Annotated in this window: 56 protein-coding genes and 4 pseudogenes (1 of these 60 only partly in view); 17 read left to right on the top strand and 43 right to left on the bottom strand. The window is 60.1% G+C overall.

The features are described 5' to 3' along the window. The 3 genes and pseudogenes from NKH05_RS09630 to NKH05_RS33105 all read right to left on the bottom strand — a co-directional run. Positions 1-84: the 5' portion of a protein-L-isoaspartate O-methyltransferase family protein gene (locus NKH05_RS09630; protein ID WP_352588817.1), read on the bottom strand. It extends 774 nt beyond the left edge of the window; the window shows 84 of its 858 coding nt (coding positions 1-84); its start codon is at positions 82-84; its stop codon lies off the left edge, out of view. A 532-nt stretch (positions 85-616) separates the two neighbouring features. Next, entirely contained in the window at positions 617-937 is a 321-nt protein-coding gene (locus NKH05_RS09625; RefSeq protein ID WP_023718503.1) for an ABC transporter ATP-binding protein, read from the bottom strand. Between the two features lie 3 nt (positions 938-940). Then, positions 941-1,057, bottom strand: a pseudogene (locus tag NKH05_RS33105) (hypothetical protein); the annotation flags it as partial. 274 nt (positions 1,058-1,331) lie between these two features. Between NKH05_RS33105 and NKH05_RS09620 the strand changes: the two are divergent. Further along, entirely contained in the window at positions 1,332-1,988 is a 657-nt protein-coding gene (locus NKH05_RS09620; RefSeq protein ID WP_352483670.1) for a Crp/Fnr family transcriptional regulator, read from the top strand. A gap of 476 nt (positions 1,989-2,464) precedes the next feature. Here NKH05_RS09620 and NKH05_RS09615 read toward each other — a convergent pair whose 3' ends face one another. The 5 genes from NKH05_RS09615 to NKH05_RS09595 form a co-directional block, all read right to left on the bottom strand. Beyond that, complete coding sequence (locus tag NKH05_RS09615; RefSeq protein ID WP_023718504.1) at positions 2,465-2,641, bottom strand: DUF982 domain-containing protein; 177 nt, start codon at positions 2,639-2,641, stop codon at positions 2,465-2,467. 391 nt (positions 2,642-3,032) lie between these two features. Then, on the bottom strand, positions 3,033-4,142 hold the full coding sequence (locus tag NKH05_RS09610; RefSeq protein WP_023718505.1) for a LacI family DNA-binding transcriptional regulator: 1,110 nt from the start codon (positions 4,140-4,142) through the stop codon (positions 3,033-3,035). Positions 4,143-4,251: 109 nt separating this feature from the next. Beyond that, on the bottom strand, positions 4,252-5,781 hold the full coding sequence (locus tag NKH05_RS09605) for an amino acid ABC transporter permease/ATP-binding protein (protein WP_023718506.1): 1,530 nt from the start codon (positions 5,779-5,781) through the stop codon (positions 4,252-4,254). Between the two features lie 76 nt (positions 5,782-5,857). After that, a complete protein-coding gene (locus NKH05_RS09600; protein WP_352483671.1) occupies positions 5,858-6,694 on the bottom strand; it encodes an ABC transporter substrate-binding protein in 837 nt (278 codons plus the stop codon). 160 nt (positions 6,695-6,854) lie between these two features. Next, complete coding sequence (locus tag NKH05_RS09595) at positions 6,855-7,721, bottom strand: PfkB family carbohydrate kinase (protein ID WP_023718508.1); 867 nt, start codon at positions 7,719-7,721, stop codon at positions 6,855-6,857. Positions 7,722-7,822: 101 nt separating this feature from the next. On the opposite strand from NKH05_RS09595, the gene NKH05_RS09590 reads away from it, so the two are divergent. Next, positions 7,823-8,824, top strand: a complete 1,002-nt coding sequence (locus NKH05_RS09590; protein WP_353025330.1) for an SIS domain-containing protein — start codon at positions 7,823-7,825, stop codon at positions 8,822-8,824. A 64-nt stretch (positions 8,825-8,888) separates the two neighbouring features. After that, entirely contained in the window at positions 8,889-10,016 is a 1,128-nt protein-coding gene (locus NKH05_RS09585; protein WP_352483672.1) for an NAD(P)/FAD-dependent oxidoreductase, read from the top strand. A 187-nt stretch (positions 10,017-10,203) separates the two neighbouring features. Here NKH05_RS09585 and NKH05_RS09580 read toward each other — a convergent pair whose 3' ends face one another. The 6 genes and pseudogenes from NKH05_RS09580 to NKH05_RS09555 form a co-directional block, all read right to left on the bottom strand. Further along, complete coding sequence (locus tag NKH05_RS09580) at positions 10,204-10,641, bottom strand: TA system VapC family ribonuclease toxin (RefSeq protein ID WP_353025329.1); 438 nt, start codon at positions 10,639-10,641, stop codon at positions 10,204-10,206. Beyond that, positions 10,638-10,865, bottom strand: coding sequence for a ribbon-helix-helix domain-containing protein (locus tag NKH05_RS09575; RefSeq protein WP_023718512.1), 228 nt, complete (start codon positions 10,863-10,865; stop codon positions 10,638-10,640). Before NKH05_RS09575 ends, NKH05_RS09580 begins: the two co-directional genes overlap by 4 nt. Before the next feature lie 257 nt (positions 10,866-11,122). Next, positions 11,123-12,170: pseudogene (locus NKH05_RS09570) on the bottom strand (zinc-binding alcohol dehydrogenase family protein). Between the two features lie 307 nt (positions 12,171-12,477). Continuing rightward, positions 12,478-13,344 (bottom strand): sugar ABC transporter substrate-binding protein, encoded by an 867-nt coding sequence (locus tag NKH05_RS09565; RefSeq protein WP_502906138.1) that lies wholly within the window; start codon positions 13,342-13,344, stop codon positions 12,478-12,480. 141 nt (positions 13,345-13,485) lie between these two features. Further along, positions 13,486-14,271: an ATP-binding cassette domain-containing protein gene (locus NKH05_RS09560; protein ID WP_353025328.1), complete on the bottom strand. Its 786-nt coding sequence runs from the start codon at positions 14,269-14,271 to the stop codon at positions 13,486-13,488. Continuing rightward, a complete protein-coding gene (locus NKH05_RS09555) occupies positions 14,268-15,320 on the bottom strand; it encodes an ABC transporter permease (protein WP_352588829.1) in 1,053 nt (350 codons plus the stop codon). Before NKH05_RS09555 ends, NKH05_RS09560 begins: the two co-directional genes overlap by 4 nt. 161 nt (positions 15,321-15,481) lie before the next feature. Between NKH05_RS09555 and NKH05_RS09550 the strand changes: the two genes are divergently transcribed. After that, on the top strand, positions 15,482-16,393 hold the full coding sequence (locus tag NKH05_RS09550) for a GntR family transcriptional regulator (protein ID WP_352549505.1): 912 nt from the start codon (positions 15,482-15,484) through the stop codon (positions 16,391-16,393). A 134-nt stretch (positions 16,394-16,527) separates the two neighbouring features. Here the strand turns inward: NKH05_RS09550 and NKH05_RS09545 are convergent, their stop codons facing one another. From NKH05_RS09545 to NKH05_RS09535, 3 genes are read right to left on the bottom strand one after another with little or no spacing between them, the layout of a single operon-like run. Then, on the bottom strand, positions 16,528-17,121 hold the full coding sequence (locus tag NKH05_RS09545) for a DJ-1/PfpI family protein (protein WP_352549507.1): 594 nt from the start codon (positions 17,119-17,121) through the stop codon (positions 16,528-16,530). Continuing rightward, positions 17,087-17,350: a hypothetical protein gene (locus NKH05_RS33100; RefSeq protein WP_502896972.1), complete on the bottom strand. Its 264-nt coding sequence runs from the start codon at positions 17,348-17,350 to the stop codon at positions 17,087-17,089. Before NKH05_RS33100 ends, NKH05_RS09545 begins: the two co-directional genes overlap by 35 nt. A gap of 10 nt (positions 17,351-17,360) precedes the next feature. Continuing rightward, positions 17,361-18,062, bottom strand: a complete 702-nt coding sequence (locus tag NKH05_RS09535; RefSeq protein WP_023718518.1) for a GntR family transcriptional regulator — start codon at positions 18,060-18,062, stop codon at positions 17,361-17,363. A 329-nt stretch (positions 18,063-18,391) separates the two neighbouring features. On the opposite strand from NKH05_RS09535, the gene NKH05_RS09530 reads away from it, so the two are divergent. The 3 genes from NKH05_RS09530 to NKH05_RS09520 are packed head-to-tail and all read left to right on the top strand — an operon-like array spanning position 18,392 to position 21,950. Continuing rightward, a complete protein-coding gene (locus tag NKH05_RS09530) occupies positions 18,392-19,615 on the top strand; it encodes an iron-containing alcohol dehydrogenase (RefSeq protein ID WP_352588832.1) in 1,224 nt (407 codons plus the stop codon). Between the two features lie 17 nt (positions 19,616-19,632). After that, positions 19,633-21,120 (top strand): NAD-dependent succinate-semialdehyde dehydrogenase, encoded by a 1,488-nt coding sequence (locus NKH05_RS09525; protein ID WP_352588835.1) that lies wholly within the window; start codon positions 19,633-19,635, stop codon positions 21,118-21,120. An 8-nt stretch (positions 21,121-21,128) separates the two neighbouring features. After that, entirely contained in the window at positions 21,129-21,950 is an 822-nt protein-coding gene (locus NKH05_RS09520; RefSeq protein ID WP_353025325.1) for an alpha/beta hydrolase, read from the top strand. Between the two features lie 126 nt (positions 21,951-22,076). Here NKH05_RS09520 and NKH05_RS09515 read toward each other — a convergent pair whose 3' ends face one another. The 5 genes from NKH05_RS09515 to NKH05_RS09495 form a co-directional block, all read right to left on the bottom strand. Beyond that, a complete protein-coding gene (locus NKH05_RS09515; RefSeq protein WP_353025323.1) occupies positions 22,077-23,156 on the bottom strand; it encodes an ABC transporter ATP-binding protein in 1,080 nt (359 codons plus the stop codon). 10 nt (positions 23,157-23,166) lie between these two features. Beyond that, positions 23,167-24,012, bottom strand: coding sequence for a carbohydrate ABC transporter permease (locus tag NKH05_RS09510; RefSeq protein ID WP_352484910.1), 846 nt, complete (start codon positions 24,010-24,012; stop codon positions 23,167-23,169). Then, entirely contained in the window at positions 24,005-24,868 is an 864-nt protein-coding gene (locus NKH05_RS09505) for a carbohydrate ABC transporter permease (RefSeq protein ID WP_245278558.1), read from the bottom strand. The genes NKH05_RS09510 and NKH05_RS09505 overlap by 8 nt, the downstream gene beginning before the upstream one ends. A gap of 129 nt (positions 24,869-24,997) precedes the next feature. After that, the gene (locus NKH05_RS09500; RefSeq protein WP_352939366.1) at positions 24,998-26,236 is read right to left on the bottom strand and encodes an extracellular solute-binding protein; all 1,239 of its coding nucleotides are present in this window, start codon (positions 26,234-26,236) and stop codon (positions 24,998-25,000) included. A 107-nt stretch (positions 26,237-26,343) separates the two neighbouring features. Further along, positions 26,344-26,979: a GntR family transcriptional regulator gene (locus NKH05_RS09495; RefSeq protein ID WP_502895979.1), complete on the bottom strand. Its 636-nt coding sequence runs from the start codon at positions 26,977-26,979 to the stop codon at positions 26,344-26,346. Positions 26,980-27,114: 135 nt separating this feature from the next. Between NKH05_RS09495 and NKH05_RS09490 the strand changes: the two genes are divergently transcribed. Then, the gene (locus NKH05_RS09490) at positions 27,115-28,254 is read left to right on the top strand and encodes a mandelate racemase/muconate lactonizing enzyme family protein (protein ID WP_353025320.1); all 1,140 of its coding nucleotides are present in this window, start codon (positions 27,115-27,117) and stop codon (positions 28,252-28,254) included. A 299-nt stretch (positions 28,255-28,553) separates the two neighbouring features. Continuing rightward, the gene (locus tag NKH05_RS09485; RefSeq protein ID WP_198030477.1) at positions 28,554-28,994 is read left to right on the top strand and encodes a hypothetical protein; all 441 of its coding nucleotides are present in this window, start codon (positions 28,554-28,556) and stop codon (positions 28,992-28,994) included. Here NKH05_RS09485 and NKH05_RS09480 read toward each other — a convergent pair. The 6 genes and pseudogenes from NKH05_RS09480 to NKH05_RS09455 form a co-directional block, all read right to left on the bottom strand. Then, a complete protein-coding gene (locus tag NKH05_RS09480) occupies positions 28,987-30,294 on the bottom strand; it encodes an NRAMP family divalent metal transporter (RefSeq protein WP_352496629.1) in 1,308 nt (435 codons plus the stop codon). The genes NKH05_RS09485 and NKH05_RS09480 overlap by 8 nt on opposite strands. Before the next feature lie 170 nt (positions 30,295-30,464). Further along, positions 30,465-31,181, bottom strand: coding sequence for a pentapeptide repeat-containing protein (locus tag NKH05_RS09475; RefSeq protein ID WP_352496628.1), 717 nt, complete (start codon positions 31,179-31,181; stop codon positions 30,465-30,467). A gap of 594 nt (positions 31,182-31,775) precedes the next feature. Further along, positions 31,776-32,141: a hypothetical protein gene (locus NKH05_RS09470; RefSeq protein WP_023721803.1), complete on the bottom strand. Its 366-nt coding sequence runs from the start codon at positions 32,139-32,141 to the stop codon at positions 31,776-31,778. Between the two features lie 144 nt (positions 32,142-32,285). Beyond that, positions 32,286-32,663 carry a VanZ family protein gene (locus NKH05_RS09465; protein ID WP_245278716.1) on the bottom strand — a complete coding sequence of 126 codons (378 nt, stop codon included), beginning with the start codon at positions 32,661-32,663 and terminating at the stop codon, positions 32,286-32,288. A gap of 408 nt (positions 32,664-33,071) precedes the next feature. After that, positions 33,072-34,058 (bottom strand): methyltransferase, encoded by a 987-nt coding sequence (locus tag NKH05_RS09460; RefSeq protein ID WP_352895167.1) that lies wholly within the window; start codon positions 34,056-34,058, stop codon positions 33,072-33,074. Between the two features lie 336 nt (positions 34,059-34,394). Continuing rightward, positions 34,395-34,646, bottom strand: a pseudogene (locus NKH05_RS09455) (DUF2285 domain-containing protein); the annotation flags it as partial. Between the two features lie 563 nt (positions 34,647-35,209). On the opposite strand from NKH05_RS09455, the gene NKH05_RS09450 reads away from it, so the two are divergent. Continuing rightward, positions 35,210-35,740 carry a Ros/MucR family transcriptional regulator gene (locus tag NKH05_RS09450; RefSeq protein ID WP_023721808.1) on the top strand — a complete coding sequence of 177 codons (531 nt, stop codon included), beginning with the start codon at positions 35,210-35,212 and terminating at the stop codon, positions 35,738-35,740. On the opposite strand, the gene NKH05_RS33095 is transcribed toward NKH05_RS09450, so the two are convergent. Continuing rightward, positions 35,730-35,999: a DUF736 family protein gene (locus NKH05_RS33095; protein ID WP_084643003.1), complete on the bottom strand. Its 270-nt coding sequence runs from the start codon at positions 35,997-35,999 to the stop codon at positions 35,730-35,732. The genes NKH05_RS09450 and NKH05_RS33095 overlap by 11 nt on opposite strands. 315 nt (positions 36,000-36,314) lie before the next feature. Beyond that, a complete protein-coding gene (locus NKH05_RS09440) occupies positions 36,315-36,875 on the bottom strand; it encodes a DUF1003 domain-containing protein (protein ID WP_023721810.1) in 561 nt (186 codons plus the stop codon). Between the two features lie 861 nt (positions 36,876-37,736). Between NKH05_RS09440 and NKH05_RS09435 the strand changes: the two genes are divergently transcribed. Beyond that, positions 37,737-38,159, top strand: a complete 423-nt coding sequence (locus NKH05_RS09435; protein WP_023721812.1) for a YidB family protein — start codon at positions 37,737-37,739, stop codon at positions 38,157-38,159. A gap of 38 nt (positions 38,160-38,197) precedes the next feature. On the opposite strand, the gene NKH05_RS09430 is transcribed toward NKH05_RS09435, so the two are convergent. The 5 genes and pseudogenes from NKH05_RS09430 to NKH05_RS09410 form a co-directional block, all read right to left on the bottom strand. Further along, positions 38,198-38,356, bottom strand: coding sequence for a KTSC domain-containing protein (locus tag NKH05_RS09430; RefSeq protein WP_023721813.1), 159 nt, complete (start codon positions 38,354-38,356; stop codon positions 38,198-38,200). Between the two features lie 84 nt (positions 38,357-38,440). After that, positions 38,441-38,671, bottom strand: a complete 231-nt coding sequence (locus NKH05_RS09425) for a hypothetical protein (RefSeq protein WP_352496536.1) — start codon at positions 38,669-38,671, stop codon at positions 38,441-38,443. A 200-nt stretch (positions 38,672-38,871) separates the two neighbouring features. Next, entirely contained in the window at positions 38,872-39,075 is a 204-nt protein-coding gene (locus tag NKH05_RS09420; protein ID WP_031194857.1) for a CsbD family protein, read from the bottom strand. 154 nt (positions 39,076-39,229) lie between these two features. After that, a pseudogene (locus tag NKH05_RS09415) lies at positions 39,230-39,530 on the bottom strand (DUF1236 domain-containing protein). A gap of 201 nt (positions 39,531-39,731) precedes the next feature. Then, positions 39,732-40,118 (bottom strand): alpha/beta fold hydrolase, encoded by a 387-nt coding sequence (locus tag NKH05_RS09410; RefSeq protein WP_245278717.1) that lies wholly within the window; start codon positions 40,116-40,118, stop codon positions 39,732-39,734. A 128-nt stretch (positions 40,119-40,246) separates the two neighbouring features. On the opposite strand from NKH05_RS09410, the gene NKH05_RS09405 reads away from it, so the two are divergent. After that, a complete protein-coding gene (locus NKH05_RS09405; RefSeq protein ID WP_353025315.1) occupies positions 40,247-40,960 on the top strand; it encodes a CGNR zinc finger domain-containing protein in 714 nt (237 codons plus the stop codon). Here the strand turns inward: NKH05_RS09405 and NKH05_RS09400 are convergent. Next, positions 40,946-42,163 (bottom strand): MFS transporter, encoded by a 1,218-nt coding sequence (locus NKH05_RS09400; protein ID WP_051409750.1) that lies wholly within the window; start codon positions 42,161-42,163, stop codon positions 40,946-40,948. The genes NKH05_RS09405 and NKH05_RS09400 overlap by 15 nt on opposite strands. 151 nt (positions 42,164-42,314) lie before the next feature. Further along, on the bottom strand, positions 42,315-43,208 hold the full coding sequence (locus NKH05_RS09395; RefSeq protein ID WP_352483889.1) for an NmrA family NAD(P)-binding protein: 894 nt from the start codon (positions 43,206-43,208) through the stop codon (positions 42,315-42,317). 120 nt (positions 43,209-43,328) lie between these two features. Here NKH05_RS09395 and NKH05_RS09390 point away from each other — a divergent pair, with 120 nt between their 5' ends. Then, complete coding sequence (locus NKH05_RS09390; RefSeq protein WP_023721820.1) at positions 43,329-44,231, top strand: LysR family transcriptional regulator; 903 nt, start codon at positions 43,329-43,331, stop codon at positions 44,229-44,231. Positions 44,232-44,689: 458 nt separating this feature from the next. Here NKH05_RS09390 and NKH05_RS09385 read toward each other — a convergent pair whose 3' ends face one another. The 6 genes from NKH05_RS09385 to NKH05_RS09360 form a co-directional block, all read right to left on the bottom strand. Further along, positions 44,690-45,439 carry a ribonuclease activity regulator RraA gene (locus NKH05_RS09385; protein WP_023721821.1) on the bottom strand — a complete coding sequence of 250 codons (750 nt, stop codon included), beginning with the start codon at positions 45,437-45,439 and terminating at the stop codon, positions 44,690-44,692. 22 nt (positions 45,440-45,461) lie between these two features. Beyond that, positions 45,462-46,625, bottom strand: a complete 1,164-nt coding sequence (locus tag NKH05_RS09380) for a mandelate racemase/muconate lactonizing enzyme family protein (protein WP_023721822.1) — start codon at positions 46,623-46,625, stop codon at positions 45,462-45,464. Between the two features lie 33 nt (positions 46,626-46,658). Beyond that, the gene (locus NKH05_RS09375) at positions 46,659-47,756 is read right to left on the bottom strand and encodes an ABC transporter ATP-binding protein (RefSeq protein WP_023721823.1); all 1,098 of its coding nucleotides are present in this window, start codon (positions 47,754-47,756) and stop codon (positions 46,659-46,661) included. Positions 47,757-47,766: 10 nt separating this feature from the next. After that, positions 47,767-48,657, bottom strand: coding sequence for a carbohydrate ABC transporter permease (locus tag NKH05_RS09370; RefSeq protein WP_031194860.1), 891 nt, complete (start codon positions 48,655-48,657; stop codon positions 47,767-47,769). Further along, positions 48,654-49,613, bottom strand: a complete 960-nt coding sequence (locus NKH05_RS09365; RefSeq protein ID WP_023721825.1) for a carbohydrate ABC transporter permease — start codon at positions 49,611-49,613, stop codon at positions 48,654-48,656. Before NKH05_RS09365 ends, NKH05_RS09370 begins: the two co-directional genes overlap by 4 nt. 78 nt (positions 49,614-49,691) lie before the next feature. After that, positions 49,692-51,170: an ABC transporter substrate-binding protein gene (locus NKH05_RS09360; protein ID WP_031194862.1), complete on the bottom strand. Its 1,479-nt coding sequence runs from the start codon at positions 51,168-51,170 to the stop codon at positions 49,692-49,694. Positions 51,171-51,378: 208 nt separating this feature from the next. Between NKH05_RS09360 and NKH05_RS09355 the strand changes: the two genes are divergently transcribed. Genes NKH05_RS09355 through NKH05_RS09340 form a run of 4 tightly spaced genes read left to right on the top strand, consistent with a single transcriptional unit; the run spans position 51,379 to position 55,942 of the window. Then, on the top strand, positions 51,379-52,089 hold the full coding sequence (locus tag NKH05_RS09355) for a GntR family transcriptional regulator (RefSeq protein WP_023721827.1): 711 nt from the start codon (positions 51,379-51,381) through the stop codon (positions 52,087-52,089). Positions 52,090-52,144: 55 nt separating this feature from the next. After that, complete coding sequence (locus tag NKH05_RS09350; protein WP_023721828.1) at positions 52,145-53,311, top strand: mandelate racemase/muconate lactonizing enzyme family protein; 1,167 nt, start codon at positions 52,145-52,147, stop codon at positions 53,309-53,311. A 52-nt stretch (positions 53,312-53,363) separates the two neighbouring features. Continuing rightward, positions 53,364-54,725 carry a mandelate racemase/muconate lactonizing enzyme family protein gene (locus NKH05_RS09345; protein ID WP_352718094.1) on the top strand — a complete coding sequence of 454 codons (1,362 nt, stop codon included), beginning with the start codon at positions 53,364-53,366 and terminating at the stop codon, positions 54,723-54,725. Between the two features lie 17 nt (positions 54,726-54,742). After that, complete coding sequence (locus NKH05_RS09340; protein WP_352915879.1) at positions 54,743-55,942, top strand: mandelate racemase/muconate lactonizing enzyme family protein; 1,200 nt, start codon at positions 54,743-54,745, stop codon at positions 55,940-55,942. The last annotated feature ends 467 nt before the right edge of the window (positions 55,943-56,409 follow it).

The following is a 56,409-nucleotide window of genomic DNA, read 5'->3' as shown; positions in this document are numbered from 1 at the left end:
AGGGTTGTGCAAGACAGGTGATGAGACACGCAGATCTTCGGCAAACCACCGGCGCGCTTCACTAGCATCGATTCTTGTCGGCATGGAATATCGGCTCCGGATCGCACGTACTCAATCATGCTCTCAGAAAACCGAACGACGGCAAAGGGGCGCTATCCCCGCATTGAAGGGCAATGCCCGCTATCCGTTTGCCATAGAGCGCAGCTTTGCCGAGTGCCCTGCCCTCTTTGCCTGTGGACCCGCCCGTTTCGGCGCCTGGCGTCTGACCGAATTTGGCGCACGGGTGCCCGGAACGACGCCAGGACATCAACTCGCGCGGCGGATTGATACTCATTCTCGTGACATAGGGGGATTTTATAGCAAAGCGCGGACACCGGCGGCAACCTCGGCCAAGTCGTCATTGAGCTGGTGGTTGCGGCCGTCGAGCCGATGCAGGAGCGCGCTGGGTATCGCTGCTGATAGAGATCAATATGCGCAAAAGCGCAAGTTCGTCCCTGCTGCCGTGATGGCTTTTTCGTGGGCGAGAACCATCAAAATTTCTGGCATTGTTCCGAAGGCCGACCGCGAGGCTGTAAGGCGTGGCGATATGGAAGACACGCAACGCTCCGCCCGACGATCACATCCTCCGGCTGGCCAGCAGCCTTGTGAGCCAGTTCGGATCCATTTCCGGCACGGAGGATAAAAGCCGCTCGGTATAGGGGCCGTGCGGCGGCGTGAGAATTTCGCTCTTTAATGCCCGCTCAACGACTTTACCTTGGTGCACCCCAATTTCGTCGGCGATCGCCCGCACGGTGGCAATGTCATGGGTGATGAAAATGCAGCTCATGCCGAGTTCGCGCTGAAGCCGCATTAAGAGCTTGAGGATTTCCTCTTGCACAATCTGGTCGAGCGCGGACGTGATTTCGTCGCAGATGATGAGTTCCGGATCGGCGGCCAACGCCCGGGCGATGCAAACGCGCTGCTTCTGACCCCCCCCGACAGTTCGGCCGGCAGACGATCCAGGTAAGTTTCGCTCATCTCGACCATGTGCATGCGTTCGCCGATCCCCCGATCCCACAACCAAGCCGTACTACTGCGCGGCAAGGTGATTGGCGGTTCGGAGCCTGTTGCCGGACCTTAACCCGGAGACTTAACCGCCCTTGTACACCCTAAGTTAAACGCAGTTTACCAAACAGACGAGGACAGTAGGCAAACCCGCCCCTAGGGTAAGAGGTCGTTCTGTCGATTTATCCGGGAGATACTATTGTCAGTCGTGTGGAAACAGAAGCAAACTTGCGATTCTCCATGCAGACACTATTGCAGTTCATGTGCTCTCATCCCATAGGGGGACGTTGTCGAAGAATGAGTGGGGGAACAACAATTTTCTCGGTGTTACCGCAAAAATCTATAAACCCCATTCGGTGATATGCCGGCAGGAGGACGACAACAGTGAGATATTCATTGTAAAATCGGGCTGGGGCATACTTTATCAGGCACTGCCGGACGGAGAGCGGCAGATCATAGACACTCCCCTCAAAGGGGATGTCGTCGGTTTCCGTGGCTTGGACGGACCCCGTCTTGCGTCGCTGGCGTCCATAACCGAACTAGCTGTTTATGAAATTTCCAGTAAGGAACTGGTCGAGGCCATCCTGTCGGACGGCCGAATCGGGAAGAAGATCGCCTGTTCGCTGGCGCGCCTGAACGCCATCCTTGCCGAACATCTGACAAATACCGGGCGACGGAACGCGATGAGGCGTACCGCCCATTTCCTGCTGGAGTTGGAAGAGAGGCTCTCCATGGTTGAGCTGTCGGTTGATGGAAGATATGAGTGTCCTCTTGCCCAGCATGAACTGGCCGACATCCTCGGAATGACCACGGTTCACGTCAACCGAACGTTAAGGGAGCTGCGCAAGGCCGATCTCGTCTCTTTCAAGTCAGGCCATGTAGAGGTGATCAACCGCAAGAAGCTGGTCGAAACAGCCGGATTCGACAGCGAGTATCTCAGGTAGCGGCTATATCTCTTTGAACGCCAGCGCATGGACACCAAAATGAAGACGGTCGTTCCGTCGCCGGAACAGTTCGAGACGACATTTACGGAGGGCTGGTCGTGCGCGGGACGCCTGACGTCTCGACGACAGCGGTATGCGGCTCGAGGCGGTCGACGGTTGGGCTGAGCGGAACGCAACCCAGCTCGTGCCGAGCAAAGCAAAGTGTGCGAAGGGAGATCATCATGACCCGACGGCAACACTTGTGAATCGGCGTGCAAAATTCGACGCCGATTTTGCACGCCGATTCACAGGCCGAAGCCTCCCAGACCGAGGACCGGGCGGTATGGGCTGCGAGAGGCTTGGCGGCGAAACACGCTGGCGTCATTGCCGTGGTCGCGCGATGCTAACCCTGCATTAGGCGAACACGGCGAGCCGACGACATTGTTCGTCAGCCGCGACGTGCCTGATATGGAATGAGCTTCCTTCGGAGACAAGAGCTACGGCGGCAGTAGCTTTCCCTCCTCTTTGGCGGCCTCAAGGAACGCTCTGCGAACCACATCGGGCTTCACCTGATCGATCATTGCATCCATGCAGAGTTGCACCGCGCTATGCCACTTAGGGCCGCGCTTGCTCCACTTCAGGAGCTGCTCAGCGGCCCTTCGACGTTGCTGCATTGGTAGATGACGCCGGGACGGCCGGTCTTTACGGGAATCGACGGTGAAAACCAATGGAGCGACATTTGTACATAAGCCCTATCTAAACTAAGAGTTCCGTCAGCCACGCCCCGGTTCGAGCCAAGGATCGGAAAACCGGCTATGGCCCAGCCCCGCGCAGCCCCTTCTGGCTGGCCATATCGGGGTAGGGACGCAGCGTAGACATCTATTTTAGGATGCATTGCCAACTCAGAGATGATCATTGCGGTGATGCGAGCCGCTTGGCTAAAGCCGTCGTGGCAACGCTGATGCAGCGGGGCCGGTGATGACGGTTGTAGTCTCGCGTCTCGGCCGCGGTGCGTTTCTCAGAGCCCCTTAGAGACTGCCCCAGCCATAGACCGTTGCGGCCGGGTCAGACGGCCTCGCGGTTGAGATGAACTGCAATTGAATTGCGCTCCACCAAGCGGGCCGCAAGGACACGGTGCTCGAAAGGTAACGTGGCCTCCGCCAACCTCTTCAAGAGAAGCTCCGCTGCCGCCGCTCCAATCAAATGTGCCGGCTGCGCGATGGCTGTGATACCCTGGGTCACGAACTGCATCCAGTCGAGATCGTCGAAGCAGAGCAGCGAAACGTCTCCTGGAATCGCAAGCTTCAATGCGGAAATGGCCTCCAGAACCCCTGTCGACATCACACCATCGGCCGTAAACAGAGCGGACGGTGCATTGCGCATTGTCAGCAGATCGAGCGCCTCCTTGCGGGCTGCCTCGCTAGAATAGACCGCCACGCGACGGATCAACTGCGGATCCGGCGTAATGCCCGCGGCGCGATGGGCTTCGAGATAACCCAATAGTCTCTGCCAGCTTGGATGATGGTAGCGAAGATCAGCGCTGGAGAGATCAACGTTTGCCACAAACGAGCCAACATCGTCGCGTTGGCCCGGCCCGAGTTCCGCCAATATTCCGATGCGGCTGTGTCCGGCCGCTATCATCGCCGCGATGCTGCTATGCGTTACAGAAACGTTGTCGACCACGACTGAATCGGTTTCCAGGCCCGCCACCATGCGGTCGAACTGCACGACGGGACAGCGAGCCGCGACTGCTTCACGAAGATGATCCGGCTCGTCCACGAAGGTCGATGAGACAATTAAACCGTCGACCTGCTTTTCCAGCAGCAGTTGCACCGCCTCTTGCTCGAGTTCGGCATTTTCATCACTGTTCGTAACGATAACCCCGAAGCCGCCACGGCGCGCGACATCCCCTATTCCGCGCAGCACGCTGGCGTAGAATGGGCTTTCGATGTCGCCAACCACAACGCCGATAGTCTGCGTTTTACCGGTGATCAGACCTTTGGCAAGGCGATTGGGGCGGTAGCCCAGCTCAGCTGCTGCGGCCCGCACCTTCTCCTGAACCTCGGGGCTGCTGTAGCCGTAGTCACCAAGAACACGCCCGGCCGTGGCGGAACTCACCCCGGCCCGGCGAGCGACCTCTATGATAGTTGCGTTTTTGGGTAATCTTTGAGTCACTCGGCAAACCTACCGCCCATGCGCGCGTTGTGCCGGCGACCTAGCGGCAGTTAAGCCCGCCCCGCAAGGCCGAACACCGGAACAGCCGCCGTTGCGCACACCATTGCAATCACAGCACCTCGGACAAAAAGCGCCCAAGACGCGGGCTTTGCGGGTTATCAAATAGGTCCTCTGGTCGGCCTGCCTCGACAATTCGCCCCTCGTCCATGAATACGACCTGGTTCGCGACCTTGCGGGCGAAATTCATCTCGTGTGTTACGACCACCATCGTCATCCCGCCCCGACCGAGATCGGCCATCAAGTTCAGGACGCCTTTGACCAATTCCGGATCGAGCGCGCTGGTGACTTCGTCGAACAGCATAATCTCGGGTTCGAGGGCCAGGGCGCGCGCGATGGCCACCCGCTGCTGTTGCCCGCCCGAGAGATTGGCCGGCCGATGGTCCTTACGCTCCAGCAGTCCGACTTCATTCAGCCTCGCCAAGGCCGCGCCCTCAGCCTCCTCGCGCGACATGCGTTTAACTTTGCGAAGCGCCAAGGTGATGTTGGCGAGCGCGCTGCGGTCGGGGAACAGATTGAACTGCTGGAAAACCATGCCGACGCGCCGCCGGAGTTGGTCAGGGGTCTGTTTGTAGATGCTTTCGCCATCGAGCAGAATGTCACCGGCTCGACACTCTACGAGGCGGTTGAGGCAACGCAGCAAGGTCGACTTGCCCGAGCCGGATGGACCGATGAGGCAGGTGACGGTCCCCGGCTCCACTTTCAGACTGACGTCATGGAGGACCTGGACGGCGCCATAGGCCATGTCGATATTCTTGACCTCAATACCGCCACCCTTGAAGCGTGTGGGCTCTGCTGCAGGCAACGTCGCTGTGCCCGGCACGCCCGCTTCGGCAAGCTCGGCGACTTCCTTGAGGCCACTTTGCACAGCGGTGATACGTTTGCCGACGCGCATGCGCGCGTCGATGTAATTGACGAGGTGGGTTAGCGGCACCGTGATCACGAGATAGAACACGCCGGCCAGCAACAGCGGCGACAAGTTGCCGGTCAGCACGGCTTGGTCCTGGCCGACGCGGAACAGTTCGCGTTCGGAGGCGAGCAGACCAAGGAAATAGACCAGGCTGGAGTCCTTTACGTTGCCGATGAACTGGTTGACCAGTGCGGGCAGGACGCGGCGGATGCCTTGCGGGATCACCACCAAGCGCATGCCTTGGCCATAGGTCATGCCGAGAGTGCGGGTGGCGTCGATCTGACCACGCTCGACGCTCTGAATGCCGGCGCGGAAAATCTCCCCGATATAGGCGCCGGCGATCAGGCTGAGCGCCAGAATGCCCAGCGGATAAGGCGATGGACCGAACAGATCTCGGCCCAATCGCGCGAAGCCTTGGCCAATGATTAGGATTGTGACGATGGCAGGAAGCCCGCGGAAGATATCGGTGTAGACTCGGGCAAGGAGTTTCAGCGGCCGGTTCTCGGAAATCCCCATCACGGCGAGTACGATACCGATCAGCGTCCCGAAAAACGTCGAGGCAAGGGCCAGGATCAGGGTGTTCTTGAGGCCGACCATCACCATGTTCGGCAGAACTTCTGCCATCGCCTGGAAATCAAGAAAGCTGCGGGCGAAGTTGTCGAACCAGCTCATATCAAGTCCATCTATAACTCGGCCGGGCACCGTTGCTCACGGGCCCGGCCGGAAACGCTAACGAATACGCGCGAATTTACTTCTTTGGCAGATATTGATCCGGCATCGGGGTACCCGGGAACCATTTCTCGTGAAGCCGTTTCCAGGTGCCATCGTCCATGGCCTCTCGCAATGCCTTGTTGAGCGCTTCTCGGAAGGCGTCGTTGCCCTTCTTGACCACGAAACCGGCTGGCGCATCGAAGGACGGCACGTTCATTGTTATCTTCAGGTTCTTATAGCGCTCCACATACTGCTTGGCCGACTCATAGTCAGTAAAATGCCCATCGATCGTCCCGTTGTTCAGCGCCGCCACGGCAGTGTTGTTGTCCGGGAATTTGACGATGTCGCCCTTCAGATTCTTCTCGGCATAGATTTCCTGCAACGTCCCCTGGATCACGCCAATGCGCTTTCCGGCGGTGCTCTCATTGCTCGTCAGAGCCGGATCAGGCGAAATGATCGACAGGTAGCCAGCGAGATAGCCGTCGCCAAAATCCACGGTCTTCTTGCGCTCCGCGGTCGTGCCAATGGCGGCGACAGCGACGTCGAAGCGACCGTTGGCGACAGAGGGCAGCAGGGCCGAGAATTCCTGACCGGTGAAAACGACCTGCTCCTCCTTGAACCCGAGCCGGCGCGCTACGTCGCGGAAGAGTTCAGCGTCGAAACCGGTGAAGTTGCCGTTGGCGTCGGTGAAGACATAGGGTTTCGCATCGCCCATGGTTCCGACGCTGATCACCGTCGGGTCGATGAGGTTGTAGGGGTTGTCGGCCGCTTTTGCCTGCGTTGATGCGGCCAACGTGCCAAGTCCTGTCACCAGCGCGATCGTCAGCGCCAGACCGGATTTCACAAATTGGCGCCTGCTCGAATTCGTTTGCATGTCTTCTCCTCTTACGATTGGCCGAAGTCGGCCTGCGGTCCCACTCGACGACCCATCCATCAAAACGCTCTTTCATGGCGTTGGTTAGATGAATGAGAACGTTATCACTTTGACTAGCATTGTCTATTTCTCGCGTCAATTGCTCAGTTGAATTCCCCAACTAGACGGTTCTCTCGTCTTGAATGCGCCGAGCTCCGCGGAGGACCTCCGGCGTGATCTTTCCTAGATCAATTGCTGCCGCATAGCCGATCGCCCCGTAGTACCGGCAGGTAGCAGCCGCCGCCTCCGCGGCTTGGCTAAGAATGTCCTGAGGCGCCTCTTTCTTAAGCAGGCCGAATAGCGTTCTTGCGATGAAGGTGTCGCCCGCGCCCAGGGTGTCGACGGGTTCGACCAACCGCGCCGGGGTTCGGTAAGAGACGGTGTCGCCGTGAAGCACCGCGCCGGCCCGACCGCGAGTCACAAGAACCCACCTTGAACCAAATGCGAGCAATTCGGCTGCGATTGCGGCCAATTCCTTGTCGTCGAGACCGTCACCCGAGACACAAGCCAGATAGCAATAGGGCCCAATCTCGCGTCGGTGTCCCGGTTCCCGGCGGGTGGAAAAATCATAAGACAACAGTGACTTACTTGATACAGCGGCAACCCACGGGTCCAAACCGCTGGACTGGCCGATGTGGACGGCCTGAAAACCCGAGAGAAAATCCAGATCTTCTTGCGTCGGCGTGAACACCGAAACTCCGAGATCGAAGTCCAGGAAAATCCGATCGGCGTTGCGGTGACCTATGAGGCAGTAGGCGGTCGGCCCTTCAAGGCGCCGCAATCGGGTGATGTCCACGCGGTCGGACTTGAGTGCGGCGTGGATCAAGTCCCCTGCCCGGTCTTTGCCGATCGCCCCAACATAGGCCGACTGCCCGCCGAAGCGGCTGACATACACCGAGACATTGAGGCAATTTCCGCCAGGATACATCTCGCCGCGAGCGAGATAACAATCGACCACGTTGTCGCCCATCGCGGCAATCTTGACCATCGCAGGACTTTCAGTTTAAAGGGTGTGATAACGTTCGCACAATGGCCCGCCATTGTCAATTGTGCGCCGGCCCAAGCTCTGTCAACGAGAAGAGGAACCTAATGATTTTCGCCCTCCCCGCCGACGTTGAACGCGCCCTGGCCGCTACGGCGGGCAGGCAGTTTTCGCATCTATTCCTCGTGGCGTGCGGCGGCTCGCTCTCGATCATGGTGGCAGGCAAATACTTTGTCGACCGTCACAGCGGCACATTCGCCTGCGATATCTACAACGCGGATGAGTTCGTCTGCCGAGATCCGCGACGGTTGGGACCTGACGCGCTCGTCGTCCTTTGCTCGCAGACAGGCACCACCCAGGAGACCGTGCGAGCGGCCAATCATGCAAAGGATCAAGGCGCGACGACAATCGGCATGACGCTCGACCAGATATCGCCCCTCGCGCAGGCGGTCGACCACGCAGTCGCCTACCAGGCCTCCTACACGACGGGCAAACCGATCGATGCAGCCCGCAGCAACTACGGCGTGCTCTACATGTTGCTCGCCGGCCTAATCGATGCTCGGGAGGATGCCGGGCTGACCGCCGATCTGCTGATGAGCCTGAGCCATCTTCAGCCGGCGATCGAACGTGCGCACCGGACCTATGCCGACCGGTTTAAGGCCTTCGTACCCCGTTTCGCGCCGCGCAAAGCGATCTACACACTGGCCAGCGGTGCAAGCTACGGTGCGGCGTATTCCTACGCCATCTGCGTGTTGATGGAGATGCAGTGGTACGACTCGCAAGCCATACACGCCAACGAGTTCTTTCACGGCCCGTTCGAGGTGGTGGACCGGGATACTTGCTTCGTGGTCTTGATGGGTTTGGACGAGACGAGGCACCTTACGGAACGCGCTCGCGATTTCCTTTTCAAGCACGGCAGCCGGGAAAACATCCTGGTGCTCGATGGAGCGGAACTCGACCTCAGCGGTATGTCCGAACACATCAAACCCTATCTCGTGCCCTTGGTCTTCTTCGACACTCTATGGCGTTTTGCCTATACGCTGGCTGGTCTGCGCGGCCAGCCGATGCTCGAGGGCCGGCGCTACATGAAGAAGCTCACGGACTACTAGTTCCGCCGCGCTCTGCAGCCATCCAACAACTCCCAGCCCGGCTTCTGCGTAGAAGGATTTTTCTATGACTGCATCCCCAAAACCGCGCCAAGTCGTCGTCATCGGCGCTGGCATCTTCGGCATCTCTTCCGCGCTGCACCTCGCTCGTCTTGGCTTTGATGTAACCATTGTCAACGACGGCGCGCCGGCCAACGGTGCATCCGGCCGTTCACTTTCCTGGCTGAACTCAGCGCGACGTGCTGACACTGCTTACCACCGCTTGAGGCTTGCGGGCATCGACCGTTATCGGACCCTGGCGGCCACAAGGCCGGAAACGGCGTCGTGGCTTCGCTTTGACGGCGGCCTCACCTGGGATGCGGATGATGGGACGAACCAGATCGCCTCCATCTGCCAGCTGGAGCAGGATATTGGTTATGACGCGCTTCTGCTCGGCCCTGCCGAAGTCGGCGCAGTGACGCCCGGTGTCAACGCCAGCGCAATCACCCCGCAGGGTGCCATCTTCAATCCTGGCGAAGGATGGGTTGACCTGCCCTGCCTGATCGATCTGCTGCTCAATGAGTTCCGCTCCCGCGGCGGCAAGCTCGTCCAGAACGCCGGACGCGTGCGGATAGATGCCACAGGTGGTCGCGCGCGTGGCGTCGTCACTGCCGACGGTGTGCCGTTAAAGGCGGATGCAGTGGTCCTTGCCGTTGGGCCAGCGACGCCTGCCATGCTTGCGGAGATCGGAGTTCGTGTCCCCGACGCCACGCCGATTTCACTCCTCTTGAAAACCAAGCCGATCAAGACCGAGCTCCGTGCCGTGCTGAATACGCCGCGCGTGGCGGTGCGCCCGACGCCGGATGGCGAACTTGTTTTGGATTCGGCGTGGTCGGAGGAAGAAGTCGTGGTCAACTCTGATGGAACTTACACCGTGCACGACAAGACCGTCAAAGGACTGCTCGACGAGGCTAGTGCGGTGCTCGAGGGCAATCGGCGGCTCCAACTCGCTACCTATGCAGTTGGCCCGAAGCCCATCCCGGGCGACGGCGAGCCAGTGCTTGGCTCCGTCGAGACCGTCGCCGGGCTTCACGTCGCCTTTAGCCACAGCGGCGCCACGCTTGGATTGATCGTCGGCGAATTGCTTGCCAAAGAAATCGCCTCAGGCAATCCGCATCCCATGCTTGCAACGTTTCGCGCTAGTCGATTCAGCTGAAAGGGCAATTGCGGCAAGGCCGAACTGTCCAAGCGCGGACGCTCAAGGGAGAAGATGAATGCCCCGCAAACTATGGCCAGATAGCCGCTCGCGATCCACTGGAGTGCGCTGAGCGCGACAAGTTGCGCAAGCCTCAATTCAAAGCCAAGAAGATCGAAAGGCAGACTGCACCGAAGAGCCCGGCGGTCTACCTTGTGGGAATTAGGTGCAGTGCAGACTTCCCGCCCTTCACGGGCGCCGCTGACAGCTTGCGGTCAAAGCTGGCAAGTTGGCCGCCTCGCGCCTTGGCGAGCGTGAGAAGGTACGTATCCGTGACCTGTGCCGAAGTCAGGATTTTCGCTGCATCGATGTCGCCGGAGCCAACCAGGCTCACATCGTCGGGCCAGAAGCTGTGCCCGTGCAGAGCCCGCAACTTGGTAACGATTTGCGCAACGATGGCGGGCGAGCCGGGAGAATTAGGATATCTTTGGTTCCCGACGATGCGCAGGACGCCGTTTTCGGTGATCGGACAAGTAGCCCATGCCGCGTTGCCCGTCTCTTCGAACCAGCCATGCGCGTCGCCATAGGCGACGTGACCAGGATCGATCAGTGCGATCAGCACATTGACACCGAGCAGGAAGGTCAAGGCAGTTCGTTTCGCAAGGCGTTGACCGTCTCAAGCGTGACAGGAGGTGCATGCGGCCGAGGCGACAGAAGAGGAATCCCGTTGCGCTCGCCGCCAGCTTGAGGCCGGCGCAGCGAGCGCCGGGCGAGATCGCTAATGACCTCGCCGAGGCTACGACCCTGCTGCCGGGCCATGGCCCTGGCCGCGACCAGGACGTCGTCATCAATCGCCAGTGTGGTTCTCATATCACTCTCCTGACGCGCATCAAACATCACGCATGATGTGGACTAGCTACGTCGGACACTCAAGCGGTGCGAATACCCGGCGGATTTGCGTGGAACACGTTTTGCCGGAAAGATCGTCGCTCCGCGGCTTCAACCTTTATGCGACGAAAACTGCGCCCGCGGTAATCAGCGAAACGCCAAGCCAGTTCGGCAGGGACAATTGTTATCTGAGGAAAACCGCACGGAATACCGTGTCAAGCGCGACGCTTAGCGTGGCGTCACCGAGCAACTCGCCCTCCCACAATGCAGCACCAGGGCTGCGATGACATGTCTTGATCGTGTTGCTGAAGTCGGCCAGATCCTACGTCGATAACGGCCTTGATCAGACCGGACTTCTGCTGCGCCCAGATTGCGATGTCGCGTGGGCTGTCGCGCAGGGTGGTGCGGTGGGTGACAAGCTGGTCGATTGGTATTTTTCCAGCGCGAATCGAGGCAATGACGTGCTGGAAATCGCTACGAGTCGCGTTGCGACTGCCGATCAGCATCATTTCCCGTTTGTGGAACTCTGGATCGGAGAAGCTTATATCGTCCGGCACGACGCTGACCATCACCATGACGCCGCCATAGGCAACATAGGCAAAGGCAGACTGCATCGAACGGCTGTTTCCCGTTGCGTCGAAGACGACGTCGAAACCTGCTCCCGCAGTTCGCGCCGCTATCGTTTCGATGATCGAAGGTCAGCCGCTCGGTATCGACGTCCATGACGGTCACGTTCTGTTGCGCGATTCGCGCAAAGAGCGCCGTGCCGAGGCCGATCGGCCCGGCGCCGATAACCAAGGTGCGATTGCCCGGCCCCGCCATGGATCTGCGGACCGCGTGGGCACCGATGGCCAGAAACTCGACCGTGGCAGCCTCGACCGGTGACAGGCCGGCCGCTGGAATCAAGTTCTGCGCCGGCACGAGAATCTGCTCACTCATGGTACCATCACAGTGCACCCCAAGCACCTCGATCGACATGCAGCAGTTAGGCTTGCCCTGGCGGCAGGCGGCACAATGTCCGCAGGCAAGATAGGGATTGACGAGGATTTGCTCTCCGACCGACAGGTCCACGGGCGCGTTGATTGCCGCGATTGTTCCCGAAACCTCATGGCCCATGACGCGTGGATAGGCGAGGTAAGGATGCCTGCCCTCGAAGATGTGGTAGTCGGTTCCGCATATCCCGACATAGGCGACATTGACCAGTGCCCAGCCCTCCGGCGGAGTGCCTGGTGCCTGCTGTTCCTCAAACACCAGCCTGCCGGGCTCGGCGCATCGCACGACTTTGATGGTGGAGTCCATGATTGTAGTTCCACCCCTTCGCTAAGCTGGAGTCCGGCAACAGAAAGTGGGGGCGGGGGGGGAGCCCCCCCGCCCCCCCGGGGGGGGCACACGGAGAGTTAGGGGTGGGCGCGGCCCCCCCAGCGCCCGCCGGTGCCCTGGTGGGCGCCCGGGGGGCCCCCCCGGGGGGGGGGGGCCCCCCCCGCCCCTCGTCGTTCCCGCCCTCCTCCCCCCCCCCCCCCCCCCCCCCCCCCCCCCCCCCCCCCCCCCCCCCCCCCCCCCCCCCCCCCCCCCCCCCCCCCCCACCACTGGTGGATCACTCGAAGTCCTTGACGTTCTGCAGCGTCACCAGTCCGGCGCCGGTATCCACATTGGCCTCGACGGGTTCCCCACGGATGGCCTTGACGACAGTGTCGATGCCAAGCTCACCCATTTTCGCTGGAAATTGAGCTACGCTGGCGTCCTCCGCCCCCGACTTGATCGCCTCGATCTCACCGCAGCAGGCGTCAAAGCCGACCACTATGAGGTTGTCGTTGGCAATGCCGGCATTGCTGATCGACTTGACGGCGCCAGGGATCGGCGGGCCGCAGGCCGAGTAGATCGCCTTGAGATCGGGATTGGCGGTCAGGATATCTTCGGCCACTGACGTACCAAGTTCCAGCGTGCAGTTGGTTGCACCCTTGCCGACGACCTCGACCTTGACGTCGCCCAATCCTTCCATCATGCCGGTGACCCGGTCATCGAGAGCCGGCACCCCGGGAACGCCTTGCAAAATACCGATCTTGTCACCGCTCTTGAGCACCGTCTTCAAATACTCTCCGGCGATCTTGCCGCCGTTGAGGTTGTTGGTCGAGACCAATGCCGTCTGGCCTTTCCAGTTGGGAATGCTGTTGTCGACGAGAACCACCTTGATGCCGGCGGCGACCGCCTTGTCGAGCGCCGGCGCGACCGTCGGGTCGACCGGCGTGATTGCCAGCCCCTTGACGCGCTGCGTGATCATGGATTCGATCAGTGCGATCTGACCTTCGATGTCGGTGGCCGCCTGGCCCTGGCCGGTGACCAGCTCGATTTCCGGATGAGCGGCCGCGTATTTTTTGGCGGCGTCCTCCATGGTCGAGTAGAACGGCACCGGGAATTTCGTGATCAGGCCGATCTTGATCTTGTCTGCGGCCGAAGCCGGCATAGAAAACGCAACGGCGATCGCCAGCCCTGCGAACAGTTTTCGGTTCATTGGCATTGTTTTCCTCCCTTGGATTGAGACGCCTCCCTGCGGGAGACGCTTCAGGCATTTGCGGACCGGAACGGTCCCCAAATCTCGAACGGGTCAGGCTCCAACGATCATGGAAACCAGCTCCTGTTTGTTGTCCTTGGTCGGCACCAGTTCGCCGACCCTGCGGCCCTGGCGAAGCACCACCGCGCGATCGGCGAGTTCGACGACGTGTTCCATGTTGTGAGTGATCAGGATGACGGCATTGCCCTGGTCGCGGAGCGCAGCAACCAGATTGAGCACCTGCCGTGATTCACGCAGGCCGAGTGCGGCGGTCGGCTCATCCAGAATGACAACCTTGCGGGCGAATACGGTCGAGCGGGCCACGGCAATGGCTTGTCTTTGTCCACCCGACATCATGGCGACGACGGCATCCAGCCGCGGCAACGTGACCTTGAGATTCACCAACAGAGCGCGGGTCTCGGCGTCCATTCGGCGCTGCTGCAGAAGTCGCAGGCCGCGCGGAAGCCATTGCGGGCCAGCTAACTCGCGACCGGCAAAGAAGTTCTGTCCCGGTGTCAGATTGTCGAACAGCGCCAGGTCCTGATAGACGGTCTCGATGCCGGCGAAGCGCGCATCCGCAGGGGAGCGTATCTGCGTTGGCGCACCATCCAAAAAGATCGCGCCGGCATCGAGTTGGTGCACCCCGCTGATGCATTTGGTTAGCGTCGATTTGCCCGCGCCATTGTCGCCGAGCAGGCCGACGATCTCGCCTCGCCGAACCTCGATGCTGACATCGTCCAGGGCCAGAACCGAACCGAAACGCTTGGTAGCACCGCATACCGCCAGCACGGGATTGTCCGCGGTGACCGCATGATCGGCGTTGGCCGCAGCAGCGATCATGACTGCCTCCCGGCTTGCAGGACACGCACACGTCCTTCGAGGTAATTGCGCAGCACGTCGGACTCGACCGCTATGACGATGACCACGCCGATGACGATGAGCTGGAAAAAGACGTTGACGTTGAGCAGGTTGAGCGCGTTGCGGATAACGCCGATCATGATGGCGCCGATCAAGGCATGGCCGAGGTGGCCGCGACCACCAAGAAAGCTGGCGCCGCCAATGATCACCGCCGCGATCGTATCCAGTTCCAGCAGATTGCCGAACAGCGGCGAACCGGCGTCGGTGCGGCCGGCAAGGATGACTGAACCGATGCCGGCGCACAGCCCTGAGATGACATAGACGGAAACCAGGACCCAGGACACGGGAATACCCATGCGCAACGCAGCGTCGGGCCGGCCGCCAACCGCATAAATCCAGCGCCCCCAGACCATGGTTTTAGCCATGACGAAAAGCACCGCGGCAACGCCGGCAACAACGAAAACCGATCCAGGCAGACCCCAGACCGCGTCGCGGCCAAGCGCATCGATCGAATCCGGCATGCCAGGGATGGCGCGGCCATCGGCCAGTTGCAGCGCCAACCCCTTGGCGATGCTCAATGTTGCCAGCGTGATGATGAAAGGATGCGGCAGTCGGCCGAAGACATAGAAGAGCCCGTTGATCGCGCCGACCGCGGCACCGCAGCCAACCATCACCGCGATCACAACGATGGCGGGGGCGCCAGCATGAAAGCTCAGCGCGCCAACGACGGAAGCCAGCGCAAGGTTCGAGCCGACGGAGAGATCGATGCCGCGTGTCAGGATGACCAGATGCTGGCCCATCGCCACAACCGAGATGACGGCGGTCTGGGCGAGGATGTTGCTGAGATTGCGTCCTGTCAGGAAATAGGGTGACAGAAAGCTGAGGACGGCGACCAGCAGCACCAGGATGACGACCGGACCAGCGCTCAGCAGCATCAGGCCAAGCGCAAGGCCGGGGACGGCTTCTGATTTCCTGGATGCCGGCAACGCGGCCTCGCCGACAGTCGTGCCGGTGTTTCCCGTTTCAGGCAAATTTCCCCTCCCCGCCGCAGCTTGTGCGAGCCGCGTCGTCAAAAACTCAATTCGTGCCTCTTCTTATCGATAAAAAACAACCAGCAGGGTCGGGTCAAGTTGTTTTTTATGGATAAAGTTCATGCTAAAAAGGACAAGGTATTGTTCCAAAGGAAAATCCGATGAGAACGGACACCGTCTACAAGAAGGCCTTCAATCGAGCTGCAAATATGCTGCGCGACGGACAATTGGCCGGCGAACTTCCTTCCGAAAATGAGCTTAGACGGCGAATGTGCGTCAGCCGCACAACCGTCCGAAAGGTTTTGCGAGAACTTGTTAACCGCGAACTTGTCACCGAACGCCACGGCCTCAGAGCGACGGGCCGCGCGGTCGACGACAACGACTACTATCCGGACGCCGAAACTACGCCTCGCGCCAAACATGTCGAACAGCAGTTCATGGAGTGGATGCTGCGGGGTGACACCAGGCCCGGAACCAGCATCAATGAGCTTGAGCTTGCACGACAATTCGGTGTTGCGACCAATGGAATTCGCGAATTCCTGATCCGCTTCAGCCGGTTTGGACTGATCGAGAAAAGGCCGAATACAGGCTGGCTTTTCAAGGGTTTCACTGAAGACTTTGCACTTGAGCTCTTCGAGATCCGGGTGATGTTTGAACTGCGTTCGGCACAACTGTTTTCACTGCAGCCGAACAGCTCTCCGCTATGGTCGAAACTCGCCGCGCTCAAGATGGCGCATGCCGACCTGCTGGAGCGAATTGAGAGCCGCTTTCACGACTTCTCCGGCCTGGACAACCGGTTCCACCGGCTCATAAACGAGGCATCACCGAACCGCTTCATCGATGATTTCTACGACATCATCACGTTTATTTTTCACTACCACTATCAGTGGAACAAGCAGGACGAAAAGCAGCGCAACCTTGCCGCAATCCACGAACACATTGCCTATATCGATGCGCTTGAGAGCCGCAACTCCACTCGGATTGAGGTAGCCTGCCGAGCGCATCTGGCTTCAGCAAGGGAAACACTGATGCGTTCGCTTACGGGATTTGATGAAACCAGTATCAATGCATAGCGAAAGACCTTTGATCCTGGGAGAAAACTCAGCGCGATGCAGGCGTTTTGTGATCCGAGGCCGAATTGGCGGTGACAAGTTCTCCTTCCAGAAAGGGAACCGACGCACCCCTTTGAGACGCGTCGGAAGAAGGTCTACGCGTGGCGGATTTCTGTCCCAAGCACGTTCAGGCACTCGCGGATAAACGCTGCAAGCGCCGTCCAGCCCTTGGCTGAAACCATCGTGCCGTCGACATATGCCTCCGTTGGAGACAGGTCGATATAAGTGCCGCCCGCAAGCGTCACTTCGGGCTCGCACGCCGCCAGTGCGCCGACCTTCTTGCCACGCACGACGCCGTCTACCGCAATCAGGATCTGCACGCCGTGGCAGATCGTGAAAATGGGTTTTTTGCTCTCGTGGAAGTGGCGCACCATCGCCTGCACGCGCTTGTCGGTGCGGATGTATTCGGGGCCGCGACCGCCGGCGCAGTACACAGCGTGGTATTGCTCCAGCTGCTTCTCAGCGTCGGAGAAGGTCTTGTTGATCAGCGCATAGTGGCCGAGCTTTTCGGTGTAGGTCTGATCGCCCTCGAAATCGTGCAGCGATGTTTTGATCACGTCTCCGGCGCTTTTGTCTGGGCACACGACATGGACAGTGTGGCCCACCGCTTCCATCGCCTGCTGGTAGACGAAGATTTCGTATTCCTCGGTGAACTCACCGGTCAGCATTAGGATCTTTTTGCCTGGCATGGTCGTTTCCTTTCCTATGACAACGGCCCGGCGAGCCATATGCTCGCCCGGTATTTGAGTTTTCAAAGGGTGAATCGGGGGAGTATTCCTTGGCATTGGCCTGCGTGATCAAAGTGGCGTCCAGCTTCACGTTGCCCCGAACCGGTGCCTGCCCAATCAGGTTGGCGACGGTCATGTAGACAGCCGATACGCCTGCCTTCCCTGCATCGATACGAACCGCAATGGACATCGGGACCGTCTCAGTCGAACGCCAGCAACAAGCGGTCGCGGGAATGCTCGATATGGCGACGCATCGCCTGCTCGGCAGCGGCAGGATCGGCCGCAGCGAAAGCGGCCAGGATGGCCTCATGTTCGTCAAGCGCCTCTTCGGTGACGCGCGAATGGAACATCAGGCGAAATATGTGGAAGTGGGTATGCTGGTGCGCCAGCGTTTCGCGCACGAGTTCGTTGTTGGCGAATTCCATGACCTTGTCATGGAAAATGGCATCCTGGCGGGCGAAGTTGGAATACCTCAGGCGCTCGTCCTTGCCTTCACGGCGCGCCATGACGCCCGCCGATTCCTGAAGCTGTGCGAGCTTTACCTCGTCCATGAGCGCGGCTGCCTTGGCCGCGCCATGAGGCTCGAGCAGCAGGCGAAGCTCGTAGAGTTCGTCAAACCGTCGTTTCGTGATCTGCGGCGCAGCGCGGTAACCGATCAGATGCGTCTTCAGCACCAGGCCTTCGCCTTCGAGCCGGCCGAGCGCCTCGCGGATCGGCGTGTGGGAGACGTTGAATTCCTTGACCAGACTGTCGACCGTGATGCGCGAGCCCGGCGCAATCTTCAGCGACATGAGTTGCGCAAAAATCGCTTCGTAGACGTCCTCAACCAGGCTGCTGGAGCGCTGGATACGCCCGCCGGCGAGGTTCGCTTCGTCTAGACTGGGTAAGTTCATGGCCTGCATGTTTTGCCTCTTGACACATTGAGTTGCTAACACGATGCTCCGACCAATGCAATCCTATATCCTATACGATTTTATAGAGGATATAATTTGAGGCTGTTTCAAGACAAAGCAATCGTACTTGCGATGGCCCTGCTGGAGCAGCGGGCCGACTCCGCGGTCCGGGCTTCCTCACCGTCCGAGCCTGAACGGACCGTCAGCGCTCCGGGCGATGGTTCAACGCGTCGGAACGCAAGCGCGCTGCAACTGGGGTTTGGCGTCAAACCCAGCCTTTGGGCCGAGTTGAACGGCCTTTCGCATTCCAATCCAGACATCATCACAGGATGCAGATAATGAGCCTTTTCGCTGCCATACGGCTGCCGCGCGAAATCCTCTTCGGGAAGGGCCAACGCCACGTCATTCCGGTTGTCGCGGCCAGGCTCGGGCGTCGCGTGCTCGTCTGCACCGATGAACGTTTTGCCGCAACGGGCCCGTTTGGAGAGATCGTCGCGGCGCTGCGAGCCGCCTCGATAGACGTACTGGTGCATGATCGCGTGCTACCCGACGTTCCCCGGGACACCGTTGCCGTCTGCATTGAGGAAGCACGGAGGTTCGCGCCCGACATGGTGATCGGCATTGGCGGCGGCAGTTGTCTCGATATGGCCAAATGCGCCGCGTTGCTCATCACTCACGGCGGTCAGCTCCAGGATTACTACGGCGAGTTCAAGGTGCCCGGCCCGACGCTGCCGCTGATCGCGGTGCCGACAACAGCCGGCACGGGCTCTGAAGTGACCCCGGTCGCCGTAATCTCCGATCCGGATCGCACTCTGAAGGTCGGCATCTCCAGCCCATATCTGATCGCGGCCGCGGCCATCTGCGATCCTGAACTGACGATGACATGCCCGCCGGCATTGACGGCGATCGCAGGCGCCGATGCGCTGACGCATGCAATCGAGGCCTTCACGGCCGTCAGGCGGGGGACCGATCCCCGCCTTCCGCAGAAACATGTCTTTATCGGCAAAACCGCTTTGACCGATCATTTCGCCCTGCTGGCGATCAAGCTGCTTGGCCGAAGCCTTGAAACGGCATACCGCCAGCCCTCTGACGAGGACGCCCGGGCCGACGTGATGATGGGTGCACTGGCCGCCGGCTGTGCGTTCGGAACGGCCGGCACAGCGGCAGCGCACGCCGTGCAATACCCGGTTGGCGCGATAACCCACACCCCTCACGGATTGGGTGTCGCCACCATGCTGCCATACGTCATGAAGTACAACAGAACAGCCGCAGCGACCGAGATGGCCGAGATCGCCAACGCGCTCTGCCTCGATGGTAAAGGCCGGACGCCCGAAGAGTTGGCCGACGCGACCATTGGCGAGGTCAGTCGGCTGTTTGGGGCAATCGGGATCACCCCCTCGTTGGCCGAACTGGGGCTGCCCGCCGATAAGCTCGATTGGACGGCGGAACAAGCGATTGGTATCGAGCGCCTCATCAAGAACAATCCGCGTCCATTCGACTTGGGGTCCATGCGCCGCCTGGTCCAGGCCGCCTTTGATGGCGACCTCGCCAGCATCATGTAACAATCGGGAATATCGAGATGAACACGTTTTCACAGGTTCTGTCGGATGATCAGGGCATCAGCGACTTCCACACAATCTCGCACGGGCTGTATATTGGCGGCCAATGGCGCCAGTCCGCGGATGGCAGGGTGATTCCGGTCGTCGATCCTTCGACCGAGGCTGTCATCGCCGCTGTGCCCGATGCGACCGTGAACGACGCGGCCGCTGCCGTTGACGCCGCTGCCAAGGCAGCCCACGGCTGGCGGACAACGTCGCCGCGAAGGCGTTCCGAGATCCTCAGACGCTGCTTTGAGTTGATGACGGAACGATCGGAGGCACTGGCTACTCTCATCGCATTGGAGAACGGCAAGGCTCTGCGGGATGCCCGCGGCGAGATCGCTTATGCCGCGGAATTTTTCCGCTGGAATGCCGAGGAGGCCGTTCGCATTACTGGCGAATTCGGTATTGCGCCTTCCGGCACCAACCGCATCGTGGTCGACTACGAACCGATCGGCATCTGCGTCCTGATCACGCCTTGGAATTTCCCTGCCGCGATGGCGACCCGCAAGATCGCGCCAGCACTTGCCGCTGGATGCACGGTGATCTTGAAGCCAGCCAGCGAGACCCCGCTTACCGCCTACGCGCTGGCCGCGCTCTATCAGGACGCAGGCGTGCCACCGGGGGTGGTCAACGTCCTGACGACCTCCAGTCCGGGCCCTTTGACAGCCGCCATGCTGGCCGACCCGCGAGTGCGCAAGCTCTCCTTCACCGGTTCGACGGGTGTGGGTCGCGCTCTGCTGGCAGAGGCTGCCGGGCATGTGGTTTCGTGTTCGATGGAACTCGGCGGCAACGCACCGTTCATTGTGTTCGACGACGCCGATCTCGAAGCGGCGCTCGATGGCGCAATGGTGGCCAAGATGCGTAACGCCGGTGAGGCCTGTACGGCCGCCAACCGCCTCTACGTGCAATCTGGCATTTACGAAGCCTTCTCGGATGGCCTCGAGAAGCGGATGTCGTCGCTCAAGGTCGGCCCTGGCACCGACCCGGACACGGAATGCGGACCCATGATCACGAAAAAGGCGGTCGAGAAAATAGATCGCCTTGTCATCGACGCAGTCGCACGCGGCGCGCGGGTCATGTGCGGCGGCTCAGTCCTGTCCGGAACTGGTTTCTTCTACCCTCCTACAGTGCTTCGCAACGTGCCAGGTGACGCAAAGATGGCGCATGAGGAGATATTCGGGCCCGTGGCGCCGATCTCGAGCTTCGACACCGAGGCTGAGGTCATCGCACGCGCCAATGACACCGAATATGGGCTTGCTGCCTACATCTACACGCGCGATCTGGCACGCGGCATGCGGGTGGCCTCCCGGATCGAGGCCGGGATGATCGCTGTCAACCGGGGGCTGATGTCCGATCCGGCAGCCCCCTTCGGCGGCGTCAAGCAGAGTGGGCTCGGCCGCGAGGGAGGGCAGCATCATGGCATTGCCGAGTTCATGGAGGCGAAATACCTCGCCATCAGCATGTGAGCAGAAGAATGCAAGGCGATCCCTTTCGCATCCGCGACCACGTCGCGGATTTTGACGAAATCGTGCAGGAGTTCGTTGGCCGCAGCGAGGCCGCCCGCGCCACCATTGCGATGACTGCGGACGTGGCCTACGGACTGGATCCGACCGAAACCATGGATCTGTTCTTTCCCGCGGGGAAAAGAACGGCGCTGCCGGTGCACATCTTTGTCCATGGCGGCTACTGGAGAATGTTCTCCAAGCGCGACTATTCATATGTCGCGACGACGATTAGCCAGGCCGGGGCCATTGCCGTCATCCTTGATTATGCTCTAATGCCCAAGGTCAGAATGGCGACGATCGTCGACCAGTTGCGCCGCGCCAAGCAGTGGGTCCTCGCCAACATCGCCGATCATGGCGGAAACCCGGCGGCCCTGACTGTCAGTGGTCATTCGGCAGGAGCCCATCTTGCAACGTTTCTGTTCGACGGCGAGCATACCCCCTCGAATGTGAGGGCAGCCCTTCTGCTGAGCGGGCTCTACGATTTGAAACCGCTCCAGGATTCCTTTCTCGCCGACGAGATTGGAATAACCGACGAGGAAGTCGCCATGTTTACGCCGCTCGCCTGTCGGCATGATCCTCAAACCAGGGCGGCGGTTCTGGTCGGAGCCAATGAGACGCCACCCTTCCATCAGCAAGCCGATCGATTCAAAGCAAGCTTGGTGCGGCAGGGATCGTTGGTAACGTCGCATGTGCTCCCGAACCGCAACCACATGGACAGTGTCAGAGATCTTGGCGTGCCAGGGACGGAGGCTGCTGATTGCCTGACAGAACTGATCGCCAAGGCCCGCTGACTACCCTGCCGAGATACCGCTCACCCAGCGCAGCTTGACCGCAAGCGGTCCGCATTCGCTCCGGATGAGTTCGAGGCGACATCGCGGATCCCTGCGCCACTGCGTCCAGCCGCTGGTATCCACGTCCTAAATGTCGATGCGCTGCTCGCTATCCGGATCGAACAGGTTGACGCTCGCCGGATCGACGGCAAGAAATATTGGCTCTTTGCGCCGGCCGGCAAACCTCGGCGGCAGGCGCGCGATGATCGCGTTCTCGCCGACCTGCACAGTCACCATGGTTTCAGGCCCGGTGAGCTCTACCACGTCGATCTCCCCAATGATCGAAGCTCGATTCTCCGCAACGGTTCTCAGCTCTTCAGGCCGTATGCCCAACATCACCGGTCGCTCAGAGCCCACCTGCCGGTTCCGCGTCGGCAACACGATCGATACACCGCTCGCTTGAAACCGGACACCCTCCGAATCCGGGACCAGTCGTCCGGCAAGGAAGTTCATTGCCGGAGATCCGATGAAACTTGCCACGAACATATTGGCGGGCCGTTCATAGATGGTGCGCGGATCGCCCAATTGCTGGATGTAGCCGCTTTTCATGACGGCCACCTTGGTGCCCAGCGTCATCGCCTCGATCTGATCATGCGTGACATAGACGATGCTCGTGCCGAGACGCTCGTGTAGGCGCTTGATCTCCGTGCGCATTTCCACGCGAAGCTTGGCATCGAGATTGGACAATGGCTCGTCGAAGAGGAACAGCTCCGGGTCGCGCACGATCGCGCGGCCCATCGCAACGCGCTGCCGCTGTCCGCCCGAAAGATTGGCGGGGCGTCGATCGAGCAGATGGGAGATTTGCAACATTCGCGCGGCATCTTCCACGGCACGCGTGCGCTGGTCGGCGCCCACGCCACGCATTTCCAATCCGAAGCCGATATTCCTCGCGACCGACATGGTGGGATAAAGCGCGTAGGATTGGAACACCATCGCGATATTGCGGTCCTTGGGCGCAAGGTCGAGGACCGAGCGTCCACCGATCAGGATGTCACCGCCGGACGTGTCGTCGAGGCCGGCAATCATGTTGAGCAAGGTCGACTTGCCGCATCCGGACGGCCCGAGCAGAACCAGAAAGCCTCCGTCCTCGAGCTCGATGTCGACCCCGTGAAGAACCTGTACGGAGCCATAGGACTTGCGCACGTCCCTGATGGAAAGTGTCGCCATGCGAGTACTCCTAGCCTTTGATGGCGCCTGCGGTCAGCCCCTGAACCATGGTTCGCTGGACAATCGCGAAGAGCACGATGACCGGGATGATGCTGAGAATGCCGCCTGCCGCCAGAACGCCCCAAGGAAGCTGGAACTCTCCGACCATCAGTTGCAGGCCCACGGGCCAGGTGCGAGACCCCTGCCCGGTCGTGAGCATCAGGGCGAACAGGAACTCATTCCAGGCCGCGATGGCAATGAACACCGAACTTGCGACCAGGCCGTTCCGCGCAAGGGGCATGACGATACGGACCATGGCGCCAAGCCTTGTCGAGCCGTCGATGCGAGCCGCGCTCTCGAGTTCCTTAGGTGCCGAATCGAAGAACCCCTTGAGCATCCACACGAACAGCGGCAGCAGGAAACTCGTATAGGCAAGCGCTAGGCCGAAACGGCTGTCGACGAGCCCCACACCGCGCATAACAACATAAAGGGGAATGATCATCATGACTGCGGGAAACATGCGAACGACAAGATAGCCGAGCATGAGCTGATCTCGGCCTCGAAACGCGAAGCGAGAAAATGCATAGGCGGCAAGCGTGCCCGTGACGACGCAGATCGTCACCGTCAGCAAGGTAACGACGAGGCTGTTGCCTATAAGCCGTGGGAAACCTGACTGCGTCCAGATGGCGACATAATTGTCGAAGGTAACGCGGCTCGGGAGGTACTGCATCGTCTGGGTGACAATGTCGGCCTCATATTTGAGGGATGTCAGGAACATCCAGATCATCGGACCGATGCAGAACACCGTCAGGCTTGCGAGCACGATGTAGGTGGCGATGTTCGCGATCATCCGCCGGTGACGCTTGCTTTCAATCATCGCCCTGTCCTTTGGTAATCCTGGAGATGCGGATATACCCGGCCGCGAAGATCATCAGGGTCACGAACATCACCACCGACAGGGCGGATGCGTAGCCGAAATTGAATTCCTTGTAGGCGGTCTGAAAGGCATACAACGACAGCACTTGCGTGGCATCTCCCGGTCCGCCACCGGTGAGAATGAGGAGCAGATCGGGCGAATTGACCAGACCGATGACGCGCAGGATCACTGCCGCCGCGATGACGGTCTTGAGCATGGGCAAGGTGATCAGCCTGAGTTGTGCCGCCAGGCCTGCGCCGTCGACCGCCGCTGCCCTGTAGAGATCCTCGGGAATACCCTTCAGGCCCGCGAGCAGTAGCAGCGCGAAGAATGGAAACCCATGCCAGGCCTCGACGAGAATGGTCGCCGCAAGCGCAGTATTGGGATCAGCAAACCATGCCTTGTAGGCCTGCAGGACGCCTAGCCGGACAAGAAGGTCGTTGATGACTCCGAGCCGCGGATCGAGCAGCAAGGCCCACATATGACCCGCTACGACATTGGGTAGGAAGTAGGGAAGCAGGATGAGCACGGCGAAGATTTTCGTGCCCGGCAAATCCCTGTTGAGAGCTGTCGCGGCGAGAAGACCAAGCGATAGTTCCAGCACGACCGCGGCAGCAACCCACACGACGGTGTTCTTCAATGCGATCCAGAATACCGGGTCTGACCACATCGCTAGATAATGTTTGAAGCCGACCCAGCCATCCAACCCGGGACGCGTCAGACGCATCTCGCGAAAGCTGATGGCCATCCCGTAAAGCGTCGGATAGGCGATCACGAGAAGGATAAGGGCGAGGCTGGGAAGGAGCAGCAAATACATCCAGTATCGGGTCTCGGATAGTTCGCCGAGAGCCCGCATAGGCAGATATCTGCTCGAGCTTATTATCATGAATCTGCGATGCGAAAGCACCGTCCCGTTGCGTTCTGAGCACGGCTGCACGTCCGGGGATCAGCGGAGCGCCGCCTCCAGGCCCTGGATCATGCGGTCTACTGCCTGTTCCGGCGTCGACTGATCCGTCAGCACCGACTGGAAAGCGGGATTGACGACATTTTCGGACCAGCCCGCGGCGCCGACGAAATTGTTCGGCAGGCGTCCGAACTTGAGCGTTTCCGTCGCCGCATTATAGATCGGATTGCCGGTGATCCGCTGATCCTGCAGCGCAGCGGCGGAGGCCGGAAAATAGCCGGTCCCCTCGAGCAGGGCCAGGGCAGCGTCCGTTTGGCCCCAGAAGCTCACCCACCGCCAGGCAGCCTCGATATTGTCTTCCTTCATGACGCCGTTGCCGGCGTACGCGACGCGAGCGACATGCGCCTTCGGACCGGCCGGCATCGGCGCGGTCGAGAATTGTTCGCCCTGCTTCATCGCACTCGAGATTTCGTTCAGCGAACCGGTATGATGCCACACCATCGCAGTCTGCCCGGTGCGGAAGGCTTCCATGATCTGACGGTAGCTGTCGTGGGGCGCGCTCGGCGGCACGACCTTTTCCTTCAGGAAGAGATCGGAATAGAACGTTATCGCCTCAATCGCCGCGGCCCTCTCGATGGCCGGCTGCCCATCCTTGACGATCGGCGAGCCGAACGCCTCCATGACATCGATGACATATTTGAAACCGCCGGCGCCGGCGCGCATGCCGAAGGCATACCTGCCCTTCGAAGGATTGGTCAGTTTGCGGGATGCCTGAAGGAATTCGTCGAAATTTCGGGGTGGCCCCGCCAGTCCAGCTTCCTCGAAATAGTCTGCGCGGTAGTACATCCAGTCAACGAAGGCGAAGGCGGGAACCGCATAAATGACGCCATTGCTTGAAAGCCCGGTCCAGCGGTTGTCGGGAAAGTTCGCCTTGCCCTCCCACCCATTCACGCGCTCGGTAAGATCGATCAATCCCTCCATCGCGGTAAGATCGGCGAAGCGCTCGGCGATCACCATGGCGGTATCGGGACGCCCGCCGGCCAGCACGGCCGATGAAACCTTGGCCATATATTCCGAGTTCGGGATGTTTTCCTGGGTCACCGCCACATCTGCATTGGCCGCCTGAAACAATCCGATGATCTTGAGTAAGCTGGCCATTTCCGACTGACTGGTGAAGTGGTGCCAGTAACTCATGGCACTCGCGGCACGGGCACCACCAATGCGCCCTGCCATCGCGAGGGCCGCCGAACCCACGAGAAACTGCCTTTTGTTCAACCGCATGCGAACCTCCAAGATATCAGATCAGCAGACTGATCGATCAGTTGGAGTGTTGGGTAACATCATTTCCCAAGCCGTGCAACCGCGCCGGAGAGGCAAGCAACGACGTGTCAGACCAGACCAAGGTTCCGCTGCATGGCCGCCTGGAAATGGGACTGCAGCTTTGCTTCGGCAGCGTCGGCATTCCTGGTGCTGCAAGCCTCAAGGATGTCGAGGTGTTCCTTCAGTGTCCGGATCATGATTGGCGAGGTGAGTTTGCTGTCCAGCCGCAACAGACGTAGATAATTGTGCATGCGCCGATAGGTGCTATCGATCAAGGGATTGCGCAGCGCGCCGATGATTGCGCCATGCAGCTCTCCCTCCAGCGCATCCATCTCCTCCAGTTGCTCCTTTCCCACACCCTCCCGTTCGATGCGCCGGACCAGCCGGGAGTGCCGCATTTCCAAGGCATTCATGACGGCTTCATCGCCCTGCTCGGCAAAGACGCGAATTGCCGATCGCTCTATGATGGCGCGGAATTGGTAGGTGGCGCGCGTGAGCTCCATGCCAGGTTTTATGAACTGGATTCCGGAGCGTGGATGGATGGTGAGAATTCCTTCCGCCTCGAGCTTGCGCAGAGCGTCACGAAGCGGAGCGACGGGCACGTCAACGATCGCGGACAGTTCGCTCTGCGAAACGAATGCCCCGACCGGAACGCGCCTGTCGAACAAGCGTTCCAGAATTCGTTCGTAGGCAACATCGCTCATACGGGTGGCCGCCACCAGGGTATGAGAGATGGCTTTTGCTTTGCCCGCCACTTGCGGCACCTCCATTGATTCGGTACTGAGACATCTTAGCTGATAGATCAGTGCGTTATCATAAACGATCAGAAAGCCCCTGTGATGAGCCTTTCGCATTTTCGTATAACCCGATTTCAGTTCGCCCGCGACCGGGTAATCGGGGACAGTCAGGTTCGAGCCGACGATGTAAACGTCGCTGCGCTGGAACTCGTTTCGAAAAGTGGTGAAGTGGGACTGGGCTTCATCCAGACGCTCTTCAATCCCCTGCCCGACCAGACTGAGATTGAGACCGTTTTCGAAAACGAGGTTTGGCAGGGGCTGAAAGGACATAAGGCGATCGCGCTGGTTCATCGTGTGAACCGCCCGCGCGGTGGCAATCAGCGGGCGTACTCCCTGCCTTTTCATGAAGCGATCCAGGTGGCGCTTTGGGATCTTGCGGCAAAGGAAGCTGGCCTACCCCTTCACGTGCTGCTCGGCAGTCGTCGCAACCGTGTGAAAGCCTACGCCAGTGGCCTCGATTTTCACCTCGACGACGATGCTTTCGTCTCCTTGTTTTCCCACGCGGCGTCGCTTGGCTATTCCGCTTTCAAGATCAAGGTCGGCCACCCGGATTTCGATCGCGATCTGCGGCGCCTGGAGCTGTTGAAAACCTGCGTGCCGGCAGGCTCGGAAATCATGATCGACCCGAACGAGGCGTGGACCTCGAAGGAAGCGCTAATGAAATTGGTGGCGATCCGCGATGCCGGCCACGATCTTCTCTGGGTCGAGGATCCAATCCTGCGTCACGACCACGAAGGATTGAGAATGCTCAGGCAGGCCATGACATGGACTCAGATCAACAGCGGCGAGTATCTGGATCTTCAAGGCAAACGGCTTCTTCTGGAAGCCCACGCAGCCGACATCCTGAATGTCCACGGTCAAGTCACCGATGTTATGCACATTGGTTGGCTGGCCGCCGAGCTCGGCATCCCGGTCAGCATCGGCAACACCTTTCTGGAGATCGGCGTGCACATGGCGGTCGCGCTGCCGGAAGTCGAATGGCTGGAATATTCGTTTCAGAACTTCGATCATCTGGTGGAACAGCCCATCGAAATCCGGGACGGCTACGTCTATGCGCCCGATCGACCTGGCCATGGATTGGTACTGTCCGAAAGAGCGCGCGGCGAATGGATGAGACCAAGGCGCCTGATACGGTCGGAACTGGGTACCGCGCCAGAAAATGCACGCCTCCCTGGCAAGTGAGTGAATGACCGAGCCAGCTTGGGAGTTGGCGATGCATGGCACAATTCACGCCACCTCGAAGACCACATGTCCGAAGAACGTGCCGACACGATGCGCGCGATCATCTCCTGGGGCGCTACGCGGAGTTGTTCGGCTACGACGAGCCGTCGAAGCAATTCGACCTCGAGAACCCGGCGTGAGCGAGTTCGCAGGGCTGTCTTCTCAGGAACATTCCATGATTTCGATCGAACAGGCTGCCAATTAATTTGGGCATCGTCCTGCCGCGCGGGTCCGGGATCGGGTTCCTCGGTGCTGGAATTATGTTTCTCAAGAAGGAACTGAACGTGTGCGACCTCAATACTGCGCCGACCCGCTGGTCTTCCGCCGCGTTCGGCGTCCTCGCCAAGCCCGCCGGACGCTCCTCGCCGCGGTCGCGGCTGGTTAACCGAGTTCGAGCCCAGTTTCTCGTCCGTGTGGTCTGCCGCAATCCCGACGTCGGCATCGGTCATCTGAGCCTTCGGCGCCTCGACCGCCCCGATCTGAAGAGCACCCGCGCGTTTCGAGGTAACGTCCAGCAATCGGCGACAACCCGCAACCAATGCCGGTTGAAGCTGTTGTGGGACGGCTCGGCCTCGAGCCTGCGGTTTCGGCAGCGCGATAGTCTAGGGCGTCGAGACCTTGATAGAGTGTCGAAGATAGCTTCCGGCCTGGTTTCCACCGCCATACGAACTGCGGCGGGTGATCAATTGGCTGTCACATGAACCAGCTCATGAGCATTCCGACCATGCACATCGCCATAGCGATCGTGGAGGCCCATCCCAGCCAGCGCAGCCAGCCCTTGACGGTGAAGTCGCCCATGACCTTTGGCTGGGCTGTCATTATCATCATGACCGTCATGACCGGAACGGCGACGACACCGTTGACGACGGCTGTCCAATACAGCGCCTTGATCGGATCGATTGGACCGAACGTGATCGCTGCTCCGAGCCCCGTGGCCGCGGCAAGAGTGCTGTAAAACGCCACAGCCTCCCCAGGTCTGCGCGACAACCCCACGGGCCATCGTCTCGCCTCGCCAATGGCGTAAGCCGCCGCGCCGGCCAGGATTGGTACCGCCAGCAACCCTGTCCCGACGATGCCGAAAGCGAAGATAGCAAAGGCAAAATCGCCGACGATCGGCCGCAGCGCCTCGGCCGCCTGAGCGGATGTCTCGACGTCGGTGATGCCGGCTTTGTTCAAGGTCGCCGCGGTCGCGAAGATGATCGCCAGCGCGATGACGTTGGAGAATGCCATGCCTATGAGAGTGTCGGCGCGTATTCGCGAGAACGCGTCGACCGCCTGACGTGGAGCCCTCAACAACGATTTTCTGCGATGATTTGCGTGGACCTCTTCGGCCTCCTCTGACGCCTGCCAGAAGAAGAGATAGGGCGAAATCGTCGTGCCGAAGATAGCGAGAAGCGTAGTGAAGAACTCGTTGCTCCAGACAATTCGCGGGACCAGCACGCCACCCAGTGCTTCGGCCCAGGGAACTTGCACAGCAAACACGACAGCGACATACGAGAACAGGCTCAACGTCATCCATTTCAAGATGAGCGCGTAGCGATCGTAGTTCACGAAAACGATTCCAATTACGCAAATGGCTGCGAACAGGACGACATAGAGAACGGTCGGGCCGCCGATTAGAAGCTTCGTCGCATCGGCCATGGCGCTGAGATCGGCGCCGATGTTGACGGTATTTGCGATGAACAGAAGAGTTACGATGGACTGTAGAAGCCAATTCGGATAGTGGCGGCATAGATTGCCTGCGATGCCGTGGCCGGTGGTCCTTCCGATGCGCGCACTGATTTCCTGAATCGCGACCATCAGAGGATAGGTCAGCAGCATCGTCCATCCGATTGCGAACCCGAGTTGGGCCCCCGCCTGGCTATAGGTGCCGATCCCGGATGGATCATCGTCCGACGCGCCAGTGATGAGGCCCGGCCCCAGTCTGCGGAGGATCGTCTTCTTCACGGGAGAGACAGATGAACTCGGTCGATTTTTCTTGGAAGCCGCCAGCTCATCCATTGCGTCGGGTCCACAGAGCAAAGCCAGCAGCACCAGTAGCTGCCGCGATTTCGCCAATACCAATACCGTAGAAACGTGCCACTTTGGCGGAGGATCTCCGCCCTCCGAAGGCAGAAGTTACAGGTTCGAATCCTGTCGGGTGCAGCATTGCCGCAGTTCGTTTGCGACAACTATTCCTGCTGGAATTGACAGGGCCAATCTTCAGGCCTCGTCAAGCCAGAAGTCAACTCGGTCCGGGCGTCTCCGCAAGCCATGTTGAGCTGCCACTGGGACAGACCCACCGAATTGGAAAGGTCGAGGCCCTCGATACGGGTCAGAAACAAAAAAGCGCGGTCAAAGTCTACCGGCGCGGTGAACGTCGCTCCTCGGAAGTCCGCCCGTGCGAGATTGGCAAACGAGAAGCGGCTGCCGCTGATATCGGCGTCATGGAACTGCGCACGCCCCAATTCTGCCTTTGTGAAATCAACATTGGTCAGATTGGCGTCCTGGAAATTCGAGCGCTGCATTTCCGCGCTCGCAAACACAGCGCCCTGCGCGTCCATACGGCTGAAGTCGGTCCTGTAGGCCTCGATTCTGTCGAACCGGGCGCCTTTGGCGGTCGAGTCGGCCAGGGAAGCACGCACAAGCGTTGCCTTCTCAAGATTTGCGGCAACGAGATTGCTGTTCCTGAGGTCGGTCGAAGTGAAATCAACACCGAACAGGTTCGCCCCGCTCAGGTCCTGTCCTTCTAGGATGAGAAGCTTCTTGTCACACTCGCGCCAATTGACGCCAGGCGTCGCGGCTGCGTCGCAATTTTGAGCGGCAGTGGCGTTCTGCCAAGCAAACACAGTGCAAAGCGCTAGAACCAAGCCGGATGCGCCGTAAGCTCTGATTCGCCTCAAAGTCATTGTTGCTGGACCTCTGCTACTCGCCGACACTCAACCTTACCACATCTGCTGACACACGAGCCACGGTGACCACCGCGGTCACAGTTAGCGCATTTCTCATATTCACGATTTGATGTTGATCAACCGATCAACCCGCGCGTGGGGCGCGATTTGCGAGCGCCTCCCCATATCATCGCCGGTCCAGCAGAGCGCCCTGAAAGAATCGCCAGCCCGAAAGCGGACTATAACGCTAGCATCGACTACGCGCGCGCAGAAGCAAGCCGTGAAAACGTGGTTGTGAAGATCATCGAGTAGCGTGCCGGCTAAGCGTATCTCTAGGGAGCGAGGATGATCACGCCGCCAAGACGACACGGCGTGCCGATCGCGAGATACTGCCAGGAGGCCATGGGGCCGGGATTCCAAGCCATCGTAGGTTGCCTGCTTGGGCCGGATGGACGCGAGGCGAAATCATGCAATCCCCGCGACGGCTCATCGCCGCCGACAATATGGACCCAGAAAGAGAGGCGAGGACGGAAGCGGAGCTTGCGATTGCCGAGCGATGGTCTTCTTGCTCGTCGGTCCTCTCTAGCGGGTTCCCGGGAGGGCGATGCAAAGCTAAGTCTCTGCGCGGCGACGCCACCACGTGAGCCCGCAAGCGAAGACCCAGTTGAAATAGATGAGGGCGATAACCGGCCCGGCCAGGGGACCTTGCAGGTGCCAATAATCAAGGAAGTACCGTGCGCCTTCTGATAGCGTTCCATACGCCGTACCTACGAGCACGACGCATGCGGTAACAAGCAATCCGTTAGCGATATGGAGTGAAGGTATAGTGCGCAGTGCGTTGAGCCAAGCGGCAAACGAGACCGCAGCTAATGGCAGGCAACTCAACGCGCCCGCGATCCACCCGTGGCCAGCGCCAGCCAACGCGATGAAACCGAACAGCAGCAAGGCGCCGAACAGCGAGGCGATGACGTATTTCATGCGTCAAGTTCCGGGACTCCGAGTCCTTCTTAGCTACGGCCATCCCATTCTCCTCGCGGAAATCCTTTAGCGAAGCGTGCCGCAAATCCTATTCACCGCGCAAGTACTTTACGCGGCCAGCCCGTACTTGCCAGGATGCGACCTCTAGGAGAAGCCGTCAGCTAATTTCTTTGTCCAGCTTGCAATCGCGAGCCCGCACGCGATGCCGACACAATCGGCAAACCAGTCGAAGATATCCATGTCGCGACTTATTATTTGCATGCCCTGCAGTATCTCGATCGCGCCGCCAGTAAGGGCGAGAAAAACTATCAGCCTTGCTCTGTGCTCTGGCCAACCAAGACTGCCGATAGCCGTCAACACGACGAACGCTGCGGCGTGATTGAGCTTGTCATCGTGAGAGGTGAACCCGAAACCAAAATTCTGCAAAAGCCACACCGGTGAGAGCGCGAGCACGAGGACACCGGCCAGTGTGACCAGAAAAGCAATCCTTGCCACGATGGGAAAAGGTCTCGCACGCAACAAATCAGGCCACTCCTTTTATCCGAACCTAGGACGCCGCTACTTCGAACATAGCCATCCGCACGTGGCGGCACATTGGGGAACAGAGTCCATTGCCGCAGATGGCTGGGAAAAAGGTAAATTGGAATCTCGGTAGGCTTCTGCGTTTAATACGGCAGTATCAGGGCGGGCGTCAGAAGCGGGCTGCGATCGGTGCCACCGACCAATGCAGCAATCGGAGGGGGAGTTTGCTGCGCGTACCGAACCGGCCACCCGGTTGTTCACCAACGGCGGCCGCGCCAGCAAGAGCTGCAGCGGAAAAACCAAAACGAGCTGCTCGGGCGGCAGCAGCGACAAGACAGCCGCAACCGCAATCAAGTCGCGGGGCGCCTCGGAGATCCCTGCGTCCGAAAATCAACGATTCAGCCACGGTCAGCCCGTGAGGCGCGCACGAAAGAGCGTGGAGCCGTCCGCCAGGCGCGACCTCGAAATATCCCGGAATCCAGCCTCGGTCATCCACGCGCGATACTGACCTTCAGTGTACGATTCGCCGTGGCGATAGAGGTTCAAGAAAGTGACATTCAGAAAGACACCCTCAGGCGGGCCGAGGCGGTCGTCATCGACGACACCCCACCCCGCAATTGCGATCTCGCCTCCGGGTTTGAGGCAACGTGCCGCGTTCAGGATCGAACTGCGCGCCTGGTCCGGCGGAGGCACCTGGACGACGGCCTTCAGGATCGCCAGATCGTGCCGACCGATCGATGGAGCGACAGTTATGTCCCCCTCTTCGACGACCACGTCGTCTGCACCGTATTCTGACAGGATCGCTGGCGCGACCGCTGCGACCGTTGGGAGCTCCATCAGCGTCGCCGCAATCTGCGGCCACCGCTCCCGAAGTCCGACAAGAATGGTCCCGGAGCCCCCGCCGATGTCGATCACCGAACTGATCGCCGAGAGGTCCATCTCCCGGGCCAAATGTCGGCCGAAAATCACCCCGCCCGGTGCGAGCCTGCGGCTGAAAGCCGCCGCGGCCTCGGCCCGCGCTTCGGAGAAGTCGTGCAGCGCAGCCGGCCGGTTCTGTCGCAGCGACTCTGCCGTCAGCAAGTCGGCTCCCCAGAGCTCCCGCAGGAGGGCATGATCGCCGCCGCGATAGGTTGGCTTGGACGCGTCGAGGAAGGCTGACGCTTCGGCTCCGTTGCGAAATTGACCATCGTTGACTTCGAGAAGACCAATGCTGGCGAGCGCGTAGAGGAGCCGCGACAGACGATCGGGCTCGACTTGGAGCGCGGCCCCAAGGCCGTCAGCGGTCACCGCGCTGCTCCCGAGCCGGGTGAAGATGCCGAGGTCCAGCCCGGCGCGAAGCGCCAAGGCCGCGGGCACCGCTGCGATCAGTTTGTCGATCCGATCAGAACCAACCATGCCACATCTCCTTGCGCAATCCAGGACCGAGTTTGAGGCTCGGAAGATCGGATTGGACCGAGGCGGCGCTGTCCTCACCTATCCAAGCTGAAGAGTTGTGCGACCGACCGTGAAAAACACGCCGCACTCTACAGCACGACCGGTCTATCAGGCATTGCACCACGCCAGTGGCGTGGAATTGGGTTGGGCTGTACCCGGTGCGCGGGTTTGTGAAAGATCATACCCGCGCCGCTGCTTAGCTACTGAAATTTGGGACTTCAAAATGCCGTTCAAACGAGCCGTCCATACCATTCCGATCTTCATCGCGGTGACTTTCACCAGATCCTGGCTTCGCAGCGCGCCACCGGAAAGAAGATATCGATAGCCGTTGATGGTCATCCAGTGCGCGCGCGCTAGATGCGTCTGCCAGGCTGTGAAGGCCCGCTCCGGCTCCTTGTCCGAATCCACGTGCAGAACGATCCTAGAAACTTCCCTCCAATCGGCCCCTTCGTCAGAAGCATCAAGCAGGCGGATAAAGGTAAGCAGGTGCTCTTCGTCGTAGCCAGGCGCCTCGTCGGCAACGTCGGTGTCTAGCAAGGGCTTGAGCATGGCCCAAGAGAAAAACGCACCCGTGGCAAAGCGTCAAGCGAGAAAAGCTCGCCAGAACGCTATCGTAATCACGATCAGATTGCGCACCAACTCCGGATGCTGGATGGCCGTTCTGAAGCGCCGAGGCACCCGAACAGCCGGGGATGTCTGCCTGGCGATGCCGAGGGCGCGAGAGTTCGGCGATATCATCGCCGCTGCTTCCGCGGGCTCATGCGCGTGTCGCGCAGACCGGTCCGGCTGTAGCCTTCGACGTCAATGGGACGCTGACCTGGCACTTCTCAGACAGCGGGCCCAGTGATCTGGGCCTCGTTCCTGCCGCTGCCGATCGGTGGCATTGTGTCGGACCTCGACCCCGCCGAATAAGCTGCTGTTGCATTGCTTCATCAGCAGGCTGCCGACCTCGAGCGCCTCCCAACCTTGTCTGGAGCTGATGAAAGCGAAGCGTGCCGGTTGATATTTGCAACGAATGAGGTTTGTTGGCGGAAACGACGAATTGTTTGCCTGATTCCGAAATAAACAGCTCATCCGTTTCAACGCGTGCCATTAGACAAGAGGAAAACTCGATGAACGTTTCTCCGGACCGAAACAACCAGGCTGATCTCACATCAATTACGGCCGACATCGTTTCCGCCTACGTGTCGAACAATCCCTTGCCGGTCGGCGAGTTGTCGAAGCTGATTGGGGACACCTATGTTGCTTTGCAAGGGATCGGCACGCCTGTCGTTCCGGCCGCAGTCAAGCTGGAGCCGGCGGTGTCGATCAAGAAATCAGTGTCACCTGATTTCATCATCTGCCTGGAAGACGGGAAGAAGTTCAAATCCCTCAAGAGGCACATCGGAGTTCATTACAATTTAACGCCCGACGCGTACCGCCAGAAATGGAGCCTGCCGTCCGACTATCCGATGGTGGCGCCGAACTACGCAGCCACCCGCTCGGCTCTTGCGAAATCAATTGGGCTCGGGCGCAAGGCGGCGCCCGCACCAGCAGCGGCAGAAAAACCAAAACGAGCTGCTCGCGCCGCGGCGGCGACAACAACCGCAACGGCCGTCAAGTCGCCGGTGAAGAAGGCGCGCAAGGCACTCGTCAAAGCGTAGCGTGCTGCACCCGATAAGGAGCTCCAAGCAGTGTCGTACCTGAACGTGGCGAAGCCCGCCTTTTGCGACGGGGCTCCGTGTTGGGGCGGATCACTCTGCGGCGCGGCGGGAAAATGATGAGCGAGAACTCGTTTTTTGTCTGGGTATCGACCACGCTTGCATAAATCGGAGCAGGAAAGCTTGGATCGTCGAGCTTGACCGAGTGATATTCGCGGCTTTCGCGACGTCTTCCATGCGGTGCCGACGCGCTCGTTCTGATTGACCTGCTTCCGGCCCGCTCAGATGAACCTCGCGGGTAGGGTGGAGGCGCTGGCCGGCTTCGGGCTTAGCACGGGCGACATTGCCTGCGTGCTCGCCACAGACGAGCAGGTTTAAGGCGACCTATGCCCATAAGCTCGAGAGCGGCGCCATCAAGGCCGACGCACGGGTCGCCGAGAACCTATACCGCAAGGCGAGCGGTGAAGGTCGAGGGCCGTCACTGAAGCAATCTTCTGGCTGAAGACCAGGGCGCGCCGGAAGGAGACGTCGATCCATGAGCTAGAGGGAGACACATCAGTGACCTTCGTCACCACCTTCAGCGCTGGTCCAGCTTCTTCGCAGTCTCCCGCTGCTTCGATTCGATCTCGTCCAGTACTGCTTCTGGCGCAATGTCTCTCTTAATCTCGCCGACTTCTATATCGCTTAAGGCTGGTTTTACACTCAACCGATCCGCAATTGAATCGACAAGTTCAGTAAGCTTTGTGAGTTCGTGCTCCGTTAGCAGGCTCACCTGAAGGTCCAGATCCGCCCGTTTATCTGCGGCAACTGACATCCGGTTTTGGCTGATCAGTACAAAGGTCGAGAGGAATATGGCCTCGACGGAAGCTACCATAGCCAATATCACGAATGTCGGATCAAATGGCGGAGTGATCGGTATCCAGCCCAAGTTCAAGACGATCCAGCCGCCATACACGGCCAAGTGAAGGTACACGAAACGCATACTGCCCGTAAAAGAAGTAATCGCCTCAGCGATTTTCTCTTCCAAAGTTGCATCGCTTGCTTCCTTCGCCCGGCGCTCCTCAATCGCTTGGATATTGCGTTTCAGTGTTTGGCTGAGTTCAGTCGGAGGTGGCGGAGGCAACGTTGGAGAATCCATGGAACACCCGTTGGATAGCTATCGGTACTGCCACTCAGGGCAACGTACAAAATCATGGATATTCGACTTTGTTCCCGACTAGAGCCATCTAATCATTGGCTCCGCTTTTTACCGGGGCCCGGGGTCTTAGACGCTTGGCGCCACCAAACGGTGGTTTGCAGTTTGCGCACCCTTGGGGAGGTCAAGTTGCCGAGCGCAGTGGTGTCTCCACGCGGCGGTAAGGCCGCTCGGGACTGGGCATCGAGGCTCAGCGCACCGCGGTCGTCCAGGGGGTGCTACGGCCCTCTGTTTAGGGCTCGGAGTGCCCGATGTCCGGTTCCGCCTCTACATCGTGACGCGTGCCCCTCATGGGAACATCGCCCAGGACCGATGAGCACCACGTGCTGCAGCCTTCCGACTGATCCTTCCCGGCAACCGCCGTCACGACTATACCGAATGCAAGCGAAATGGCGAGGGCGACACCCATTGGGAGATGATGCATGCCTGCCCGCCTACCGAGCGCTTGGAAGACGGTCGATGGAACGTTTGGAGATAGTCCCATCACCGCCTCAACATGCCTAACGAACCGTTATGCGGCTGGCGGCACGGTGCTGCTTGATCGAACCATCGTCGCAGGCGGGGGTTCTGCCCAAGACAACAAAAGCCCGCCGACCGAAGCCGACGGGCCAAGTGCAACCAACAGCTGATCACAATTTGCTGTCTGGCCGGAGTACAGGCACCAACACGCGAAAGGGCCGAAAGTTCCGCAGATGCTAATATACAACATGTGCGAGGCTGGCCCGGAATTCCGGTGGGAGATCCGACCCGGCGGAACCTTTCAGAGCCGCATGCCTTGTCCCTTTTGGATGAAGGAGACGACAAATGAGCCTTGACATAGGAAAGGTCGCCATAGCGTTGCTTGGCCTGCTTGCCTACAAGAACAAGGACAAGATCGGCGAGCTGATCGCGGGAAAGAGATCGACAGATCCCAATAGTGCCGGCTCGCCCGGCGGCCTCGGCGACATCCTGGACCGCCTCAGGAATGCAGGTGCCGGCGACCAGGTTGATTCGTGGGTAAGTAAAGGATCAAACCGACCCGTTCAGCGGGAGCAGGTTGAAAAAGCAATCGACCCGCAAACGTTGAACGATCTGGCCGAGCAGACCGGATTGTCCCATGACGAGCTTCTCGATCGGCTCACAAGAGAACTCCCTGACGCAGTGGACAAGCTCACTCCCGACGGCCAGTTGCCACCGAGCAAAGGTCCAAGTCTCCTGGACGAGGTCCCAAGGACTGGTCGCACTTAGCGCCACCTCGCCACGACATGTCAGGTCATCCCGGGTCGCTATCGCTCGCGGCCCTTCGCGAACGCGGCTTTGAATGCCGCAAAGGTCTCTGGCGGAACACCCTCAAACTCGTACCGCTTGCCGCTGGCCACGAACCACACCGAAAGTACCTTCCGCTCGGGATCGTACTCCGTTTTGCGAATCGAGGTAGAGGGCATAAAGGATCAACGAGCGGAAAAGCCGTCGCGTTCCTCGTCTTTGATGGCGGGGCGCAAAGGAAGCCCGGCGGCGCGACCGTCCCTCTAGTTCAGCGCCGGCGGCTGCCCTGGCCTGAAACTTTTCAGAGCGGCAGCGATGCCCATCATGATGGACGGGTCAGGAAAGTCGAGCAAGCGCAACGTGCCCGGCTCCTCGCCGCAAACGCAACGGATTGGCACGATTTGGTAGTCATCGTCGAACGGCGTGCCGCAGCCGTTTGCAAGAAAATCATATTCCGGGAAGCAGGCCTTCAGGAATGCTTCGACCTCGCGCAACACCGCTTCGGACCGAGCCCCTGAAGGTGGCAGGATGACGAAGCTATCGACCTCGTCGCTTGCCGGAGTACCGGAAGTATTGATGGCAGTAAGCATGAAGAACCCGACATAGCTCCTGGCGACTTTGGAACCAAACGCGGCATCTCGCGCGTTCCGTGAGGCTGCCCGCCGCCGTATGCCGGCGGCGGGCGCATCGTCCGCTACCATGATTGGCGGCTGTACCAGTCATCGACGTCGGATCGGACCCTGTCCTTTTCGATGCCGTAGCGTTCCTGAATTTTGCCTTCGAGCTGGTCACGCTTTCCGGCAATTAGATCGAGATCGTCATCAGTGAGCTTGCCCCACTGTTCTTTAACTTTGCCTTTGACCTGCTTCCAGTTTCCTTCCACGCGGTTCCAGTCCATGGTTTTCTCCATCAGGCGGGATCGCCATAGTTACGAAACGATTGTCACCGGTTTTGGTTCTACGAAACGAAAGGCTTCCCGATCAGTTGCTTGGATCGGCTGAACGCAAAAAGCCCGCCGCACCTTTTCGGCACGGCGGGCTTCAGGTAGAAAATCAGTCGTAGATCTTAAAAGTTTTGCGGGTACCTGGATCAACCAGGACGGTTCGTCCCTCGGCAACTACATAGCGGTACTGAACGTCCGGCACTTCGTAAAGCTCTGACTGTGTCGGGCAGAGCGGTGCCAATGTTGAGCTCAGCACAGGGAAGGCTCAGGGATGCTATCGGCTTCTTCTTTACATATTCCCGGATCACCATGTCTTGCTCAGGCTGAATGATGACGTCCTGAGCGGCGGCGGTTCCGATACCTACGAATAGAAAGATTCCTGTGGCAGCAGATAAAAGTTGCTTTCCCATATAGCAATCCTCCAGCGAGGCAACCTTCCGCTACGGTGCTTGATGCTTCCGTGCGAGGCTACTTACCTAAACGGGCAGAAGGACTTGTTGGAGCGCTCCTCGCCTGGGCCATATCCAAGGGCCTCAAGCTCGCTGATCTCTTGGGCCGGGGGCATGGTGCCGATGCGGTCCCAGAACGCCTTTCGCTTCTCCGCCAGCGGGTCAGCCTTTGGATCGAGCTTGTCGCCCACCTCTTTTCGCCAGCTGAGCTTGTCGGCGTCGGTGTGGATGTAGGGCAGCTGCTGCGCACGAAGCGTCGCCGGCCCGACATACACATGACTTGAGCGGATCGATCGTCTGCGCCAGGGCCTCCAACGTATACGGATAGTCTTCTGGCGCCTCCGTGAAGCTGAACCCGGGCAGATCGGGCGCGACGACCCGTGCCACTTCCGCCAGCGGGTTGATGACGTCGCGGAAGCTGTACGATGAGCTGGGCTGGCCGTGGAGCAGCAGGACACCGGGCGCATCGCGCCGCCCCGCCTCGCGATCGAACAAGTTCACCCCGTCCACTTCGACCGTATGATGCTTGGCTTTATGAACGTTCAGCATGGCCGTTTTCCGTCTTTGGTTTGCAGCGAGCGAAGAAACCTGATAAATCGGTCAATCCGGTTACGTTTTGTAACCATGTAACGGAATATTAAAGGTTAAGTTCCCTGTCGCGCGATCCCACGGCCTGGGTGCCAGAGCACTTCATAGGCGGCCACGCCGCCCTCGACCTTTCGAACGCCGTGTATGACCGGCGAAACCCGCCCCTGCACAATGAACTCTTCAACTCCCCTCGCGATATCGGGACGTGGTTGCTCGCCGCGGGGTTGGCAGACGAACAGGAAGCAGTGGCCGTTGCCGAGATACGGGATCGGCACTTCCTCCACGAAGTTCGTGACATACGGGAATCGTCATACGCGCTCTTCGACGCGATCGCCTCAAATCTGGAGCCTCCCTCGCAACCGCTTGGTCTTTTATGCTCACGCGCCGCAAACAGGTTGGGAGCCCAGCAAGTCGCGTGGGATGGGACACGGCTCGCTCTGGCGTCTGATCAATGGGAAGACCCAGCCTTGGTGACCGCATTCCTTGCGTTCTTGTCCATCGAGGCGTTTTTTACGCTACCCCGCGCAAGGCTCCGCGTGTGCCCACGATGTGGGTGGCTCTTCGTAGACATCTCACGGGGCGGAAAACGTCGCTGGTGCAATATGCGGGTTTGCGGGAATCGCGAAAAAGGTAGCCCGCCATCGGGGCCAAGTGGCATCGTACGAGGTAAGATGACAACGCATCCCGCGCCATGGCCTCATTCGTCGCATATTGTGGGCTCCGGATTCAAACATCATGGCGCGTCGTTGTGCCACCGGCGAGCTCGGCGCGAGCTGACTATTCGTTTGTTACAGGTTTGTTGAGGTTTCCCCCGGCACCGAAGGTGTCCCCGGATGCCAGTTCGCAGAGCTGGCGATCAGTGCAGCAAAGGCAAAGACCAAGCTTGCACCGCTGATGCCTGCCCAGCCGGCCTGGGCCCAGCATACTCCAGCGAGACTGGAGCCGGCCGACCCACCCAAGAAGAACAACCCGGTGAAAAGCGCATTCATGCGTCCGCGCGCCTCCGGTCGGACTGTGTTGATGGCGATGCGGCCGAGCACCTGGTCGGCGACAGTACCGAGATTAAGCAGAACCGCCCCAATGGCCAACGCCGCGAGCGACAGCCAGGGGAAGCGATCCGCCTCCCAGAGACCCCAGCCGCCGGAAGTTGGCAATCCGATGAGCACGACGCCGATGAAAGCCGACAGGTGTGCAAATCGCGTTGCGCCATCTGACCAGCCTCGATCGGCGATCCGGCCCGTGAAAGGCGCAATCAACGCAGCGGGTATGCCGACCAGTGCGAAGGCTGCAATGCCAATCTGGTCGAGCCCGAATGGTGGCTCAGCAAGCCTCAGGGCGACCGCCGTCCAGAAAATATTGAAGGCAGCCATCAGCAGGAACTGATAAAGCACGCGACGGCGCAGCAATGGCTCTTCACGGATCAGCTTCCAAAGCGATCCGATGAGAGCGCCGTACTGAAGACCGGTCGCCGGGCGATGAGCCTTGACAACGCGCGCAAGGATCAGGCCGAGCACAGCAACCAATACGGCCATGATACCATAGAATGCACGCCATCCAAGAAACTCGGCAGCCAGGCTTGCGGACGGGCGCGACAGGAGGACGCCCACCACGATGCCGCTCTGCACCGTGCCCACGATGCGGCCCCGATCTTTTTCCGCCGCCAGTCTCGCGATGACCGGAACGAGCATCTGCGCGACCGTGGAGGTGATGCCGACGGAGGTCGAGGCGACAAGAAAAAGTGCCGCCGTTGGGGCAAGCGCGCTGGCAATCAGCGAAAGCACCATGAGGACAAGTGTCAGCCCGATAAGCCAACGGTTCTCCATCAGATCGATGAGCGGGACCAGGAAGATCAGTCCGGCTGCGTAACCAAGCAGTGTGACGGTCGGAACCAACCCCGCCATTTCCGGACCAACCTCGAATGTAGTCCCAATCAAGCCGAGCAACGGTTGAGAGGCATAGAGGCTCAATACGATTGCGGCGATGGCGGCGGTGAAAACTGGGACCAAGCGGCCCTCGGTGGCAGAGGCATTGCTTCTGCCAGGGTAATCGAGAGATGACGTTCCGTGTCTGCGCCGTGGCACGAGTTGGAAGATCAATTGGGAGACCGACATCGGAGATACCCTCTTTGCGAGAAAATGGCCGAAGGCGTCGATGAGATCAGGCGGCCGCGGCCGCCCCGCGCGACGCTGCAGCAAGTTCCTCGAAAAACTGATGCAACGTGCGGGGCTGGCGTCCGAGGATGGCACGCAAGGTCAGGCTGTTTCCGGCGGAACCGAAGTCGGAATAGGACTGAAATACCCGTTCGAGCTGAGCAAGCTGCTCCCCCCGGAAGGGCGGCTTCGCGACAGCGGTCCATTGCTCGAACGTCACCTCGGCTGCCTCCACGGGCCGGCCAAGGGCGACGCTCATCATCCCCGCAATTTCAACGCGATCGTGCATACTTTCTGCCGCAAGCTCGAAAGAGCCGTAGGCGAGCCGGTCGGACGTCAGGGCCTCGGCCGCCACTTCGGCGACGTCGCGGTAGTCGACACGCGCCAGGCGCGCCGTTTTCGCAAACGGCTCGGCAAAGACGCCGGTTTCCACCACGCCTTTCCAAGCAGCTGCCATGTTCTGAAACAGCGTCGCCGGATAGAGGATGGTGTAATCCAAATTCGCGCGGAGAATGGCCTGCTCAACGGGCAGCTTGCTTGCGTGGTTTGCAAGTCCGTTCGCCGGGTGGATAACTGAAGAGAAAACGAACTTGCGGATACCGGCACGCTTTGCGGCCTTGACCATGGTTATGCCTAGGTCCGCTTCATCGGCCACGAACGGCGGTCCGACATGATAGACTCCGTCGACGTTTCTCAGCGCTGCCTTTAGGCTCTCCGGATCTCGAAGGTCACCTGAAGCAATTTCGGTCGCTCCGCTCGCGCGTGCCGTCGCAGCAGCGTACTCACTGCGGACCAACGCCCTCACCGCTATGCCCCGCCGGGCAAGCTCGGCCGCGACGAAGCCGCCGCTGCGGCCGGACGCACCGACAACCAGAACAGTTCGTTTCTTGGGTTCTGACATGAGTTCTTCCTTTCGTAGCGAGGTGGCGTCCCTGCCCCATCGAGTGAAATATCGAGTTCCGCTTTTCGGATGGTAGGCGCGGAAAATGTGATATGGTCTCTCTAAATTTGAGAGATCATCATGGGCGGATTTCGAGACATTGAGGCGTTTCTCGCTGTCGTGGAGCGCGGCAATCTCTCAGCCGCGGCGCGGCACCTCAGCCGCTCCTTGCAATCTGTCAGCCGGTCGCTTGCCGCGCTTGAAACCAGCGTCGGCGTCGAATTGGTCCGCCGAACCACCCACAACACGCAAACGACTGAGGCAGGCCACGACTTTTATCGACGGGTGAAACCGGCACTGTCTGAGATTGTCGAAGCAAAGGCCGAAGCCGGCAAGCGCAGTGCCGAACCTTTCGGACTCCTAAGAGTAGGAGCGCCGGTGCTCTTCGGCCCTACTTACCTGGTACCCGTCGTGGCCCGCTTCATGGAGCGCTATCCGAGGATCGAGGTCGACCTCAAACTGTCGGACCGATTCGTCGATCTCATTGAAGATGAACTCGACCTTGCTGTTCGCATCGGGGAACTCCGCGACTACGATCTCAAGGCCCGGCGCCTTGGAGCGATGCGTCTCGTCATTTTCGGCGCTCCGTCGTATTTCGCCACGTACGGGCGGCCACAACATCCGAAGGAGCTAGCGAACCATCAGTGCATCTTCCGCAACACCGACCGCGATGCTGGAAAATGGCAATTCCTGGAAGCCGGCAAGCAGCTGAGCGTCAATGTGGGTGCGCGATTTCACGTCGACAATGCCGCCGCAAGCCATGCGGCGGTCGCTGCGGGGTTGGGCATCGGTCGGGTACCACTCTGGCAAGTAAGAGACCTGGTAGACGACGGGGCGGTTGAGGTTATCCTGGCAGCGTTCGAACAACCGCCGATCCCGATTCATGTGGTGTGGCCAGCGACCCGGCTTCCACTTGCCAAGATGCGCGTCTTCATCGACTTCCTGGTTCAGAACCTAGTCATTGGGGACAGCGAGCGAAATTGAACCGACATCTGATTTTCTGTTAAGCCTGCCGCCGTTTGTCGCCTTCAGGAGCTCTTTCGAACTAGACTAGGCTGATCGTGCCTCGTACCGGCGGACGCCGAAAAAGCGTTTCGACGCGCCTAGAGACTAGGTGATCCGCGCTGCGAGAAGGATCAGCAGCCGCCTCCTGGCGTGTCTTGGCGATACATGAGGTTACTCTGCAGCAGCCCGTACAAGCTTCGTCACGCCTTCGCCAATGGCGTCGATCGTCGCGGAACTCGGCTGCCGAACGCCCGGTGCTACGTCAGCTTCTAGGCGCTGATGAGGCTTCCGGTTAGCCATTGGAGGTCCGCATGGTGTAACGCTTGGTGCCCGCACGAGATGGCGGGAGCCGGACCGTCTCGATCGTTCAGTGCAGTGCAGTGGGCGCCCGACGACGAAACTCGACTCCCCGGCCCCGCCACGAGGTAGTTGATGCGCTAACTCGGGTTTTCCAAGCGATTTGCTTTGCGCCACTCCTCGTACTCCCCGCGGGCATCGTCATGCAGCGGATAGTAGCGTTGCAATGGGCCCCCCTCCATGAGCTTGGCTCGCGAAAACTCCTCCCAATCGTGATGCTTCTGTGATTCTTCGATCACCTTCGGGGCCATCACGACGGGAAGCACCACCACGCCGTCGTCGTCAGCGACGATGATGTCGCCGGGGATCACCGTGACACCGCCGCAGGCAATCGGAACGTTGACGGCATTGGGATAGATGCTGGTCTGCACATGATAGTTTGGCGTCCAGCCGCGCAGCCATAGGGGTAGATCGAGCTTTTCGACATTGGGCCGGTCGCGCATGCACCCGTCGATGACGATACCCGCCCCGCCCCTGCCCTTGAAATAAGTCGACATCATATCGCCAAAGACACCCGAGCTCATGTCGCCGCGCGCGTCGACCACGACCACATCGCCCTCCTGCGCGTGGTAGAGCACGTGCCGGTGAAGTTGGGTCTCCGGATCGGCATATTCTCCCTCGGTGAACAGGTCCGGCCGCTGCGGCAGGAACTGCAGCGTCAATGCCGGCCCGACGATCGACTTCCCATGGTTTTGCGCCACCGGACCGACCATGTGCGGATTGCGGAAGCCCATTTGGCCAAGCGTGCCGGCAACCGTCGCGGCGCCGATCTCCCTCAGCGCGTCGATCAGGTCTTTAGGCGGCCGCGTGATGTCGGAAGTATGCGTCATTGTCGACTCCGGATGAATGGAACTACCAGTTCGTAACAGAACCATCGCGGCGCTTAAGGTGAGGCGCTTCCCAGAAACGCAAACTCTGCGCCTGGACCGCCACTTCGTTGACCTCGACGCCGAGCCCCGGCAGATCGCCGACCGGGTAATCGGTCCCGTCGAGCCGTGGTTGCACGGGGAAGAAGTCGGAACTGTCGAAGCCCAGCTTTGTTTCGGGCGCCCTGGTCTCGAGCCACGCGAAGTTGGGTACTGCGGCGGCGAGATGCACGGTAGCGGCCGTGCACACTGGACCAAGCGGATTGTGCGGCATCAGGTCCACATAGTGCGCCTCGCTCCAGCCAGCGATTTTCATTGCCTCGGTGAGCCCGCCGACGTTGCAAACATCGAGCCGGTTGAACTGGTGGATGCCGCGCTCGATGTAGGGCAGGAACTGCCACTTGCTGGCAAATTCCTCGCCGATGGCAAAGGGGATGTCGGTCATCGTGCGCAGCGATTCATAGGCCTCCGGCGTCTCGTCCCGTATTGGCTCCTCGAGGAAATCAAGCACGCCGCGGCCGAGCTTGTTGCAGAAGCTCGCCGCCTCTGCCACCGACAGCCGATGGTGATAGTCGATGCCGAGAACGGCGTCGTCGCCCAGCGCCTCGCGCGCCTTGTTCAGCATACCCGCGGTAGCGCCGATGGACTCGCGCGGCTCGAAGATGTCCTTGCTGTTTTGCCCGAAGGGGAAGAAGCGGATCGCCTGCCACCCCTGTGCGCGAAGTTCGCGGGCCCGTCCGATGGCAACATCGCCCTCGGCCTCGTCGCCGGTCGAGGCGAAGGTGGGGACGCGGTCGCGCTGCTTGCCGCCGAGCAGCTCGTAGACGGGCACGCCCAGCGCCTTGCCCTTGATGTCGTGAAGGGCGATGTCGATGGCGGAAATCGCCGCCTGCAGGACTCGCCCGCCTTCGAAGTACTGGCTGCGGTAAACCTCCTGCCAGATCCGCCCGATCTGCATCGGGTCGCGACCGATGAGAAACTCGCGATAGTGCTCGACCGCGCCGGCCACGGCCCTCTCGCGACCGCTCAAGCCGCTCTCGCCCCAGCCGAAGATGCCCTGGTTGGTCTCGACCTTGACGAGCATCTGGTTGCGCGTTCCTACCCAAACCGGATAGGGCTTGATCGCGGTGATCTTAAGCTTCTCAGTCATCCACGCCCACGTTCCACACGCATCGGCCCTATCTCAGTTGGCTTTGAGGGCCATTTCAGTTTCGCCGTCGAACAGATGCATCCGCTCCTGGTCGAACTCGAGCCAGATCTGCTCGTCGGGCGAGACGGCAATGTTCGGCGGCACGCTGACGTTGACGATGGCGCCGGACAGGAACGCCTGCACGAAGGTGACGTCTCCGGTCGGTTCCACGGTGTAGGCCTTGGCCGGAATGGAACCGGGGACCGCGCTCTTGTGGAGCTTGATCGTCGAGTGACGTGCGCCGAGCACGACTTTCATGGTCGTCGCTCTCACGACCTTCTGGGCATTGCGCGGCGAGAGCTCAAGGCGCCAGCCCTCGGCGCCGGTCAACACCGTGTTTCCGTTTGCCGTCGACGCCTCCAGCGGAATAAGGCTCATCGCCGGGCTGCCGATGAAGCTGGCGACGAACATGTTCACCGGATGGGCAAAGACCTGCGCCGGTGAATCGTATTGCTGCAGGTAGCCGCCATTCATCACCGCCATCTTGTCAGCCATGGTCACGGCCTCGAGCTGGTCGTGCGTCACATAGATGATCGTCGCCTTGAGGTCCTGGTGGAAGCGCTTGATCTCCGACCGCATCTGCACGCGCAGTTTGGCATCGAGGTTAGACAGTGGCTCGTCCATGAGGAACACCGCAGGGTCGCGGACGAGGGCACGGCCAAGGGCCACGCGCTGCTGCTGCCCGCCCGAAAGTTCGCGCGGCTTGCGCTCGAGCAGATGCGTCATGTCGAGCACTCGCGCCGCTTCCTTGACCTTCTTGTCGATCTCGTCCCTAGGGAGTTTGCGCATCTGAAGCGGGAACGCCAGGTTCTTGTAGACCGATTTCTGCGGGTAGAGCGCGTAGTTCTGGAACACCATTGCGATATCCCGGTCCTTGGGGTCGAGGTCGTTGACCACCCGCTCGCCGATGATGATGTCGCCCGATGTGATCGGGGTCAGCCCGGCGACGAGATTGAGCGTGGTTGTCTTGCCGCAGCCTGAAGGGCCGACGAGCGCAACGAACTCGCCGTCATTGACCGTCAGCGAGACGTGGTTGACAGCTTTGAAGCCGCCATAGCTCTTGACGAGATCTTGGAGGACCACGTGGGCCATCGGCAACTCCCTAGTGCTTGACCGCGCCTTCTGTAAGGGCGCGTACAAAGTATCGTTGCAGGACCAGGAACAGCACCACGACGGGCACGCTCATCATGAAGCTGGCCGCCATCAGGCCCGGAAAGTCCGTCGTATTTTCCGAGAAGAAGCGCTGGATGCCAACCGGAAGGGTCAACTGCTCGTTCTTGGAGAGGAAGGTGTAGGCGTAGATGTACTCGTTCCACGCGCCGATAAAGGAATAGATTGCGGTGGCGATGATCCCCGGCGTCGAGAGCGGCATCACGATCATGATGAAGGCCTGGAACCGTGTGGCGCCATCGATGCGCGCCGCCTGCTCCAGCTGCACCGGGATGTTGTCATAAAAGCCCTTGAGCAGCCAGATCGCCAGCGGCAGGCCGAAGGTGAGATAGGTGAGTATCAGCGAGCCGTGCGTGTTCACCAGCCCGATCGCGCGCATCAGGATGAAGAGTGGCACGAGAAAGATCACCGCCGGGAACATATTGCGCAGCAGCACGGCAAAAAACAGGAAATTCCGGCCGGGGAAACTGAAGCGCGAAAACGCGTAGGCCGCAGGGACAGCCACGATCACCGAAAGGATTGTCGTAACCGTCGACACGAAAAGGCTGTTCCAGAAGAAGCGGAGGAAATCCTGGCCGACGCTGTTCTGCGGATCGAGCAGCTTCTGGTAACTGGCGAGGGTAGGCTCGTCCGGCCACCATTGCGGCGGGAATTGCGTCGCCGCGAATCCGGACTTGATCGAGGTGATCAGCATCCAGATCATCGGCAACGCAGTATAAAGCAGCATGAACACGAGGAATATGCGCCCGGCCCACCGCCAACCGTCGACGCGCATGCGGCGACGGGTCGGGGCTCGAGAGGCTGTCTCGGCAATCGTGCTCATGCGCTGCCCTCTTTCCGCTCGTTGCCGCTTAGCGCACGGACGTAGAAGTAGCCCAGTGTCATCAGTGTGAGGAACAGGAGCACTGAATAGGCCGATGCCACGCCCCAGCGCTGCCGTCCGAAGGCGAGCTCATAAATGTGGGTTATCCAGATATGCGATGCGTTCGACGGCCCGCCGCCGGTCATGATCCAGGGGATGATGAAGGAATTGAAGTTGGCCACTGCGAGCAGCAGCATCGTCACCACCGAGACGTTGCGCAAGTGCGGGAAGGTGACGTGCCAAAAGCGCTGCCATGCACTGGCACCGTCGACTTTTGCGGCGCGCAGCAATTGGTCGGGGACTGTCTGCAGGCCGGCCATCATCATAATCATGGCGAACGGAAACTCGCGCCAGATATTGACGACGATCAGGGAGGGCAGCACCGTGCTGACATTGTCGATAAAATTCGGCGGCCGGTCGGCCAATCCGAGGCCGACCAGCACCGCGCCGATGATCCCGAAGTCCGAATGGTAGATCCACTTCCAGATATAGGAGGCGGCGACGGCACTGATGACCCAAGGGATGATCAGGATAGCGCGCAAGACACCACGGCCGATGAAGTCGCGGTGGAGCGCCAGCGCCGTTGCAAACCCCAGGACAAAGGAGATGAAAGTGGACCCCAGCGTCCAGATCAGTGTGTTCCAGGTGACCTTCCAGAACACCTGACTGGTGAGGATCGTCGTGTAGTTGTCGAAGCCGATGAAGGTCTTGTCGCGGAGCTGCAGACCAGGCGGTGTCTTAAAGAACGACAGCTCGACCGTGTAGTAGATCGGATAGGCGATGACGATGAGCATCACGGCGATCGCCGGGAGCACATACGCGTAGTCCGCGCGATGCTCCCAGATCTTCCGCAGCGTGCCGGCTGTACCGGGTTGCAATCTTCGGCGAGCCTCGGCCTTGCCGGTCACGATCGTCACTTGTGGCGTGCCCTTATTCTTCGGAACGAGGCGGCTGCGCCAGCGGCGCAGCCGGTCAGGTCGTAGGTCAGGCTTGGACTAGAGTCCGCCCATCACGTCTTTTACCTTCTTGGCCGCGTCGTCCGCCGCCTCGTCGACGGTCATCGCTCCGGTCAGGGCATTCTGCAGCATGTCCGGGATGATGATGTTCATGATCTCGGGGGCCTGCGGCAGCGCTGGGAACGGAATGCCGTATGGCAGCATCGAGGTCGTGACATCGAGGAACTTGATGTTGTCCAGACGTTCCTTCATCCACTTGGTCTTGAAGCCGTTAAGGTTGCCTGGGTTTGATCCGGCGTAGGCCATCTTCAGCGACCATTCAGGGCTCGTCCACATGCAGATGATAGCCTTTGCAGCAGGCTCGTCTACCTTGCCGCCCTCGACATATTCGGGCTTCAGGATGTGAATGTTCGAGCCGCCGAACACGACGGCGCGCTTGCCGTCGGGGCCAGTTGGAATCAGGCCGTAGCGCATATTGTCGATGACCGTCTGCGCCTTGTCCTTGTCGGTGCCCGTCGCCTTTTTCTGCAGGTCGAGCATGACGTTGTAATCGGACGGGTGCGAGATCATCATGCCGAGCTGGCCGGCGACGAACAGGGGCTGGTTATCGGCCTGCTGGTTGGTGAGCGCCGAAACCGGAACCGACTTGTCGCGAACATACATGTCGTAGGAGGCTTGCAGCGCCGCCTTGCTCTGGGGACTATCGAGCTGGACCTGCTCATAGGTCGGATTCGCGGTGGCTTCGTCGAAGACGCCGCCGCCATAGGCCCACAGCTGTGGCATGAAACGGTACGGCGTATTGCCGGCATTCTTGCGCGCCACGAGGCCGTAGCCGGCAATGCCGAGCTTGTCGTGGATCTGCTTGGAATATTTGACGACGTCTTCCCAGGTTGCCGGAGCCTTGTCCGGATCGAGACCCGCACGCTTGAAGATGTCGGCGTTCCAGATGAACGCCATCGTCTCGTTGTTGGTCGGAATGCCGTAGGTCACGCCCTCCCAGGTCACGGCCTTCATGGCGCCGGGCCAGAAATCCTCGGTCGAATACCCCACATCCTCTGGCTTGAGCGGCGCCAGATAGCCCTTTGAGGCGAACTCGGTACCACCCAGGATTTGCAGGCGGACCGCCATCGGCGCGGCATTGCCCAGGAGCGCCGTGCGGAACTTGTCGAGAAGGTCGTTATAGGTGAGGGCTTGTTCCTCGAGCTGGATGTTCGGATAGGTTTTGCGGAAGGTCTCGAAGAAATCCTTGTAGTACTGGCGCAGGAGGTCGGGGTCGCCCTCGAACACGCCCTGATACCAGAAAGTCAGCCGCCCCTTGTAGTCGAGCGGGGTGACCTTGGCGCAATCGGCCGCCGTGTCAAAATCCTGTGTGCCGGCGATGGAGCGCACATATTCCGGCGACCACTTGCTGAGGTCGACCGGTGGCGCAGCCAGCGCCGATGTGGGCATCAGGGATGCCATCAAAGCAGTGACGACAGTGCCGCGCAGGACCGCACTGCCGAGCGTAATCCTCGTCATAGGTATCCTCCCTGGTTCTCCCATGCCGCCCTGCGCCAAGGCAAAGCGGTCCTTGCTCGTTTCGATCGCGAGGATGCTCAATGTATCCTCCCGATCCCTTGGTACGTTTTCAGATCATGGATTGCCTGTCAACGCGCAGGATCGTACATTGTTTGCGAAAGCCGTGTGTGATATCGGGCAAGGTATGTATTAAGTTGGGGAGCCGGCCTTGGCCGAAATAAGCGATTTCAAAGCTATGCCACCTGTGGGCACCGATCCCATCGGAGCCTCCAGCGAGGGCGCCTCGCTTTATGAATTGATCAGGGAAGACATCATCGAGGGACGGCTCGCCGCCAACGAACGGCTTGTGGTCACCGATCTGGCCCGGCGTCACGGCACCTCGACCAATCCTGTGCGCGAGGCCCTGCAGCTGTTGCGCGGCGAAGGCTTTGTCATCTTTGTCGCCAACCGCGGGGCACGCGTCCGACCCATTGATCAGGATTTTGTCCGGGATATCTACGAGATCGGTGTTCTGATCGAGCCAGCCCTGACACGATGGTTTGTGAATATGGCTACCGGCGAGGACATTGCCGAACTCGAACGTCTCCAAGGCCTGATTGAAGAGAACAACTTCGCCGACACATTCAGGCACAGTGAGCTGGATACCGCTTTCCACACCGTGATGTACCAGCGGCACTATAACCGCCACGCCGCCGAGCTTTGGTGGAAGCATCGCGAAGTGCTGCGAGCCGTGAGCCGTCGTTTCAACTTCACGCTGGCGCGACGTGCCGCGATCATGCGCGAGCACCGCGAACTCATCGCGCTCGTAAAGGCGGGAGAGGCCGACAAGGCGGCCGAACTCGTCTCCCGCCATGTCGAGGGCTCGGGCCGGCATATTCTCGAACAGATGCGTGCGCGCAACGCCGCTCGGGCCGGATAGAATATCCAGTCCAGAACATCGTTAGGCTGACCATTTTCAGACAAAGGTAGTTGCGATGAAAATCACGAGCATTCGGCCGTGGCTGATCAAGTCCGATGCTTCTTATTGGGGAGAGTTCCTGTTCGTCGAAGTGACGACCGACGAGGGAGTGAGTGGCTGGGGAGAGATCACCACCACCACAAGGCTCGCCAACCGCGCTCTCTGCACGATCCTGCGGCAGATCGGTGTCGCCGTGACAGGCGAGGATCCAGCGCGTATCGAGCATCTCTGGCACAAGATCTTCCGCAGCTTCACCTACATGGGCAGCCGCGGCGCCGCCGTCGAATGCGTGAGCGCCATCGATATTGCCCTCTGGGACATCCGGGGCAAAGTCCTTGGTAAGCCGATTTACGAGCTGCTGGGCGGACCAGTACGCGATGAAATCGCGCTCTACACCCATCCCAACCAAGCCAAATTCACGAGCAAGGAAGCCGTGGTCCGCGAAATTCTAGACATTGTCGAGTCCGGACACACTGCGCTCAAGTTCGATCCTTACCCGCACCAGGGTCGCAGCGCCGATGGTCTGCCTCGCGAACAGCGGGACGGCTACCTCGATGGCAGCATGACCCGCAAGGACGAGCGCGAAGCCGCCGAACTCACGGCTCTGATCCGTGAAACGGCGGGACCCGATGTCGACATTCTCATCGATGCCCATGGCCGCTTCGACGTTCCCACCGCCATTCGCCTCTGTCGGAGCCTCGAGGAAGCCGGTCAGATCGACTGGTTTGAGGAGCCCTGCCCGCCCGAGAGCCTTAACGCCCTCAAGCAGGTGCGTGAGAAGGTCAATACCGCCATCTCGTGGGGCGAGCGCGGCCACACGAAGTGGGATTTCGTGCCGGTACTTGAGAACAAGCTCGCCGACTACATCATGCCCGACGTCACCTGGACCGGCGGCATTACCGAACTCAAGAAAATTTCTGCCCTATGCGAAGCCTACTACGTCCCGGTCTCGCCACATGACGCCGCGGGACCGATCAATGTGGTTGCGGGAGCACAGGTGATGATGACCGTCCCCAACTTCTACAAACTCGAAACGTCGGAGTGGAACCTGGGCAAATACGATCACCTGATCGACAGACCACTCGACATTTCGAACGGCAGCCTCAAGCTGACGTCGAAGCCTGGTCTCGGTATTGAGATGGACCGCGACTATCTGCAGGCCCACGAGATTGAGCTGGGCTAGCAACACTCTATGCCCAGGGTACGGGGCGACAAGCCGAAAACGAGGATAAGTCATGGCAAAGACAGGTGGCGCCGACGAGGCGCTCAATCGGGTGAACGCGAACTCCAGGCCATCTCAGCTTCGCATCACCGACATGCGGGTAGCCGAAATCGTCGGCGCGCCGTTCACCTCAACCCTGCTCAAGATTTACACCAATCAGGGCATCGTCGGACTTGGCGAAGTGCGCGATGGCGCCAGCGCCACCTACGCGCTGATGCTGAAGAGCCGGCTGCTTGGCGAGAACCCTTGCGACATCGACCGCCTGTTTCGCCGGATCAAGCAGTTCGGTGGGCACGGCCGGCAAGGCGGCGGCGTCTCGGCGGTCGAAATCGCGTTGTGGGATCTCGCCGGCAAGGCCTATGGCGTGCCCATCTATCAGATGCTTGGCGGCCGGTTTCGGGAGAAGGTGCGCCTCTATTGCGATACCGATGCGACCGTGCCGAGCGGCACCGAGACCGGCAAGCGCCTCAAGCAGCGCATGGCGCTTGGCTTCACCTTCCTCAAGATGGATCTGGGGCTGATGCAGATCGCGGATGTACCCGGTGCGGTCGTATCCCCTGCCGGCTCACTTGAAGGGTACCGCGTCCACCCCGGCCGCGGCCCGGTCAAGACCACGGAGGAGCGGCGCGCCCGCAATGCCGCGTATGATTTGCATAATGTCCCCCACCCGTTTACTGGCCTCCACTTTTCCGACAAGGGCCTCGACCTGCTTGAGCAGTACATTGCCGAGGTTCGCGAAATTATCGGCATGGATGTTCCGCTCGCCATCGACCATGTCGGCCACATCTCACTGCAGAACGGTATTCGCCTCGCGAGGCGGATTGAAAAATACGTGCCAGCCTGGCTCGAGGATGTGATCCCATGGCAGTACACCGAGCAGTACCGACAACTGCAGGCCGCCACCACGGTGCCGATCTGCACCGGCGAGGACATCTACCTTAAGGAGGGCTTCGAGCCTCTGCTCAAGAGCGGCGGCCTCTCCGTTATCCACCCAGACCTGCTCACCAGCGGGGGCATTCTGGAGACCAAGAAGATCGGCGACATGGCACAGGATCACGGCGTCGCCATGGCCATCCATATGGCCGAAAGTCCTATCGCCGCAATGGCCGCGGCACATGTCGCGACCGCGACCGAAAACTTCATGGCGCTCGAATACCACTCTGCCGACGTCGACTGGTGGGACGATATCGTCGCCGGCGTTTCCAAGCCGCTCGTGAAGGACGGCTTTATCACTGTTCCGGACAAACCGGGCCTGGGGATTGACGACGTCGTCGACGAGGTGATCTCGCAGCATCTGCAGCCGGGTGTCACCGACATCTGGCAGCCCACGGATCACTGGGACAACGAGTATTCCTGGGACCGCACCTGGAGCTGAGGCGAAAAGAACCGAAGATGAAGATCACCGACCTCCGCTGTGCCGTTATCGGCAGGCACCCCATCGTCCGCATCGTTACCGACGAGGGCCTCTATGGCCTGGGCGAAGTCGAGTTCACCAAGACCTACCTCAAGCCCTGGGTCCTGCATTTCCGCGAGGCGCTGATCGGCGAGGACCCGACCGACGTCGAGCGGGTGATGCTGAAGATCCGCCAACGCGGCTCTTTCAAGCCCTATGGCGCGGCGGTAAGCGCCATCGAGCATGCGCTGTGGGACATTGCCGGCAAGGCTGCAGGCGTGCCGGCCTACAAACTGCTCGGCGGCAAGGTGCGCGACAAGGTGCGCGTCTATAACGGCTCGATCCGCCAGAAACGCACGGGCGACCGGCCGGAGGATTACGCCGCTGACGTCAAATGGATGATGGAGCAGCCGCAGAACTTCTTCATGATCAAGCAGGGAATCTCGTTCCACTCCGACATGAAGGACACCATCGAGGGCTTTCACTACGGCGTGACGCAGAAGAAGGCCGGCCATCACGGCGCCATGGACCAGGGCGTGATCAGCGAGCGCGGTTTCAACCACATGCTCGACTGCGTGATCGCGATGAAGGAAGTGCTGGGCGACAAGGTCAGCCTGGCGCTCGACTGCGGCCCGGGCTGGATGCTGCCCGATGCGATCAAATTCGCTCGCGCGGTCGAGAAGTACAATTTGATGTGGCTCGAGGACATGCTGACCGGCGACTATGTGCCGTGGGTCAATCCGCAGGCCTATCGGGAGCTGACCACCTCCACCTCGACGCCAATTCATACCGGCGAGCAGATCTACCTGCGGCACAATTTCAAGGAGCTGATCGAAACGCAGGCGGTGCGCGTCATCGGCCCCGATCCGGCCGATATTGGCGGCATTGCCGAGCTCAAATGGGTCGCCGAGCACGCCTATATGCACTCGATCCTGATGGCACCGCACGGCACCGCGAACGGCCTTCTCGGCCTCGGCGCGCTGATCAATGTCTGCGCCACCCTGCCCGCCAACTATATCGCGTTCGAATACCCGAGCGCCTCCGACCCCTGGTGGGAGGATCTCGTAATCGGCCTGCCGTCGCAGATCGTGAAGGACAGCATGGTGGAGCTGCTGGAAGCGCCGGGGCTGGGCCTCGATATCGACGCCGAAGCAGCCAGGAAGTATCTCGGGGAAGAGGATGCAGGCTTCTTCGACTGAACCATCCTTCTTGCGCCACCCAGCACCACGCGGACCGCTTCACGCAATCTGTCATCCGGAATGACCGTTTCGGGGCCGGAAGCAGATTGTCGGCTACGGGAGAATCCGCCCGACTCCTTCCGACAGGCGAAAGTTCGCTCTGGAAAGCACCGCGGGTGTCTTGAAATGGCACGACCGAGCCGGCGGGCGCATCGGCTCGGACTATACGCGTGGGAGCGCTCTACGTCTCGATCGGGCGGAAAGGTCGCACACGGGAGCGGCCTAGTAGGCTCATCTGCGCCAACAGGCGACTTGTGGATCAAGCTTTGGAAGGCGGCTCCACAAGCCGATGCTTCGACACTACGGCCCAAATTAGCCCTCGCCGAGTTGTGTGCGTCAAGTTCTGCAAAAATGGCGTGGCAGTAGCTGTGACGTCGGCGTGTCCGCCGCGCAGCCCCCGTGTTTAGCGGAGCGGCGGACACACGGCG

The organism is Mesorhizobium sp. M1399, assembly GCF_040317735.1.
Lineage (GTDB): Bacteria > Pseudomonadota > Alphaproteobacteria > Rhizobiales > Rhizobiaceae > Mesorhizobium.
Note: the sequence above shows the minus strand (reverse complement) of the source record. Positions and strands in the feature narration are given on the sequence as shown.

Bases quoted from the DNA above. Each gene is read 5' to 3' on its own strand.
- NKH05_RS09615 (WP_023718504.1), bottom strand. From the start codon at position 2,641: ATGCAGCAACGTCGAAGGGCCGCTGAGCAGCTCCTGAAGTGGAGCAAG.
- NKH05_RS09605 (WP_023718506.1), bottom strand. From the start codon at position 5,781: ATGAGCTGGTTCGACAACTTCGCCCGCAGCTTTCTTGATTTCCAGGCG.
- NKH05_RS09600 (WP_352483671.1), bottom strand. From the start codon at position 6,694: ATGCAAACGAATTCGAGCAGGCGCCAATTTGTGAAATCCGGTCTGGCG.
- NKH05_RS09595 (WP_023718508.1), bottom strand. From the start codon at position 7,721: ATGGTCAAGATTGCCGCGATGGGCGACAACGTGGTCGATTGTTATCTC.
- NKH05_RS09590 (WP_353025330.1), top strand. From the start codon at position 7,823: ATGATTTTCGCCCTCCCCGCCGACGTTGAACGCGCCCTGGCCGCTACG.
- NKH05_RS09585 (WP_352483672.1), top strand. From the start codon at position 8,889: ATGACTGCATCCCCAAAACCGCGCCAAGTCGTCGTCATCGGCGCTGGC.
- NKH05_RS09575 (WP_023718512.1), bottom strand. From the start codon at position 10,865: ATGAGAACCACACTGGCGATTGATGACGACGTCCTGGTCGCGGCCAGG.
- NKH05_RS09565 (WP_502906138.1), bottom strand. From the start codon at position 13,344: ATGCCGGCTTCGGCCGCAGACAAGATCAAGATCGGCCTGATCACGAAA.
- NKH05_RS09560 (WP_353025328.1), bottom strand. From the start codon at position 14,271: ATGATCGCTGCTGCGGCCAACGCCGATCATGCGGTCACCGCGGACAAT.
- NKH05_RS09550 (WP_352549505.1), top strand. From the start codon at position 15,482: ATGAGAACGGACACCGTCTACAAGAAGGCCTTCAATCGAGCTGCAAAT.
- NKH05_RS09545 (WP_352549507.1), bottom strand. From the start codon at position 17,121: ATGCCAGGCAAAAAGATCCTAATGCTGACCGGTGAGTTCACCGAGGAA.
- NKH05_RS33100 (WP_502896972.1), bottom strand. From the start codon at position 17,350: ATGTCCATTGCGGTTCGTATCGATGCAGGGAAGGCAGGCGTATCGGCT.
- NKH05_RS09535 (WP_023718518.1), bottom strand. From the start codon at position 18,062: ATGCAGGCCATGAACTTACCCAGTCTAGACGAAGCGAACCTCGCCGGC.
- NKH05_RS09530 (WP_352588832.1), top strand. From the start codon at position 18,392: ATGAGCCTTTTCGCTGCCATACGGCTGCCGCGCGAAATCCTCTTCGGG.
- NKH05_RS09525 (WP_352588835.1), top strand. From the start codon at position 19,633: ATGAACACGTTTTCACAGGTTCTGTCGGATGATCAGGGCATCAGCGAC.
- NKH05_RS09520 (WP_353025325.1), top strand. From the start codon at position 21,129: ATGCAAGGCGATCCCTTTCGCATCCGCGACCACGTCGCGGATTTTGAC.
- NKH05_RS09515 (WP_353025323.1), bottom strand. From the start codon at position 23,156: ATGGCGACACTTTCCATCAGGGACGTGCGCAAGTCCTATGGCTCCGTA.
- NKH05_RS09510 (WP_352484910.1), bottom strand. From the start codon at position 24,012: ATGATTGAAAGCAAGCGTCACCGGCGGATGATCGCGAACATCGCCACC.
- NKH05_RS09505 (WP_245278558.1), bottom strand. From the start codon at position 24,868: ATGTATTTGCTGCTCCTTCCCAGCCTCGCCCTTATCCTTCTCGTGATC.
- NKH05_RS09500 (WP_352939366.1), bottom strand. From the start codon at position 26,236: ATGCGGTTGAACAAAAGGCAGTTTCTCGTGGGTTCGGCGGCCCTCGCG.
- NKH05_RS09495 (WP_502895979.1), bottom strand. From the start codon at position 26,979: ATGAGCGATGTTGCCTACGAACGAATTCTGGAACGCTTGTTCGACAGG.
- NKH05_RS09490 (WP_353025320.1), top strand. From the start codon at position 27,115: ATGAGCCTTTCGCATTTTCGTATAACCCGATTTCAGTTCGCCCGCGAC.
- NKH05_RS09485 (WP_198030477.1), top strand. From the start codon at position 28,554: ATGTTTCTCAAGAAGGAACTGAACGTGTGCGACCTCAATACTGCGCCG.
- NKH05_RS09480 (WP_352496629.1), bottom strand. From the start codon at position 30,294: ATGGATGAGCTGGCGGCTTCCAAGAAAAATCGACCGAGTTCATCTGTC.
- NKH05_RS09475 (WP_352496628.1), bottom strand. From the start codon at position 31,181: ATGACTTTGAGGCGAATCAGAGCTTACGGCGCATCCGGCTTGGTTCTA.
- NKH05_RS09470 (WP_023721803.1), bottom strand. From the start codon at position 32,141: ATGAAATACGTCATCGCCTCGCTGTTCGGCGCCTTGCTGCTGTTCGGT.
- NKH05_RS09460 (WP_352895167.1), bottom strand. From the start codon at position 34,058: ATGGTTGGTTCTGATCGGATCGACAAACTGATCGCAGCGGTGCCCGCG.
- NKH05_RS09450 (WP_023721808.1), top strand. From the start codon at position 35,210: ATGAACGTTTCTCCGGACCGAAACAACCAGGCTGATCTCACATCAATT.
- NKH05_RS09440 (WP_023721810.1), bottom strand. From the start codon at position 36,875: ATGGATTCTCCAACGTTGCCTCCGCCACCTCCGACTGAACTCAGCCAA.
- NKH05_RS09435 (WP_023721812.1), top strand. From the start codon at position 37,737: ATGAGCCTTGACATAGGAAAGGTCGCCATAGCGTTGCTTGGCCTGCTT.
- NKH05_RS09430 (WP_023721813.1), bottom strand. From the start codon at position 38,356: ATGCCCTCTACCTCGATTCGCAAAACGGAGTACGATCCCGAGCGGAAG.
- NKH05_RS09420 (WP_031194857.1), bottom strand. From the start codon at position 39,075: ATGGACTGGAACCGCGTGGAAGGAAACTGGAAGCAGGTCAAAGGCAAA.
- NKH05_RS09410 (WP_245278717.1), bottom strand. From the start codon at position 40,118: ATGCTGAACGTTCATAAAGCCAAGCATCATACGGTCGAAGTGGACGGG.
- NKH05_RS09395 (WP_352483889.1), bottom strand. From the start codon at position 43,208: ATGTCAGAACCCAAGAAACGAACTGTTCTGGTTGTCGGTGCGTCCGGC.
- NKH05_RS09390 (WP_023721820.1), top strand. From the start codon at position 43,329: ATGGGCGGATTTCGAGACATTGAGGCGTTTCTCGCTGTCGTGGAGCGC.
- NKH05_RS09385 (WP_023721821.1), bottom strand. From the start codon at position 45,439: ATGACGCATACTTCCGACATCACGCGGCCGCCTAAAGACCTGATCGAC.
- NKH05_RS09380 (WP_023721822.1), bottom strand. From the start codon at position 46,625: ATGACTGAGAAGCTTAAGATCACCGCGATCAAGCCCTATCCGGTTTGG.
- NKH05_RS09375 (WP_023721823.1), bottom strand. From the start codon at position 47,756: ATGGCCCACGTGGTCCTCCAAGATCTCGTCAAGAGCTATGGCGGCTTC.
- NKH05_RS09370 (WP_031194860.1), bottom strand. From the start codon at position 48,657: ATGAGCACGATTGCCGAGACAGCCTCTCGAGCCCCGACCCGTCGCCGC.
- NKH05_RS09360 (WP_031194862.1), bottom strand. From the start codon at position 51,170: ATGACGAGGATTACGCTCGGCAGTGCGGTCCTGCGCGGCACTGTCGTC.
- NKH05_RS09350 (WP_023721828.1), top strand. From the start codon at position 52,145: ATGAAAATCACGAGCATTCGGCCGTGGCTGATCAAGTCCGATGCTTCT.
- NKH05_RS09345 (WP_352718094.1), top strand. From the start codon at position 53,364: ATGGCAAAGACAGGTGGCGCCGACGAGGCGCTCAATCGGGTGAACGCG.
- NKH05_RS09340 (WP_352915879.1), top strand. From the start codon at position 54,743: ATGAAGATCACCGACCTCCGCTGTGCCGTTATCGGCAGGCACCCCATC.